51 protein-coding genes and 2 pseudogenes are annotated in these 56574 nt (G+C 63.0%); 23 read left to right on the forward strand and 30 right to left on the reverse strand.

Going from position 1 to position 56574, the window contains the following annotated elements; genetic code table 11:
* The 5 genes from APH27_RS11905 to APH27_RS11925 form a co-directional block, all read right to left on the reverse strand.
* Positions 1–298 (reverse strand): molybdenum cofactor biosynthesis protein MoaE (locus APH27_RS11905; protein WP_060484887.1); only part of this gene is annotated, 298 nt, incomplete at its 3' end.
* A gap of 2 nt (positions 299–300) precedes the next feature.
* Positions 301–546, reverse strand: a complete 246-nt coding sequence (locus APH27_RS11910) for a MoaD/ThiS family protein (protein WP_060484888.1) — start codon at positions 544–546, stop codon at positions 301–303.
* Positions 546–1016: a cyclic pyranopterin monophosphate synthase MoaC gene (gene moaC, locus APH27_RS11915; RefSeq protein ID WP_060484889.1), complete on the reverse strand. Its 471-nt coding sequence runs from the start codon at positions 1014–1016 to the stop codon at positions 546–548. The genes APH27_RS11910 and moaC overlap by 1 nt, the downstream gene beginning before the upstream one ends.
* Positions 1017–1229: 213 nt before the next feature.
* Positions 1230–2624, reverse strand: a complete 1395-nt coding sequence (locus APH27_RS11920; protein WP_060484890.1) for a PhoH family protein — start codon at positions 2622–2624, stop codon at positions 1230–1232.
* A 283-nt stretch (positions 2625–2907) separates the two neighbouring features.
* Positions 2908–4035 carry a polysaccharide deacetylase family protein gene (locus APH27_RS11925; protein ID WP_027918493.1) on the reverse strand — a complete coding sequence of 376 codons (1128 nt, stop codon included), beginning with the start codon at positions 4033–4035 and terminating at the stop codon, positions 2908–2910.
* A gap of 137 nt (positions 4036–4172) precedes the next feature.
* Between APH27_RS11925 and yaaA the strand changes: the two genes are divergently transcribed.
* Complete coding sequence (gene yaaA / locus APH27_RS11930) at positions 4173–4952, forward strand: peroxide stress protein YaaA (RefSeq protein WP_060484891.1); 780 nt, start codon at positions 4173–4175, stop codon at positions 4950–4952.
* A 32-nt stretch (positions 4953–4984) separates the two neighbouring features.
* Here the strand turns inward: yaaA and APH27_RS11935 are convergent, their stop codons facing one another.
* The 6 genes from APH27_RS11935 to APH27_RS11960 form a co-directional block, all read right to left on the reverse strand.
* Positions 4985–6202, reverse strand: coding sequence for an efflux RND transporter periplasmic adaptor subunit (locus tag APH27_RS11935; protein ID WP_060484892.1), 1218 nt, complete (start codon positions 6200–6202; stop codon positions 4985–4987).
* Positions 6195–7658: a TolC family protein gene (locus APH27_RS11940; protein ID WP_060484893.1), complete on the reverse strand. Its 1464-nt coding sequence runs from the start codon at positions 7656–7658 to the stop codon at positions 6195–6197. The genes APH27_RS11935 and APH27_RS11940 overlap by 8 nt, the downstream gene beginning before the upstream one ends.
* On the reverse strand, positions 7651–8883 hold the full coding sequence (locus APH27_RS11945; protein ID WP_256250578.1) for an ABC transporter permease: 1233 nt from the start codon (positions 8881–8883) through the stop codon (positions 7651–7653). Before APH27_RS11945 ends, APH27_RS11940 begins: the two co-directional genes overlap by 8 nt.
* Complete coding sequence (locus APH27_RS11950) at positions 8813–9478, reverse strand: ABC transporter ATP-binding protein (protein WP_060484895.1); 666 nt, start codon at positions 9476–9478, stop codon at positions 8813–8815. The genes APH27_RS11945 and APH27_RS11950 overlap by 71 nt, the downstream gene beginning before the upstream one ends.
* A complete protein-coding gene (locus tag APH27_RS11955) occupies positions 9475–10266 on the reverse strand; it encodes a hypothetical protein (RefSeq protein ID WP_156335876.1) in 792 nt (263 codons plus the stop codon). The genes APH27_RS11950 and APH27_RS11955 overlap by 4 nt, the downstream gene beginning before the upstream one ends.
* Positions 10267–10358: 92 nt before the next feature.
* The gene (locus APH27_RS11960) at positions 10359–10889 is read right to left on the reverse strand and encodes a hypothetical protein (RefSeq protein ID WP_256250579.1); all 531 of its coding nucleotides are present in this window, start codon (positions 10887–10889) and stop codon (positions 10359–10361) included.
* Here APH27_RS11960 and APH27_RS26405 point away from each other — a divergent pair.
* From APH27_RS26405 to APH27_RS12020, 13 genes are all read left to right on the forward strand, one after another.
* Positions 10888–11133, forward strand: coding sequence for a hypothetical protein (locus APH27_RS26405; protein WP_156335877.1), 246 nt, complete (start codon positions 10888–10890; stop codon positions 11131–11133). The two genes, APH27_RS11960 and APH27_RS26405, sit on opposite strands and share 2 nt — an antisense overlap.
* A gap of 591 nt (positions 11134–11724) precedes the next feature.
* On the forward strand, positions 11725–13041 hold the full coding sequence (locus tag APH27_RS11965) for a nucleotide sugar dehydrogenase (protein ID WP_060484897.1): 1317 nt from the start codon (positions 11725–11727) through the stop codon (positions 13039–13041).
* Positions 13042–13120: 79 nt separating this feature from the next.
* A complete protein-coding gene (locus APH27_RS11970) occupies positions 13121–14602 on the forward strand; it encodes a glycosyltransferase family 2 protein (RefSeq protein WP_177331668.1) in 1482 nt (493 codons plus the stop codon).
* Positions 14603–14639: 37 nt separating this feature from the next.
* Entirely contained in the window at positions 14640–15806 is a 1167-nt protein-coding gene (locus APH27_RS11975) for an alginate biosynthesis protein Alg44 (protein WP_027918484.1), read from the forward strand.
* A 12-nt stretch (positions 15807–15818) separates the two neighbouring features.
* The gene (gene algK, locus APH27_RS11980; RefSeq protein ID WP_060484899.1) at positions 15819–17246 is read left to right on the forward strand and encodes an alginate biosynthesis TPR repeat lipoprotein AlgK; all 1428 of its coding nucleotides are present in this window, start codon (positions 15819–15821) and stop codon (positions 17244–17246) included.
* Positions 17243–18721, forward strand: a complete 1479-nt coding sequence (locus tag APH27_RS11985) for an alginate export family protein (protein WP_060484900.1) — start codon at positions 17243–17245, stop codon at positions 18719–18721. The genes algK and APH27_RS11985 overlap by 4 nt, the downstream gene beginning before the upstream one ends.
* 21 nt (positions 18722–18742) lie before the next feature.
* Positions 18743–20302 (forward strand): mannuronan 5-epimerase AlgG, encoded by a 1560-nt coding sequence (gene algG / locus APH27_RS11990; protein ID WP_027918481.1) that lies wholly within the window; start codon positions 18743–18745, stop codon positions 20300–20302.
* Between the two features lie 13 nt (positions 20303–20315).
* Positions 20316–21758, forward strand: coding sequence for an alginate O-acetyltransferase (locus APH27_RS11995; protein WP_027918480.1), 1443 nt, complete (start codon positions 20316–20318; stop codon positions 21756–21758).
* Between the two features lie 7 nt (positions 21759–21765).
* On the forward strand, positions 21766–22869 hold the full coding sequence (locus APH27_RS12000; RefSeq protein ID WP_027918479.1) for a mannuronate-specific alginate lyase: 1104 nt from the start codon (positions 21766–21768) through the stop codon (positions 22867–22869).
* A 194-nt stretch (positions 22870–23063) separates the two neighbouring features.
* Positions 23064–24521: an MBOAT family protein gene (locus tag APH27_RS12005; protein WP_060484901.1), complete on the forward strand. Its 1458-nt coding sequence runs from the start codon at positions 23064–23066 to the stop codon at positions 24519–24521.
* Positions 24522–24531: 10 nt separating this feature from the next.
* Complete coding sequence (locus tag APH27_RS12010) at positions 24532–25689, forward strand: alginate O-acetyltransferase (protein ID WP_060484902.1); 1158 nt, start codon at positions 24532–24534, stop codon at positions 25687–25689.
* Between the two features lie 20 nt (positions 25690–25709).
* Positions 25710–26357, forward strand: a complete 648-nt coding sequence (locus APH27_RS12015) for an alginate O-acetyltransferase AlgF (protein ID WP_027918476.1) — start codon at positions 25710–25712, stop codon at positions 26355–26357.
* 35 nt (positions 26358–26392) lie between these two features.
* Positions 26393–27847, forward strand: a complete 1455-nt coding sequence (locus APH27_RS12020) for a mannose-1-phosphate guanylyltransferase/mannose-6-phosphate isomerase (RefSeq protein ID WP_060484903.1) — start codon at positions 26393–26395, stop codon at positions 27845–27847.
* Between the two features lie 66 nt (positions 27848–27913).
* Here APH27_RS12020 and APH27_RS12025 read toward each other — a convergent pair whose 3' ends face one another.
* Positions 27914–28651, reverse strand: a complete 738-nt coding sequence (locus APH27_RS12025) for a hypothetical protein (protein ID WP_156335878.1) — start codon at positions 28649–28651, stop codon at positions 27914–27916.
* Between the two features lie 260 nt (positions 28652–28911).
* Between APH27_RS12025 and APH27_RS12030 the strand changes: the two genes are divergently transcribed.
* Both APH27_RS12030 and APH27_RS12035 read left to right on the forward strand, forming a co-directional pair.
* Positions 28912–29376 carry a hypothetical protein gene (locus APH27_RS12030; protein ID WP_060484905.1) on the forward strand — a complete coding sequence of 155 codons (465 nt, stop codon included), beginning with the start codon at positions 28912–28914 and terminating at the stop codon, positions 29374–29376.
* Positions 29377–29526: 150 nt separating this feature from the next.
* A complete protein-coding gene (locus APH27_RS12035; RefSeq protein ID WP_027918472.1) occupies positions 29527–30351 on the forward strand; it encodes an SDR family oxidoreductase in 825 nt (274 codons plus the stop codon).
* A 157-nt stretch (positions 30352–30508) separates the two neighbouring features.
* On the opposite strand, the gene APH27_RS12040 is transcribed toward APH27_RS12035, so the two are convergent.
* The 4 genes from APH27_RS12040 to APH27_RS12055 all read right to left on the reverse strand — a co-directional run bounded on the left by APH27_RS12040 (position 30509) and on the right by APH27_RS12055 (position 35713).
* The gene (locus tag APH27_RS12040; RefSeq protein WP_060484906.1) at positions 30509–31960 is read right to left on the reverse strand and encodes an efflux transporter outer membrane subunit; all 1452 of its coding nucleotides are present in this window, start codon (positions 31958–31960) and stop codon (positions 30509–30511) included.
* Positions 31957–33018, reverse strand: a complete 1062-nt coding sequence (locus tag APH27_RS12045; protein WP_027918470.1) for an HlyD family secretion protein — start codon at positions 33016–33018, stop codon at positions 31957–31959. The genes APH27_RS12040 and APH27_RS12045 overlap by 4 nt, the downstream gene beginning before the upstream one ends.
* Before the next feature lie 27 nt (positions 33019–33045).
* Positions 33046–34587: an MFS transporter gene (locus APH27_RS12050; RefSeq protein WP_060484907.1), complete on the reverse strand. Its 1542-nt coding sequence runs from the start codon at positions 34585–34587 to the stop codon at positions 33046–33048.
* A gap of 217 nt (positions 34588–34804) precedes the next feature.
* Positions 34805–35713 (reverse strand): LysR family transcriptional regulator, encoded by a 909-nt coding sequence (locus APH27_RS12055; RefSeq protein ID WP_027918468.1) that lies wholly within the window; start codon positions 35711–35713, stop codon positions 34805–34807.
* 272 nt (positions 35714–35985) lie between these two features.
* Between APH27_RS12055 and APH27_RS12060 the strand changes: the two genes are divergently transcribed.
* Entirely contained in the window at positions 35986–36435 is a 450-nt protein-coding gene (locus APH27_RS12060) for a universal stress protein (protein ID WP_027918467.1), read from the forward strand.
* Positions 36436–36773: 338 nt separating this feature from the next.
* Here APH27_RS12060 and APH27_RS12065 read toward each other — a convergent pair whose 3' ends face one another.
* Genes APH27_RS12065 through APH27_RS12080 form a run of 4 tightly spaced genes read right to left on the reverse strand, consistent with a single transcriptional unit; the run spans position 36774 to position 41553 of the window.
* Positions 36774–37634 (reverse strand): HlyD family secretion protein, encoded by an 861-nt coding sequence (locus APH27_RS12065; protein WP_027918466.1) that lies wholly within the window; start codon positions 37632–37634, stop codon positions 36774–36776.
* 10 nt (positions 37635–37644) lie between these two features.
* A complete protein-coding gene (locus APH27_RS12070; RefSeq protein ID WP_008097766.1) occupies positions 37645–37845 on the reverse strand; it encodes a DUF1656 domain-containing protein in 201 nt (66 codons plus the stop codon).
* 4 nt (positions 37846–37849) lie between these two features.
* On the reverse strand, positions 37850–40027 hold the full coding sequence (locus APH27_RS12075; RefSeq protein ID WP_060484908.1) for an FUSC family protein: 2178 nt from the start codon (positions 40025–40027) through the stop codon (positions 37850–37852).
* The gene (locus APH27_RS12080) at positions 40024–41553 is read right to left on the reverse strand and encodes an efflux transporter outer membrane subunit (protein WP_060484909.1); all 1530 of its coding nucleotides are present in this window, start codon (positions 41551–41553) and stop codon (positions 40024–40026) included. Before APH27_RS12080 ends, APH27_RS12075 begins: the two co-directional genes overlap by 4 nt.
* Positions 41554–41733: 180 nt before the next feature.
* Here APH27_RS12080 and APH27_RS12085 point away from each other — a divergent pair, with 180 nt between their 5' ends.
* Entirely contained in the window at positions 41734–42681 is a 948-nt protein-coding gene (locus APH27_RS12085; protein WP_027918463.1) for a LysR family transcriptional regulator, read from the forward strand.
* 80 nt (positions 42682–42761) lie between these two features.
* Complete coding sequence (locus APH27_RS12090; RefSeq protein WP_060484910.1) at positions 42762–43736, forward strand: D-glycerate dehydrogenase; 975 nt, start codon at positions 42762–42764, stop codon at positions 43734–43736.
* 97 nt (positions 43737–43833) lie between these two features.
* On the opposite strand, the gene APH27_RS12095 is transcribed toward APH27_RS12090, so the two are convergent.
* The 4 genes from APH27_RS12095 to APH27_RS12110 all read right to left on the reverse strand — a co-directional run bounded on the left by APH27_RS12095 (position 43834) and on the right by APH27_RS12110 (position 47601).
* A complete protein-coding gene (locus APH27_RS12095; RefSeq protein ID WP_027918461.1) occupies positions 43834–44772 on the reverse strand; it encodes a glycosyltransferase family 2 protein in 939 nt (312 codons plus the stop codon).
* On the reverse strand, positions 44769–45131 hold the full coding sequence (locus APH27_RS12100; RefSeq protein ID WP_033696121.1) for a GtrA family protein: 363 nt from the start codon (positions 45129–45131) through the stop codon (positions 44769–44771). The genes APH27_RS12095 and APH27_RS12100 overlap by 4 nt, the downstream gene beginning before the upstream one ends.
* Positions 45132–45133: 2 nt before the next feature.
* Positions 45134–46618, reverse strand: a complete 1485-nt coding sequence (locus tag APH27_RS12105) for a glucosyltransferase domain-containing protein (protein WP_082435098.1) — start codon at positions 46616–46618, stop codon at positions 45134–45136.
* An 86-nt stretch (positions 46619–46704) separates the two neighbouring features.
* Positions 46705–47601, reverse strand: a complete 897-nt coding sequence (locus tag APH27_RS12110) for a DMT family transporter (RefSeq protein WP_060484912.1) — start codon at positions 47599–47601, stop codon at positions 46705–46707.
* Between the two features lie 184 nt (positions 47602–47785).
* On the opposite strand from APH27_RS12110, the gene APH27_RS12115 reads away from it, so the two are divergent.
* A complete protein-coding gene (locus APH27_RS12115; protein WP_027918457.1) occupies positions 47786–48661 on the forward strand; it encodes a helix-turn-helix domain-containing protein in 876 nt (291 codons plus the stop codon).
* A 96-nt stretch (positions 48662–48757) separates the two neighbouring features.
* Here APH27_RS12115 and APH27_RS12120 read toward each other — a convergent pair whose 3' ends face one another.
* The 6 genes from APH27_RS12120 to APH27_RS12145 all read right to left on the reverse strand — a co-directional run bounded on the left by APH27_RS12120 (position 48758) and on the right by APH27_RS12145 (position 55009).
* A complete protein-coding gene (locus APH27_RS12120) occupies positions 48758–51148 on the reverse strand; it encodes a TonB-dependent receptor (protein WP_060484913.1) in 2391 nt (796 codons plus the stop codon).
* A 128-nt stretch (positions 51149–51276) separates the two neighbouring features.
* Positions 51277–52257: a FecR domain-containing protein gene (locus APH27_RS12125; protein WP_060484914.1), complete on the reverse strand. Its 981-nt coding sequence runs from the start codon at positions 52255–52257 to the stop codon at positions 51277–51279.
* Positions 52254–52805, reverse strand: coding sequence for an RNA polymerase sigma factor (locus tag APH27_RS12130; RefSeq protein ID WP_060484915.1), 552 nt, complete (start codon positions 52803–52805; stop codon positions 52254–52256). Before APH27_RS12130 ends, APH27_RS12125 begins: the two co-directional genes overlap by 4 nt.
* 4 nt (positions 52806–52809) lie before the next feature.
* The gene (locus APH27_RS12135; protein WP_060484916.1) at positions 52810–53136 is read right to left on the reverse strand and encodes a DUF3325 domain-containing protein; all 327 of its coding nucleotides are present in this window, start codon (positions 53134–53136) and stop codon (positions 52810–52812) included.
* The gene (locus tag APH27_RS12140) at positions 53136–54707 is read right to left on the reverse strand and encodes a PepSY domain-containing protein (RefSeq protein WP_060484917.1); all 1572 of its coding nucleotides are present in this window, start codon (positions 54705–54707) and stop codon (positions 53136–53138) included. Before APH27_RS12140 ends, APH27_RS12135 begins: the two co-directional genes overlap by 1 nt.
* Positions 54704–55009, reverse strand: a complete 306-nt coding sequence (locus tag APH27_RS12145; RefSeq protein ID WP_027918451.1) for a DUF3649 domain-containing protein — start codon at positions 55007–55009, stop codon at positions 54704–54706. Before APH27_RS12145 ends, APH27_RS12140 begins: the two co-directional genes overlap by 4 nt.
* A gap of 92 nt (positions 55010–55101) precedes the next feature.
* Here APH27_RS12145 and APH27_RS25855 point away from each other — a divergent pair.
* From APH27_RS25855 to APH27_RS12155, 3 genes and pseudogenes are all read left to right on the forward strand, one after another.
* A pseudogene (locus APH27_RS25855) lies at positions 55102–55251 on the forward strand (sigma factor-like helix-turn-helix DNA-binding protein); the annotation flags it as partial.
* A gap of 2 nt (positions 55252–55253) precedes the next feature.
* Positions 55254–55916, forward strand: a pseudogene (locus APH27_RS12150) (TonB-dependent receptor domain-containing protein); the annotation flags it as partial.
* Positions 55917–56129: 213 nt separating this feature from the next.
* On the forward strand, positions 56130–56477 hold the full coding sequence (locus APH27_RS12155; protein WP_060484919.1) for an HPF/RaiA family ribosome-associated protein: 348 nt from the start codon (positions 56130–56132) through the stop codon (positions 56475–56477).
* Positions 56478–56574 lie beyond the last annotated feature (97 nt).

Raw genomic sequence — 56574 nt, forward strand, 5'->3', positions numbered from 1 at the left:
CACTGGCCACGCCAACGAAGACGATCGGCTCGCCTGGTTCCAGTGCACCGATGCGGTGCAGCACTTCGACCTTGAGTAACGGCCAGCGCTGCTCGGCCTCGACCACGATCTTGGCCAGCGCCTTTTCGGTCATGCCCGGATAGTGCTCGAGGAACATCCCCGCCACTTCCCGGCCGTCATTGAAATCGCGCACATAACCAACGAAACCGACCACGGCGCCGACGCCAACATTGGCCGCCTGCATGGCATTGACCTCGGCCCCCGGGTCGAACGCCCCTTGCTGCACTCGCACTGCCATGTTCAGCCTCCGGTCACCGGTGGGAAGAACGCCACGTCATCGCCCTCTTCCAGCGGCTCGTCGAGCCGGCACAGCTCTTCATTACGCGCGCACATCAGGTTCTGCTCGGCCAGCACGGCATACTGCCCGCCTTTGGCCACCAGCGCCTGGCGCACGTCTTCAAGCACTTTGAACTCGCCTTCCAGGCGCTCGCCATCGACGCCCAGCAGCTCGCGGTAACGGGCGAAGTACATCACCTTGACCTTCATCATGCGTCCACCTTGTAGTGCCCGCTCTTGCCACCGACCTTTTCCAGCAGGCGCACCTGCTCGATGACCATGCCCTTGTCCACGGCCTTGCACATGTCGTAGATCGTCAGCGCCGCGACGCTTGCGGCGGTCAGCGCTTCCATCTCGACGCCAGTCTGCCCGGCCAACTTGCAACGCGCGACAATGCGCACCGCGTCCTGGCCATCGGCGCTCAGCTCGACCTTGACGCTGGTCAGCATCAGCGGGTGGCACAGCGGGATCAGGTCACTGGTCTTCTTCGCCGCCTGAATGCCGGCAATTCGCGCCACGGCAAACACATCACCCTTGGGATGCTCGCCATCGACGATCATCTGCAAGGTCTGCGGCAACATGCGCACCCGCGCCTCGGCCACGGCCTCGCGCTCGGTCACGGCCTTTTCAGTGACGTCGACCATATTGGCGCGGCCCTGGGAATCAAGATGTGTCAGCACTGCTCTGCTCCTGTGAAGGGAACAGAGAGTGTAAACCTGTGGGTCAGGTTTGAGCAGAGGAATGTATCCGTCGTGAATACTCGCCCCACTTGTAGGAGCGGCCTTGCGTCGCGAACGGGCTGCTTAGCAGCCCCGGCAATCTATGCATCACTGCTGAGATTGCGGGGCCGCTTTGCGGCCCTTTCGCGACGCAAGGCCGCTCCTAAGACCCGGTTACAGATGCGACTCGGCGTACTCGGCCAGCACCGAGCGTGGCACACCCTGCAGGGTGATGTGCACACCATGGGGGAAGTCCTTGAAGCGCTCGGTCAGGTAGGTGAGTCCCGAGCTGGTCGCGGACAGGTAAGGTGTGTCGATCTGCGCCAGGTTGCCCAGGCACACCACCTTGGAACCCGAGCCGGCACGGGTGATGATGGTTTTCATCTGGTGCGGCGTGAGGTTCTGGCACTCATCGATCAGGATCAGGCTCTGCTGGAAGCTGCGCCCTCGGATGTAGTTCAGCGACTTGAACTGCAGCGGCACGCGTTCGAGGATGTACTCGACGCTGCCATGGGTGCTTTCGTCGTCCATGTGCAAGGCTTCGAGGTTGTCGGTGATGGCACCCAGCCAAGGCTCCATCTTCTCCGCCTCGGTGCCCGGCAAGAAGCCGATTTCCTGGTCCAGGCCCTGCACGCTGCGGGTGGCGATGATGCGCCGGTAGCGCTTGCTGACCATGGTCTGCTCGATGGCCGCGGCCAGGGCCAGGATGGTCTTGCCGGAGCCGGCAGCGCCGGTCAGGTTGACCAGGTGGATATCCGGGTCGAGCAAGGCAAACAGCGCCAGGCTCTGATGAATGTCCCGCGGCTTCAGGCCCCAGGCTTCCTGGTGCAGCAATGGCTCCTGGTGCAGGTCGAGCAATAGCAGTTCGTCGTTACGGATGCCTTTTACCCAGCCGACAAAACCCTGCTCGTCAATGATGAACTCGTTGATGTGCACCGCAGGCAGGTTGTCGATCATCTGCACCCGATGCCAGGTGCGGCCACGTTCCTGACGGGTATCCACCTTGCTGACGCGGTCCCAGAACGAGCCGGTGACCGAGTGATAACCCTTGGACAGCAAAGACACGTCATCGACCAACTGGTCAGTGCTGTAGTCCTCGGCCGCGATCCCGCAGGCGCGCGCCTTCAGGCGCATGTTGATGTCTTTGGTGACCAGCACCACGTCCAGTTCGGTGCGCCGGCTGCGTACGTCGAGCAGGGTGTTGATGATGATGTTGTCGTTGAGGTTTTCCGGCAGCAACTTGCTGGGTTCGTTGCGCGGGCTCATCAGGATCGACAGATAACCCTTGGGCCCGCTCTTGCCACGCTGGATCGGCACGCCCTGCTCGACATCGCTGGGCGAAGCGTCACCAAGGGTCTGGTCGATCAGGCGGATGGCCTGGCGACACTCGGCGGCGATGGTCTGTTTACCGGTCTTGAGCTTGTCGAGTTCCTCCAGCACCGTCATCGGTATGGCGACGTGGTGCTCCTCGAAGTTGAGCAATGCGTTGGGGTCGTGAATCAGGACGTTGGTATCGAGCACATAGAGGATTGGCTTGCTGGAGGAAGGGGTGCGTCCTTGGTCATCCATACTCGGTCACCTTATGTCGAAGCCACACGGCACGCTCTGTAGTGCGCCGCAGAGTGACTGCCGTTCTCCCCGTATCCGCGTTGCTACGGGCGGGAAGCGTACCTGGCAAGGTGGGCCTGGATGACGCCACCTGTGCTGCAGGAATCGGCTGTCTGGTTTCTTCATACCGCAAAAACGATGACCAAAAAAAGCATTTTTACGCGTTTTTGAAGTTTATTTTTCGGTTTGACGAAGAACGCTTGGCGGCAAGGCCGCACGGGTCTACAGTCAGAAGTCATACCCTCTATTCGCGATAAGCGTAATCACGGCAGTCCTCCCAGCCGATTCCGCTTTGCACCGTGCTGTGCAGCAGCCACTCGACCGCCGGCTGGGCCTTGGGCAGGCTGTCATGGAACTGGATCACGCCTTTGCGCCACAGCAGCATCAGGGTCATCACACGCTGGGCCGAAGCGTCGGCAGTCAGCGGCCCATCATCCTGAGCATCGATGTCCCATAGCGACACCCGCAGCTGCTGGCTGGCCATGAACGCTTCGCCGTCGGCACGGCGCTGGCCGTAGGGCGGGCGGAACAGCGGCACGTATTGCGCCGGCAGGTCGGCCTGGACCCGGGCCTGGGCGCGCCTGATCGAATCCTGCCAGCCCTGCCACTGGGCGTGCGAGCGGTACTCCCAACCTTGGATGCCCACGCATTGGCCGGCGTAGAGGTGGTTCAGCGTATTGGCCGCGCCGGTGTCGCGCCGCTGCTGCAGGCGGTTGCCCAATACAAAGAAGGTGCCTGGCAGTTTCTGCTTGCGCAGGTATTCGGTGAGCGCGTCGGTGCTACCGCCATCGGGCGCCGGGCCACCGACAAAGGTCAGCAGGAACATCCGGTCGTTCAGTTCATCGCCATTGCGCTCGCGGCTGGACAGCCGTTCGACCTCGCTGCTGGTCTGCGGCAGCAACGCTGCCTTGCGCAATTGCTCATCCAGATAACGAACATGGAACTGATGACTGGGCTCAACCCAACCTGTATAAAACGTGCCGACATCAGTAGCGAACGTCGCCGCCTTGGTGCGCAAGTCAGCCATTGACTCAAGCAGATAGCAGAACGAGGCATCCTGCTCGCAGCTGCGCTGAGCCTGCTGGTAACCCTGCCACAGACGCTGCCACATCTGTGCGCGCACGGCGCGGATCTTCTGCAGGTTTATCTGTCGCAAACCCAACCGAGCCGCCAGCGCGCCATCATCGAGCAGCTCGCTTTCATGCAGCACCTGGGCAAAAGACAGGATCTCGGCCCGTGAGGCGACGTCGAACAGCACCGGACTGTCCAGCTGCTCGGGCCACAGGCTGCGGTCCAGGCTGGCCGGGGGCATGGGGGCGGCCTGGGCGGTCAGGCTCAACAACATGGCCAGCAAGGCCCCGACAATGCGCACGATCGGTCTCTCCGTGACGGCCAAAACGCGCACTATAGCGCCTGCTTCGGCGATGGTCTGTGACTATTGTCGCCATAGTTTGGCGTTACCGGCAGCTATCCGTAGAATTCACCGCAACGATTCCAGGAGCCGACCCGATGCTGACGGTGATTTCCCCCGCCAAGACCCTCGACTACGACACCGCGCCGGTGACCGAGCGCTTCACCCTGCCGCAATACCTGGACGATTCCCAGGAACTGATCCTGCAGTTGCGCGAACTGTCGCCAGCGCAGATCAGCGAGCTGATGCACCTGTCCGACAAGCTCGCCGGGCTCAATGCCGCGCGCTTCGGCAGCTGGACACCGGACTTCACCCCGGCCAACGCCAAGCAGGCGCTGCTGGCGTTCAAAGGTGACGTGTACACCGGCCTGGACGCCGAAACCCTCGGCGAGGATGACTTCAGCTACGCCCAGGAGCACCTGCGCATGCTATCCGGCCTGTACGGCCTGCTGCGCCCCCTCGACCTGATGCAGCCCTACCGCCTGGAAATGGGCACCAAGCTGGCCAACGCCCGTGGCAAGGACCTGTATGCCTTCTGGGGCACGCGCATCAGTGAATGGCTGAACCAGGCGCTGGCCGACCAGGGTGACGACCTGCTGCTGAACCTGGCCAGCAACGAGTACTTCAGCGCAGTGAAACGCAGCGCCCTGAAAGCCCGGGTGATCAACGTCGACTTCAAGGACCTGAAGAACGGCCAGTACAAGATCATCAGCTTCTACGCCAAGAAAGCCCGCGGCATGATGAGCCGCTTCGTGATCCAGGAACGGGTCAACGACCCGGAGCAGCTCAAGCAGTTCGATGTGCAGGGCTACTACTACAGTGCCGAGCACTCCAAGCCGGACCAGCTGGTGTTCCTGCGCGACCACCCTGGCGAGTAAACGCTGCCGGCAATCGGGCCGAATCGCGGCCCCTAAGGAAGCTGCACGAAGCCTGCCTGAAGCCCGGTTACCGCTACGCCTTGCTCAACCACCCTTTGCGGCAGCACGCGAACCCTGCGCGGCGCAGGGTCGCCGGCCGTGCGAAAAACGACATAGGGCTGGCCTGCGTCATCTTCTTGCAACGCCTCGGCAGGTACCACCAGCGCATGCGCCTGGCAATGCGTCAGCACCGCCAACTGCGCACTCATCCCCAGGCGCAGACTGGGTTGCGGCTGTTCCTGGGGCAGATGCAGATCCACCCCCACGTCATACCACGCCCCCTGCCCAGCATCGTTGCGAGCCTGCTGGCCGATGTGCCGTAGACGACCGGAAAACGCGCGCCCAGCGATGGTGATCTGCGCGGACATCCCTTCACGTAATTCAGCAAGGTCGCTCTCTTGCACTTTGGCAATCACCTGCAAGTGCTCAAGGTCGCTCAGTATCAGCAGCGGCAAGCCCTGGGTCACCGGCAAACCCGCTTGCAACTGCCGCGCGGTGCCGGTAGCGCTGTCATCTGCGCGTGTCAGCAGGCCAGCGAAGGGGGCCTTGATCACCCTTTGCTCACGCATTGCCGTCAACGCCTGCCACCGCGCCTGCGCGTTTGCCAGTGTCATTTCGGCAATGGCCAGCGCCTCACCCTGCCCTCTCGCCCGCGTTTGCTGCAGCTCCATTTCAGCATCCAGCACAGCTTCACGCTGCACCTGCAGTGACTGTTGGAGGCTGTCGACCTCGATGCGCGCCACAATACCGCGCTCGAACAGCCGACGCGCCTCATCCAGCGCCCCCTGGCCAGCGGCGAGTGCGCTACGCGCAGCGCCCAGTGCACGCACGCTGCGAGCAACTTCCGGGCTGGTTTGCCATGTACCTAACCGATCGACCAATGCCTGGGCACTCAACCGCTCGGCCTCAGCCTGGCGCCACTGAATGTCGATGTGTGCGGTCGCCAGGCGCAGCAACGGCTGGCCCGCGGCCACCCGCTGCCCTTCATGCGCCCACAAGGCCTCCAGCGTGCCATCGAAAGGCGCGCTGAGGATCATCTGACGCCCAGCCTGCAGCTTGCCGACCAGGCCGAGGCGAACTTCCAGTCGCTGCGGTTCGACTGGCACCCAGCGTTGCGCCGCAGGCCCCGGCACTTCTGGCCATGCCAACCATGCAACTGCCAGGAGCAGCCCCATGCCGCCCCCCAGCAATAGCCACCATCGCCTAGTCATTGAGCGCTACCTCCCAGCTTTCGAGCGTGGACCCCACTACCTGGTCCAGCACAACCTGGGCATCCAGATAGTCGAGGGTGGCATCGAGGTGCGTGCTTTGCGCGTAACGCAGGTCGCTTTCGAAGCTCAGCACCTGAAAGTTGCTGGAGCGCCCGGCTGCCAGTTTTTCCTGCTCGATATCGAACGTGCGCCGCGACAACGCCAACGCCCGCTCGGCAAGTTTCAGCTGACGCCAGCGCACCTGAATATCCCGTACGGCGCTGGTCACTTCCCGCTGCAATTGCTGACGCGATTCGGCCTGGCTCAATGCCTGCTGGTCCACGCTGACCTGCGCCCGTACCAAGGCCTGGCGCCGGCTGACATCGTTGATCGGCACCTCCAGCTCAAGCCCCACATAGTGCTCCCAGGTACGCTCATTGCCTGGCCGCTCACGCAGCTGACTGGCACCACCCACCAGCGACAGGTTCCACCACTGCGCATCGTGCGCGACCTGCAGGTCGATCAGTGCCTGCTCGCTGGCCACACGTTGCATCAAGTAAGCGGGCTGGAGCAGCTCTGCCCGGGCCAGCGCTTGGTCGATATCCACCTGCAAGGGCTCGACATGCAGCGCTTCAACAGCCTTCAGTTCCGTGGACAGGTCGATGGCCAAAAGCTGCGCCAGTGCCAGGCGGCTTTGCTGCAGATGATTGCGGCTACCTTCCCGGGCCAGCTCCTGGCTGGCCACTTCTGCCTCGGCCTGAACGATGTCGAATGCAGCCATACGGCCGGCAGCGATCAGCTCCCGGTTCACCGCCACCAATTGCCGCGAACGCAGAAGGCCGTCATCGGCGATGCGTAGCTGCTCCTGTGCGCGTAAAAGGCTGCGGTACAGCGTGATCGTACGGGTAATGATCTGGATAACGTCGTCTTTGAGCGCCAGACGGTTCAACTGCTCGGCCAGGCGCGCCTGGCGCAGAGGCGCGCTGGCGATTTCGCGCCCGGCACCGCGCAGCAGCGGTTGAATGATCAGGAAATTCGCGCCATCGCTGAAGCGTCGCCCAGCACCATCGGCACGGGTATGGCCATACGCCCAGTCGAGGCTCAGGCGCGTGCCGAAGGGCGTGAGCAGGCTCGCTGCCGGTGTCAGCTGCGCCTCGCGGTAGCGATCACTGTGGTTGCGATTACCTGAGTAGCGAGCCTTGAGTGACAGTTGCGGGGCGTAATGGTCGCGGGCTACCCGCAAGTCGAACTTCTGCGCGATACGCTGAAGGTAGGCACTGCGGATCGCACGGTTGTCGCGCAAGGCCAACGCAATCGCATCGACCAGCTCGATAGCCACCACACCGTCGTGCGCGACCGACAAGGCGCTCACCGGTGGCGCATGCGGCAACGTCGGCCGGGACGGCCGTAACCCGCTGTCGGCCAATGCCAGCAACGGTAAAAACAAGGCCCAGACGGCCATCAATCGCTTAGTCATCACGCAGAGCCACTACCGGCTGCAACCGCGCAGCGACCAACGCAGGCTGCAAACCGAAGACCAGCCCCAGCATCAGCGAAATGCCGATGCTTACCGGCAGCGACCCTGCATCCAGTGCAAAGCGCCAGCCGCTGGCGAGTGCGAACAACCAGGCGGCGCCCAATCCAAGCATCACCCCCAGCACAGCACCGGCGACCGACAACAACAGCGCTTCGAGCAAGAACAACCAGGCAATGTCACGGCCACGCGCGCCCAATGCCAGGCGTACGCCTATTTCGCGGCGGCGCTGCAGCACATTCATCACCATGACACTCATCACTCCGACACCGCCGAGCAGCAGCGCGATGGCAGCGGTACCTGCGAGCATCCAGGTCATCATCGTCGACTGAGCAGCCATGCTCTGCAGCATCTGCCGAGGCAGTTGAACATCCACGTCATGCCGGGGCAGGCGGGCCTGCAGGTACTGCGCCAGCGCCTCGGCGGCCAGCGGCAAGGTTGCGGCATCCTGGCCTAGCGCCACCAGCGCGGCGACTTCAGGCACAGGATCGAGGCGGCGCACACCGGCCAGCGGCATCAATACGACGTCGTCGAAATTGACCGGCAGCACGGGGTTGAACCCACGCGGGGCAAGCACACCAATCACATCGAAGACATAGCTACCCAATTGCAAACGATCGCCACTGCTCGCCCGCAGCTGGTTGGCAAGCGAAGCCCCCAGCAGCACATGCCGGGCCGGGTCATCGTGACGCGACAACAACCGGCCTCGAGCAACCCGAAGGTCGAGTACTTCGATCAACTGCGAAGTACTTGCTGCGATCATGGCCTCGACGTTCACTGCGTTGAATCGCACCGTGGCCACGCTGACCGCCAGCGGTGCCGCAGCACGGATGCCGGGGGGCAGGCCGGCCAGCGCCAGTTGCATCAGCCCGGGGCCCTCGTCCCTGGCTTCCAGGCTGACCACCAGTAACTCGCTACCCAATCCTTGAAACATCTGCCGCACATGCTGCGAAGCGCTGTGGCCGATGTTCATCAACGCCACGAGCGCGGCGCAGCCAGCAGCAATGCCCAGTAGCGCGAGCCAGGCTCGAGTGCCCAGCTGTCGCACACTGCCCAGCGCTTCAGCGAAGCGATGCGGCCAGCTGGGTCCGTACCGTTCAGGCATCGAATACAGCACCCTCATGCACCAGCAGGCGTCGGTCCATGCACCGCGCCAGTGCTGGGTCATGGGTAACCATCAGTACCGTCGTGCCTTGCTGACGATTCAGCGCCACCAGCAGCCCCACGATGTCCTGAGCGGTGTCGCTATCAAGGCTTCCCGTAGGCTCATCGGCAAGCAGTACCTTGGGGTCGGTGACCAGCGCCCTGGCGATTGCCACACGCTGACGCTGGCCGCCGGAGAGGTCAGCGGGCCGGTAACTGGCTCGGTGTTCAAGGCCTACCTTCACCAGTTGACTGTGCGCGGCTTGCCGTGCCGTCGACAGGGGGATGCCGCGATAACACAGCGGCAGCGCGACGTTGTCCAGGGCGGACAGACGTGGCAGCAGGTTGAAGCTTTGAAAGATGAAGCCGAGCAGGCGGTTGCGCATGACGGCACGCTGGTCGGGCCCCGCGTCGGTCATGTCGTAGCCATCAATCAGCAAGGTTCCACGACAAGGTTGATCTAGCTGCCCAATCAAATTCAGCAAAGTACTTTTACCTGACCCCGAAGCCCCAACGATGGCACACGATTCACCACGCGAAATGGACAGGCACACATCACTCAAGACGGGCTGCCCGCTCAACAGACGGGTAATGCCCTGCAGCGTTATGATCGAACTCATACGTTATCATCCGATACATTGTCGACTTCTTTATTTGAATCAGCCGAATCGCGCGAAGCCAGGAAATCTTTACCCCACTCACTAGCAAGCAAATCCATCAAGGACGTTTTGAATTCTGGCCATTCCACTTCATGCGTCGACAACTGCATCATGATATTGGCTTGATAATTACCAAACTCCGCAACTTCAATCGGTGGTAACGAATTATAAAAACCGACAATTTCACGCAGGCCTTGGTCACTTCGTCCGGTGAGCCTATATTCTGCATTCATCTTTCCGATTATGTACTGCGCCCATTCGTTGTGCTGAGCTGTTTTTTCTGCCTGGGCAGCGCGGCGCTCACTTACAGTAAAGGCGCCACTCTCATCATGAATGATCAGGCTCAGCTGCTCGCGGCTGAAGCCCTTGAATGGGTTTGGCCCCTTTCCCGTCGCGAAATCGTTGGCCTTGCCCGCCCGCTCGAGCCACTCCTCATCGTCGGTATCGGGCAATTCAGAATCATAAAAATCCTTTGCCAATGAATAAGTCAACCCATTGAGCCGATCCATGTTTCGCGCAGCCAACTCCGCCAGTTCACTACGAGAAAGATGACTATCCCTTTGGGCTGCACGTTCAGCTGCAGCACTCAGCTTTTTTGCCAATCCGGACAGCCTTTGATCTTTTTCCACCAAATCCTCACCCATGGAAACTGCCGTTTGGGTGGGCATTTTTACCTCCGACTGTCCAGCTGATGACGAGATGACTGGCGCACTTTCAAATTTTCCATGATCACGGATGCTGCTCACCATAGAGACCTCTACTGAGTTATTTATTGTGCATAGAACAGGTGCCCGCACATCATCCAGCAAGCAATGAAGACACTGGCACCCGGTACGCGTTCTTACTTCATGGTGAATTCAACTTTCCAAGCGTAATCAGCTGCAGTGCTGACAATCGTTGCGGTGCAAGTTGCTCCCCCGCTCGGTGTTGCCGTCTTGGTCCACTGTGGCTGTTTGATTCCACCTGGCAGCATTCGCATCTGATAGGTCGTGCCAAACGCACAGGTCTTCCCACCGATGGTGTAGCGGATCATGGCCGCATTCATATCCGGGCTGGTCACCCGCTGGACGCGCATGAATGTCGAAGAACCTGGATCAATTGTCCTGGCAGGTTGGGGATTGGCAATCTGATACGTGCTGGTCTCGTTGGAGGTTGTCAGCTTCATGGTCGCCGGTTGGGTCCCAAGATTTTTGATGGTGACCTCGACGGGAGGCCCCGCATGCACCATGCCGGCTACCAGCAGCGAAGCGCTGGCCGTGAGGATTTGCAGTGTCTTTTTCATTAGCGTTTTCTCGTCTCTTCCCTGTGTTAGATGGATGAGACGCTCCCGCTGGCCAATGGCCCGGGCTGCCCAAGACGCTCCTTCGTTCATGGACAGCTCTTGGGAGCGTCCAAAGGGCTTAACGGCGGACAACGGAGAAACCTTAGCAATCGTAAGGCCTTTGAGTGTTTCGGAATGTGTGCCTCTGCACCATCCAAGCGCAGCCTTGCACAACGACGACGTGTCAATTTTACGTCGTCAATATTTCGTCATGATGGTCGCTATCGCCAAACGCCATAAGACCGTTCGTACTTTTTTGACGAATTTTGAAAAATATTTTTGCATGCTGGCATAACAACAGCGCGCCTCAGTCTCGTCCTTTATAACCGGGGGTGAAACTGCGACGTGCTATCAAATTGAAAGTATTTGCCACTGAAAAATTATTTAGAAATCTTTCATGGATGCGAAACCCACCCCGGAACTTCTCCTGCGAGCAACCGCTCATACTGCCGTAACGAATTTCATGCCCTCGGGTTGTGAGAGATGACTTACAGATGACAAGCAGCAGGTATCTACTACCACCTTGTTAACTTAGGAAGGTGCAACGGGCTCGTTTTAGAACCCGATTCATGGAGGACTGACGCGCCCTTACAAATCGTCCTAGTGGTTGATTTCAAAGGATTTTTCCACTTGAAAGAACAAGCACAGCAAAGCGCCAAGTAGCGCCTTGCAATAAAGACGGCTGCATGACAGGGCACGCCACTTAAATACTGGCTTATGACTGCCTTTTTTTAGCGCACAACTTTGTGCGCGACGGATTTATTCATGCCTGCGCGCGGCGAAGTGAGCTTTCGCCATGGACCCGTGCGCCCGAAAACTGTTGTTAATCAACCCAGTCCGGCTCTTCCCGGAGGAGCTGGCGTGATAAACACACGAGGTGATAGCGATGCGTATCAGCATCTTTGGTTTGGGTTATGTGGGTGCGGTCTGTGCAGGCTGCCTGACGGCGCGAGGCCATGACGTGATTGGTGTGGACGTGTCCAAGACCAAGATCGACCTGATCAATCAGGGCAAGTCGCCCATTGTCGAACCTGGCCTGGAAGCACTGCTGCAGCAAGGCATCGCCAACGGCCGCCTGCGTGGCACTACCGACTTCGCCGAGGCCATCCGTGCCAGCGATGTATCGATGATCTGCGTTGGCACCCCAAGCAAGAAGAACGGCGACCTGGGCCTGGAGTACATCGAGTCGGTGTGCCGCGAGATTGGCTACGTCCTGCGCGACAGCGAACGCCGCCACACCATCGTGGTTCGCAGCACCGTGCTGCCGGGCACCGTGAAGAACGTGGTGATCCCGATTCTCGAAGATTGCTCGGGCAAAAAAGCCGGCGTCGACTTCGGCGTGGCAGTGAACCCGGAGTTCCTGCGTGAAAGCACCGCGATCAAGGACTATGACCATCCGCCGATGACCGTCATCGGTGAACTGGACAAGGCCAGCGGTGATGTACTGCAAGCCCTGTACGAAGAGCTCGACGCGCCGGTCATCCGCAAGCCGATCGAAGTGGCCGAGATGATCAAGTACACCTGCAACGTGTGGCATGCCACCAAGGTCACCTTCGCCAACGAGATCGGCAACATCGCCAAAGCCGTCGGTGTCGATGGCCGTGACGTGATGGACGTGGTCTGCCAGGACAAGGTGCTGAACCTGTCGCAGTACTACATGCGCCCAGGCTTCGCCTTCGGTGGTTCGTGCCTGCCGAAGGACGTGCGGGCCCTCACCTACCGCGCTGCCTCCCTCGACGTGCGTGCACCGCTGCTCGATTCGCTGATGCTCAGCAACGAGTCGCAGGTGCAGAACGCCTTCGAGCTGATCGAAGCCCACGACAAGCGCAAGGTCGCACTGCTCGGCCTGAGCTTCAAGGCCGGCACCGACGACCTGCGCGAAAGCCCGCTGGTAGAACTGGCCGAGCGCCTGATCGGCAAGGGCTACCAGTTGGACATCTACGACGAGAACGTCGAGTACGCCCGCGTCCACGGGGCGAACAAAGAGTACATCGAGTCGAAGATCCCGCACGTATCAAAGCTGCTCAACGCCGACTTCCAGAAGGTCATCGCCAACGCCGACATCATCGTCCTGGGTAATCGTGACGAGCAATTCCGCGCCCTTGCCGAGCAAGCGCCGGCAGGCAAGCAGGTGATCGACCTGGTCGGCTTCATGAGCAAACCGACCTGCACCACCAGCCGCACCGAAGGCATCTGCTGGTAAGTGCTCGGCCGGGCAGCGGAGTGCTCGCGCAAGCGCCCCCGCTGCCCACCCTTTCCCGAATTCTTGACGGATGCTGAACATGCAAAGGCTCCAGACAGTGCTGTTGCAGTGCGCCGGGTGGCTGCTCTACATGAGCCTGCTCATGCTGATCGCCCTGGCCCTGCCAGCCGATATCTTCGACTCGCAGTCGAAGCACTTCATCTTCCTGGTCGGCGCAGTCGGCATCTGGCGCTATTCCATGGGCGCCACCCATTTCATCCGCGGCATGATCTTCCTCTACGGCGTCTATCCGTACCTGCGCCGCAAAGTGCAGAAGATGGGCGACTCCACCGCGCCGTCGCACGTGTACCTGATGGTCACCAGCTTCCGTATCGAAGCGCTGACCACCGCCCAGGTGTACAGCTCGGTGATCCGCGAAGCGATCGAATGCGGCTACCCCACCACCGTGGTCTGCTCGCTGGTGGAGATGTCCGATGAACTGCTGGTGAAGAGCCTGTGGGCCAGGTACAACCCACCCGCACACGTCACCCTGGACATCGTGCGCATCGCCGGTACCGGCAAGCGTGACGGCCTGGCCTATGGTTTCCGCGCCATCTCGCGAATGCTGCCGGACGAAAACGCCGTGGTCGCGGTGATCGACGGCGATACCGTGCTCGGCGAAGGCGTGGTGCGCAAGACCGTGCCGTGGTTCAAGCTGTTCCCCAACGTCGGCGGCCTGACCACCAACGAATTCTGCGAAGTGCGCGGCGGCTACATCATGAGCGAGTGGCACAAGCTGCGCTTCGCCCAGCGCCACATCAACATGTGCTCGATGGCCCTGTCCAAGCGCGTGCTGACCATGACCGGGCGCATGTCGATGTTCCGCGCAAGCGTGGTGACCAACCCCGAGTTCATCGCCGACGTCGAAAGCGACTCGCTGATGCACTGGCGCCTTGGCCGCTTCAAGTTCCTCACCGGTGACGACAAGTCCAGCTGGTTCAGCCTGATGCGCCTTGGCTACGACACCTTCTACGTGCCGGATGCGGCGATCAACACGGTCGAGCACCCGCCGGAAAAAAGCTTCCTCAAGGCCAGCCGCAAGCTGATGTACCGCTGGTACGGCAACAACCTGCGGCAGAACTCCCGCGCCCTGGGCCTTGGCCTGCGCCGCCTGGGCCTGTTCACCAGCATCGTGCTGTTCGACCAGCGCGTGTCGATGTGGACCAGCCTGCTCGGCCTGACCGTGGCGGTGATCGCCAGCCTCAAGTTCGGCATGGCCTACCTGCTGGTGTACCTGCTGTGGATCGGCATCACCCGCCTGATCCTCACCATCATGCTGCTGTGCTCTGGCCACAACGTAGGCCCGGCCTACCCACTGATTCTCTATTACAACCAGATCGTCGGCGCGCTGATGAAGATCTACGTGTTCTTCCGCCTCGACAAGCAGTCCTGGACCCGCCAGCCGACTGCCCTCAAGCGTGACCTCGCCAGTTTTCAACAATGGTTCAACACCTGGTCCTCGCGGACCATGACCTTCTCGGCTGCCAGCATCTTCGTCGCTGTGCTGTTCATGGTCGTGTGAGCCCAACCCGGATCGGAACTAACAGGAACAAAACCAGATGAATACCGCCGTGAACGTCAACGTCGTGCATGAGTCCGAAGCCCAGCGCCAACACGCCCGGGTGCGCATCCCCGCCAAGCTGCGCTTCCTCGACAAAGAGCGCCAGGCCCACGATGTGAAGGTCGACGACCTCTCCGCCGGTGGCCTGAGCTTCCACACCAAACAGCCACTGTCGGTCGGTGAAGTGCTGCGCGGCCGCCTGCAGTTCACGGTCGACAACCTCGGCCTGTCGATGGACATCGAGTTCCAGGTGCGCTCCTACAACGCGGGCAGCGGCCGCACCGGCGCGCAGTTCCAGAACCTTGAGCCGCGCGACATCGCCACCCTGCGCCACATCATCACCACCCACCTGTCGGGTGAGCTGATCACCGTGGGCGATGTGCTCAGCACCCTGCAGCGCGACAACTTCACCAAGGCCCGCAAGCAGAAGGACGGTGGCTCCGGCCTGTCTGCCTTCGGCCGGCTCAAGGCGGTGACCGTGACCCTCGGCGTGTTCGTTGTCGGCGTGGCCGCCTTTGGCTTTGTCGCCAAGTCGCTGTACGGCATGTACTTCGTCAGCCATGCCGAGGCCGGCGTGGTCGCGGTGCCCACCACCACCGTCACCATGCCGCGCGACGGGACCGTGAACAGCCTGGCCGAAACCGGTGGGCAGATCGTCAAGGGCGCGCCGCTGGCAAGCTTCACCACCAGCATGCTGGACATGCTCAAGGGCAACCTGGACGACTCGCAGCTGGAGCCGGCAAAAATCGAAGAGCTGTTCGGCAAGCAGTTGTCCGGCACCCTCACCAGCCCTTGCGATTGCGTGGTCGCCCGCCAGCTGGTGGACGACGGCCAATACGCCGCCAAGGGCCAGCCGATCTTCCAGCTGGTGCCGCGCACCACGACGCCGATGGTCGAGGCACGCTTCAGCTACCGCCAGTTCGACGAGGTCAAGCCAGGCACACGGGTCAACTTCCAGGTGGCCGGCGAAGACGAAGTGCGCACCGGCCAGATCGTCAGCAGCGCCAGCCTCAACAGCGATGACCTGGCCTCCGATATCCGCGTGCAGATCAAGCCCGACAGTGCCATGCCGGCTGAACTGGCCGGGCGCCCCGCCTCGGTCAACAGCGACCGTGGCCCTTCGCTGAACTGGCTGATCGACAAAGCCGTGGCTCGTGGCCTGTAAGAGGACACCGTGATGATTGCCCACAAGAAAAGCGCGAGCCTGGGCCTTTGTGCCCTGGCTGCGGCGGTCGCCCTGGCCGGCTGTGCGGGCCTGCCCGACCAACGTCTGGCCAACGAAGCCCTCAAGCGTGGCGACACCGCGCTGGCCGAGCGCAACTACAAGGCCCTGGCCGACCTCGGCTACAGCGATGCCCAGGTAGGCCTGGCCGACATCAAGGTATCCACTCGCGACCCGGCGAAAATCAAGGAAGCCGAAGCTACCTACCGCGCGGCCGCCGCCACTTCGCCGCGAGCCCAGGCCCGCCTCGGCCGCCTGCTGGTGGCCAAGCCCGACAGCACCCAGGCCGAACGCGAAGAAGCCGAAAACCTGCTCAAGCTCGCCGCCAAGCAAGGTGAGAGCAATACCCTGATCCCACTGGCAATGCTCTACCTGACCTACCCGCAGAGCTTCCCCAAGGTCAACGCCCAGCAGCAGATCGACCAGTGGCGCGCCGCCGGCAACCCGGAAGCGGGCCTGGCCCAGGTGCTGCTGTACCGCACCCAGGGCACCTACGACCAGCACCTGGGTGAGGTCGAAAAAATCTGCAAGGCGGCGCTGAACGCCACCGACATCTGCTACGTCGAGCTGGCCACCGTGTACCAGAAGCGCGGACAGGCTGATCAACAGGCCGCCTTGCTCGGCCAGCTCAAGTCTGCCTATGCCCGTGGCGCGGTGCCGGCCACCCGGGTCGACAGCGTCGCCCGCGTGCTGGCTGACCGCAGCCTCGGCCAGACCGACGAGAAAACGGCCAAGGACCTGCTCGAACAGGTCGCCCCGGCCAACCCGGCGTCATGGGTCAGCCTGGCGCAACTGCTGTACGACTTCCCCGAGCTGGGCGACACCGACCAGCTGATGGCCTACATCGACAAGGGCCGCGAAGCTGAACAGCCACGCGCCGAGCTGCTGCTGGGCCGCCTGTACTACGAAGGCAAGACCTTGCCCGCCGATGCGGTGAAGGCCGAACAACACCTGCAGGCTGCCGCCGAGGCTGGCGAAGTCAGCGCCCATTACTACCTCGGCCAGCTGTACCGCCGTGGTTACCTGGGTAACGTCGCACCCCAGAAGGCCGTCGACCACCTGCTGACCGCGGCCCGCGGCGGCCAGAACAGCGCCGACTACGCCCTCGCCCAACTGTTCAGTGAAGGCCACGGCATTCGCCCGCAACCTGGCAACGCCTGGGTGTTCGCCCAGCTCGCCCAGGCCAACCCGACGCCCCAGTCCAGCGAACTGCTGCAACAGCTCGACCAGCAACTCACGCCTGACCAGCGCAGCCAGGCGCAGAGCCTGCTGGCGCAGGAGAAGCAGGCCCGCGGCAGCATGGGTCAGGGCGCCAACAGCACCCTGGCCCTCGAAGCCCTGCAAGACGACGAAAAAGAAGTAGAAGGTGAGGACTCGCTATGACGCTCAATCCATTCGTGAAAGCCGGCATCGGCCTGAGCTTCGCCCTGCTGTGGTCCTGCCCGACCCTGGCGGATATGACCGCTGAAAAAAACTTCGGCCTGGATGTGAAAATCACCGGCCAGTCGGAAGACGACCGTGACCTCGGTACCCGCCCTGGCGGCGACGTCAACGGCCTGGGCCTCGACCTGCGCCCTTGGGTGTACGGCGAGCGCGGCAACTGGAGCGCCTACGCCATGGGCCAGGCGGTCACCGCCACCGACACCATCGAAACCGACACCCTGCGCCAGAACGACGACGGCACCAGCACCGACACCGCCGCCGACGGCCGCAAGCAGGACAAGAGCTACCTGGCCATGCGCGAGTTCTGGGTCGGCTACAGCGGCCTCACCGCCTACCCGGGCGAGCAGCTGCGCCTGGGCCGCCAGCGCCTGCGCAGCGACGACGGCATGTGGCGCGACACCAACATCGAAGCGCTGAACTGGACCTTCGACACCACCCTGCTCAAGGCCGACCTGGGCGTGGCCCAGCGCTTCAGCGAGTACCGCACCGACCTCACCGAACTGGCCCCGGAAGACAAGGACCGCACGCACATCTACGGTAACGTCGCCACGCAGTGGACCCCTGGCCACTGGGTCGGCCTGCGCGCCCACCACACCCATGACAGCGGCAGCCTGAAGAACCCGGGCGAGACCGTCGACGCCCTGGACAAGACCCGCACCGGCGACCTCACCTGGCTGGGCCTTGAAGCCAACAGCGACGCCTATAACTGGCGCAACGACCACACCGTCAACTACTGGGGCAGCGTCACCTGGCTGACCGGTGACCGCGATACCCTGAGCAGCCAGACCGTCGGCAACGACACCGTGGCGACCGGCAAGCAGAGCGGTAACGTCAACGCCTGGGCCACCGACCTCGGCATCCGTCTGCGCCTTGACCCGCAATGGCAAGTCGGTGCCGCCTATGCCCGTGGCAGCGGCGGCGGTGGCGACGACGGTTCGAACAACTTCGAGCAGACCGGCCTTGAGAGCAACCGCTCCAACTTCACCGGCACCCGTTCGCGCGTGCACCGCTTCGGCGAAGCCTTCCGGGGCGAGCTGGGCAACCTGCAGGCGGCCACCCTGTTCGCCTCCTGGCAGCTGCGCGACGACTATGACGCCAGCCTGATCTACCACAAGTTCTGGCGCGTCGACGGCAACCAGAACATCGGTTCCAGCGGCATCAACGCGGTGGTCAACGACGAGGGCGTGAACCGCCCGCTGGTCGATGGCGAAAAAGACCTCGGCCAGGAAATGGACGTGGTCGTCACCAAGTACTTCAAGCAAGGCCTGCTGCCGGCGTCGATGAGCCAGGCGATCGACGAACCTTCCGCCCTGGTGCGCCTGCGCGCCGGTGTGTTCAAGCCGGGCGATGCCTATGGCAAGGAAGCGGACTCGTACATGCACCGTGCCTTCGTCGACGTGATCTGGCGCTTCTGAGGCCGGGAGAGGACCTTAGCAATGAACCTTCACCCGCACATCCGTCACAGCCTCCTGGCCAGCGCCCTGCTGCTGGCCAGCGGCCTGGCCGCCGCCGCAGAGCCCCAGGTGATCGCCAAGGAGCTGCAGCAGGCCAAGACCTACACCGTGGCCAGCGCACCGATCGAGCCGCTGCAGATGGACCCGCCGAAGCTGCCCGACCTGACCGGCTACACCGCCGAAGCAGTGCAGAAGAAGATCGACCGCCGCCACAAGGGCAAGGTCAGTGTGCGCCGCATGTTCCAGGAGGACACCCTCAAGGAATTCGTCGGCGGCGACAACAAGGCCGCCGAATGGGTGCAGCGCCAGCACGGCATCCCCCAGGCAATCTTCATCGATGACGGCCATGTCGACCTGGTCGAGCTGAGCAAGAAGCTGCCCAAGCAGTACCTCAGCGAAGTCGAACCCGGCGTGTACCTGGCGCGCCTGCCCATCGTGGTCGGGCAGAAGGGCATTCTCGAGATCGACGGCAAGGTCAAGCAGCTGCGCCTGTCCCAGGAAGGCGGCTCGTTCCTGGTCAACGACGGCAAGCTGTTCGTCACCGACACCCAGGTGACCGGCTGGCGCGAGAAGGACAACGGCCCGGCGACCTTCCGCTCGCCGAAGGAATTCCGCCCGTTCCTGCTGTCGTGGGGCGGTACCGAGACCTACATCGTCAACACGAAAATGGCCAGCTTCGGCTATGCCAAGTCCAAGTCGTACGGCGTGAGCATTTCGCAGTACACGCCGAACATGTCCCAACGCATGGGCCGCCCCGAGCCGACCGGCTGGATCATCGGCTCGACGTTCAGCGACATGTGGTACGGCTTCTACTGCTACGAGACCCAGGACTTCGTGGTGAAGGACAACACCTACCACGACAACATCGTCTACGGCATCGACCCGCACGACCGGTCACACCGCCTGATCATCGCCGGCAACACCGTGTACGGCACCAAGAAGAAGCACGGCATCATCGTTTCCCGCGAGGTCAACGACAGCTGGATCATCAACAACAAGAGCTACGACAACAAGCTCTCGGGCGTTGTGATCGACCGTAACAGCGTCAACAACCTGGTGGCCTACAACGAGATCTACCGCAACCACACCGACGGCATCACCCTGTACGAAAGCGGCGACAACCTGATCTGGGGTAACAAGCTGATCAACAACCGTCGCCACGGCATCCGCGTGCGCAACAGCGTGAACATCCGCCTGTACGAAAACGTCGCCGTGGCCAACGGGCTGGTCGGCGTGTACGGGCACATCAAGGACCTGTCCGACACCGACCGCGACATCGCCCTGGACCCGTTCGACACCAAGGTGTCGCTGATCGTGGTCGGCGGCGAGCTGGCCGCCAACGGCTCCGGCCCGCTGTCGATCGACTCTCCGCTGTCGGTCGAGTTGTACAAGGTGTCCATGCTCGCCCCGCGCAAAGCCAGCGGCATCAGCCTCAACGGCATCCTCGGCGAGCGCCAAGACGAAATCCTCGACCTGCTGGTGCGCCAGCAGAAGGCCGTGCTGATCGACCCGGTCGAACGCCAGACCGAAATGATCGATTAAGGAAGCCCAGACCATGACTCCACACCTGATGAAACTGCTGGGCCTGTCCGCCGCCCTCCTGGCCATCAGCCAGGGCGTGCGCGCCGACGAGGTGAAGGCCCCGACCTTCACCGCCGAGCCTTGCTGCCAGCTGTGCCCCGAAGCGCATGACGCCAGCCGCTACACCACGCGCTACCAGCAGAACTTCACCACGCTGGTGCAGGCCCAGGGCGACTGGCTGTTCCGTACCCGCGAAGACCTGCGCACCGAGTTCAACACCACGCCGGCCGGTTACAAGCGCCTGCAGCAGGTGCATGACGCGTTCAAGAAGCGCGGTGTGGAACTGGTCGTGGTCTACCAGCCGACCCGCGGCCTGGTGAACCGCAACATGCTCAAGCCCGAAGAAAAAGCCGCCTTCGACTACCAGAAGGCACTGGGCAACTACCAGGCCATGCTCAAGCGCTTCGCCAGCATGGGCTACAACGTGCCCGACCTGTCGCCGCTGACCAACGAGCAACTGGCCGCCGCCGACCAGGGCAAGGATTTCTACTTCCGTGGTGACCAGCACTGGACGCCGTACGGCGCCGAGCGTGCAGCGAAAATCGTGGCCGATACCGTGCACCAGATGCCGGCCTTCGAAGGCATCCCGCGCAAGGAGTTCGAAACCCACAAGTCCGGGCGCATGGGCAAGACCGGTACCTTGCACAACGTTGCCGGCCAGCTCTGCGGCACCAGCTACGCCGTGCAGTACATGGACCAGTTCGCCACCGAGCCGAAGGGCTCGGACGGCGGTGGAGACGACCTGTTCGGTGACAGCGGCAACGCCCAGATCACCCTGGTCGGCACCAGCCACAGTGGCAAGAACTACAACTTCTCCGGTTTCCTCGAACAGTACATCGGCGCCGACGTGCTCAACGTCGCCTTCCCCGGTGGCGGCCTGGAGGGCTCGATGATCCAGTACCTGGGCAGCGAAGAGTTTCAGAAGAACCCGCCGAAGATTCTGATCTGGGAATTCTCGCCGCTGTACCGCCTGGACCAGGAAACCATCTGGCGGCAGATCCTCGGCCTGCTCGACGACGGCTGCGACGCGCGCCCGGCACTGATGAGCGCCAGCACCACGCTCAAGCCTGGCAAGAACGAGCTGATGGTCAACGGCAAGGGCGGTGTGATCAAGGACCTGGTCAACCGCAACCTGCAGATGGACATCAAGTTCGAGGACCCTTCGGTGAAGGTGCTGCAGGCCACCCTGTGGTACCTCAATGGCCGCCACGAGGACATCAAGCTGGAAAAACCGGAAACCTCCGACACCGATGGCCGTTTCGTCTTCCAGATGCGCGAAGACGAGGACTGGGCCAACCAGAACCTGTTGGCCTTCGAGGTTCAGGGGCCGGAAAGCGGCACCCAGAAAGTCGAGGCCAAGCTCTGCAAACGCAACAACTTCGCCGTGCCCGCGCAGACTGCGCAGGCCGGCCAGTGAGGCGATCATGAACAAGCTCAAGCGACTGTCCAGCCCTGCCCTGCTCGCCCTCGCCTTGTGCGGCGGCGCCGCGCATGCCGCGCTGGTGCCCCCGCAGGGTTACTACGAGGGCATCGAGAAGCTCAAGACCAGCGACGGCAACTTCCACTGCGCGCCTGCGCCCAAGCCCTACACCGGGGCACTGCAGTTCCGCAGCAAGTACGAAGGTTCGGACAAGGCCCGGGCGACGCTCAACGTCGCTTCGGAAAAGGCGTTCCGCAAGTCCACCGAAGACATCACCACACTCGAGAAGGGCGTGAGCAAGATGGTCGGCCAGTACATGCGTGACGGCCGTCCGGCGCAGCTCGACTGCACCCTGACCTGGCTCGGTACCTGGGCACGCGCCGATGCGCTGCTGTCCACCGACTACAACCACACCGGCAAGTCCATGCGCAAATGGGCGCTGGGCAGCATGAGCGGGTCGTGGCTGCGCCTGAAGTTCTCCAACTCGCAGCCGCTGGCCGCGCACCAGGCCGAGGCCGAACTGATCGAGAAGTGGTTCGCCCGCCTCGCCGAGCAGACCGTGCGCGACTGGAGCAACCTGCCGCTGGAGAAGATCAACAACCACAGTTACTGGGCGGCCTGGTCGGTAATGGCCACTGCCGTGGCCACCGACCGCCGCGATCTTTTCGACTGGGCCGTGAAGGAATACAAGGTCGGCGCCAACCAGGTCGACGACCAGGGCTTCCTGCCCAACGAGCTCAAGCGCCGCCAGCGTGCCCTGGCCTACCACAACTACGCCCTGCCACCGCTGGCGATGATTGCCAGCTTCGCCCAGGCCAACAACGTCGACCTGCGCAGCGAGAACAACTTTGCCCTGCAGCGCCTGGGTGAAGGCGTGCTGGCTGGTGCCCGCGACCCGAGTCAGTTCAAGGCCCGAGCTGGCGAAAAGCAGGACATGAAAGACCTCAAGGTCGACAGCAAGTACTCCTGGCTCGAACCGTGGTGTGCGCTCTATCACTGCGTCGGCGACACCCTGCAGCGCAAGCAGCACATGCAGCCGTTCAACAGCTTCAGGCTGGGTGGCGATGTGACCCGGGTTTACGACCCGAACGCTGAAAGCAAGAAGTAATACCTCCCGATGTGGGAGTGAAACCTGTGGGAGCGGGCTTGCCCGCGAACAAGGGCGAAGCCCTTGGCATGCACCGCGAAAGCTTCTTCGAGGGCAAGCCCGCTCCCACAGGGACCTAATCGCCTTTCAGTCTTGTACTGGGGGGTTTGGGGGGCGCTTTGCCCCGGATGCTGTGAACAACAAGGAGAACCGGGATGGTCTTCTCGTCCAACGTGTTCCTGTTCCTGTTCTTGCCGATCTTCCTCGGCCTGTACTACTTGAGCGGGCAACGCTATCGCAACCTGCTACTGCTGGTCGCCAGCTACATCTTCTACGCCTGGTGGCGGGTCGACTTCCTCGCCCTGTTCGCCGGCGTGACCCTGTGGAACTACTGGATCGGCCTGAAAGTCGGCGCCGCCGGCGTGCGCACCAAACCGGCCCAGCGCTGGTTGCTGCTCGGCGTCGGTGTGGACCTGGCGATCCTCGGCTACTTCAAGTACGCCAACTTCGGTGTCGAGAGCCTCAACGCGATCATCACCTCGTTCGGCCTGGAGCCGTTCATCCTTACCCACGTGCTGCTGCCGATCGGTATCTCGTTCTACATCTTCGAGTCGATCAGCTACATCATCGACGTGTACCGCGGCGACACCCCGGCCACCCGCAACCTGATCGACTTCGCGGCATTCGTGGCGATCTTCCCGCACCTGATCGCAGGCCCCGTGCTGCGCTTCAAGGACCTGGTCGACCAGTTCAACAACCGCACCCACACCCTGGACAAGTTCTCCGAAGGCTGCACCCGCTTCATGCAGGGCTTCATCAAGAAGGTGTTCATCGCCGACACCCTGGCGGTGGTGGCCGACCACTGCTTCGCCCTGCAGAACCCGACCACAGGTGATGCCTGGCTCGGCGCCCTGGCCTATACCGCACAGCTGTACTTCGACTTCAGCGGCTACAGCGACATGGCCATCGGCCTGGGCCTGATGATGGGCTTCCGCTTCATGGAGAACTTCAAGCAGCCGTACATCAGCCAGTCGATCACCGAGTTCTGGCGGCGCTGGCACATCAGCCTGTCGACCTGGCTGCGCGACTACCTGTACATCACCCTGGGCGGCAACCGCAAAGGCACCTTCAACACCTACCGCAACCTGTTCCTGACCATGCTGCTGGGCGGCTTGTGGCACGGTGCCAACTTCACCTACATCATCTGGGGCGCCTGGCACGGCCTGTGGCTGGCGATCGAGCGGGCGCTGGGCATCGACACCAACCCGCAGCGCTTCAACCCGGTCAAATGGGCCTTCACCTTCCTGCTGGTGGTGGTCGGCTGGGTGATCTTCCGTGCCGAGAACCTGCACGTCGCCGCACGCATGTACGGCGCCATGTTCAGCTTCGGCGAGTGGCAGCTGTCGGAACTCAACCGCGCCCAGCTCACCGGCCTGCAGGTAGCGACCCTGGTGATCGCCTACATCACCCTGGCGTTCTTCGGCCTGCGCGACTTCTACCGCAACGCCAGGCCAACGGCGAACGCTACCCCGGTGCAGGTCAACGCCGATGGCTCGATCGGCCTGGACTGGACCCGGGTGATGAGCCGCGCCCTGATCCTGCTGCTGTTCGCGGCCTCGATCCTCAAGCTTTCGGCGCAGAGCTACTCGCCGTTCCTGTACTTCCAGTTCTGAGGCGGATGACATGAACCGGACATTACGCATTACCTATTCCTTGTCGTTCCTCGGCCTGCTGGTGGGCATGGGCGCCTGGTCCACCGGTGGCTTCGACAGCTTCCACCGTACCGAGCAGATGACCTTGCTCAACGGCAAGCTGGCCAAGGCCGCCGAGACCCACTACGACGACCAGTTCCCGATCAAGCGGCTGGGCACCAATCTCTGGGCCGCGCTGGACTTCAAGCTGTTCAACGAAGGCCGCCCGGGCGTGGTGCTGGGCCGCGACCAGTGGCTGTTCAGCGACGAAGAGTTCAAGCCCACCGCCGGTGCCGAGCAGCTGATGCAGGACAACCTGGCGCTGATCCGCGGCGTGCGCGACACCCTGCAGCAGCATGGCAGCCAACTGGTGCTGGCGATCATCCCGGCCAAGGCGCGGGTGTACGCCGAGTACATCGGCAAGGAGCAACCGGCCAGCCTGCATGACGATCTGTACAACCAGTTCCATGCCCAGGCGCGCCAGGCCAATGTGTTCGCCCCCGACCTGATGGCCGCACTGGAACAGGCCAAGGCCCGTGGCCAGGTGTTCCTGCGTACCGACACCCACTGGACGCCAATGGGCGCCGAAGTGGTAGCGCAGGCACTGGGCGAAGCGGTCAGCCGCCAGCGCCTGCTCAATGGCGAGCCGCAGACCTTCATCACCGAAGCGGGCAACACCGCCCCCTACAAGGGCGACCTGACCAACTTCCTGCCCCTGGACCCACTGTTCAGCAACCTGTTGCCGACCCCGGACAACCTGCAGCAACGCACGACCCGGCCGGCCGAGGCCGAAAGCGATGGCGACGACGCCCTGTTCGCCGACAACCAGATCCCGGTCGCCCTGGTGGGCACCAGCTACAGCGCCAACCCGCACTGGAACTTCCTCGGTGCGCTGCAGCAGGCGCTGCACAGCGACGTCGCCAACTACGCCGAAGACGGCCACGGCCCGCTGTTGCCAATGCTCAAGTACCTGCAAAGCGATGCCTTCAAGAACGCCGCACCACAAGTGGTGGTGTGGGAATTCCCCGAACGTTATCTGCCAATGACCAACGACCTCAGCAGCTTCGACCCGCAGTGGATCGCGCAGCTGAAGAACTCCCGTCAATCCGAAGAAAACCTGGCCTTGTCGTCCACCCGGACGAACCACTGATAGAAAGAGAGGAAATGCACATGACTACCAAGACTTCCATTGCCAAAGCCCTCACCCTCGCGGCCGGCCTTTCCCTTGCTTCCATGCAGGCGTTCGCCGGCGCCGATGCCGCGCTGTACGGCCCGACCGCACCGAAAGGCTCGACCTTCGTGCGCCTGTACAACGCCACCAGCGCCCCGGCTGCAGCCAGCGTCGGCAACACCCAGATCAAGCAGGTTGGCGCCCAGGCCAGCAGCGACTTCAGCTTCCTGCCGGGTGGTGACTACACCGCTCAGGTCGGTGGCAAGAGCGTGCCGGTCAAGCTGGCTGCGGACAAGTACTACACCCTGGTCAACAACGCCGGCGGCACCCCGCAGCTGATCGAAGAACCACCGTTCAAGAACAAACAGAAAGCCCTGGTGCGGGTGCAGAACCTCAGCGACCAGGCGGTAACCCTGAAGACCGCCGACGGCAAGACCGAAGTGGTGCCATCGGTGGCCACCAAGGGCCGCGGCGAGCGTGAAATCAATCCGGTCAAGGTCAACCTGGCCTTGTTCGAAGGCAACAAGAAAGTCAGCGACCTGAAACCGGTCGCCCTGGAGCGTGGCGAAGCTGCCGTGCTGTACGTAACGGGTTCCGGCAGCAACTTGTCGCCGGTGTGGGTAACTCGCCCCGTGGCTAGCAACTGATCCCCCTGCCTCATAACGACTATTGGAGAAACATGATGATCCCGGTAATTCTTTCTGGTGGTAGCGGTTCCCGTCTGTGGCCTCTGTCGCGCAAGCAGTTCCCCAAGCAGTTCCTGGCATTGACCGGTGAACACACCCTGTTCCAGCAAACCATCGAGCGCCTGCGCTTCGACGGCATGGACGCCCCGATCGTGGTCTGCAACAAGGACCATAAGTTCATCGTCCAGGAGCAGCTCGCTGCCCTGAAGCTGGAAACCCAGGGCATCCTGATGGAGCCGTTCGGCCGCAATACCGCGCCGGCGGTGGCCATGGCGGCCATGAAACTGGTCAATGAAGGCCGCGACGAGCTGATGCTGGTGCTGCCTGCCGACCACGTGATCGATGACCAGAAAGCCCTGCAACGCGCCCTGGCCCTGGCCACCGTGGCCGCCGAGCGCGGCGAGATGGTGCTGTTCGGTGTACCGGCGACCAAGCCGGAAACCGGCTACGGCTATATCCGCTCCAGCCAGGACGCGCTGCTGCCTGAAGGTGTGGCCCGGGTCGCCCAGTTCGTCGAAAAGCCCGACGAGAAGCGCGCCGCTGAGTTCGTCTCCGCCGGTGGCTACTTCTGGAACAGCGGCATGTTCCTGTTCCGCGCCAGCCGCTTCCTCGAAGAGCTGAAGAAACACGACGCGGACATCTACGACACCTGCGTGCTGGCGCTGGAGCGCAGTGCTGAAGACGGCGATGTACTGAGCATCGACGAAGCCACCTTCGAATGCTGCCCAGACAACTCCATCGACTACGCCGTGATGGAAAAGACCCAGCGCGCCTGCGTGGTGCCAATGTCGGCCGGCTGGAGCGACGTGGGCTGCTGGTCGTCGCTGTGGGACGTGCACGAGAAGGACGATAACGGCAACGTCACCAAAGGCGATGTGGTGGTGCAGGACAGCCGCAACTGCATGATCCACGGCAATGGCAAGCTGGTGTCGGTGATCGGCCTGGAGAACATTGTCGTGGTCGAGACCAAGGACGCGATGATGATCGCCCACAAGGACAAGGTCCAGGGCGTCAAGCAGATGGTCAAGACCCTCGACGAGCAGGGCCGCAGCGAAACCCAGAACCACCTGGAAGTGTATCGCCCGTGGGGCTCGTACGACTCGGTGGACATGGGCGGCCGCTTCCAGGTCAAGCACATCACCGTCAAGCCGGGCGCCAGCCTGTCGCTGCAGATGCACCACCACCGTGCCGAGCACTGGATCGTGGTGTCCGGCACTGCCGAGGTGACCTGTGACGAGAACGTGTTCCTGCTCACCGAGAACCAGTCGACCTACATCCCGATCGCCTCGATCCACCGCTTGCGCAACCCGGGCAAGATCCCGCTTGAAATCATCGAAGTGCAGTCTGGCAGTTACCTGGGCGAGGATGACATCGAGCGCTTCGAGGACGTGTATGGGCGTACGTCGACGCCGGCTGAGCGTGGCGTGTCAGTGAAGACGATCGCGCAGTAGGAACCCCTTGTTGAAAGCCTCGCGCCCCTGGCAGGGCGCGAGGCTTTTTGTTGCTCAGCGGATCACTCAGCGCAAGTCGAGCTTCACACGTCCCTTTTCAAACCTGTAGACCTTGCCTTTCCATCTGAACGAAAAGCTGAACACAAAGGAAAGCGCCACCCCTTCTTCGTAATGGAAGTCTGAATAGTCCAGGCTGCCTTCATCCGCGGCGATCAGGCCATTGCCGACAACAGCCCTGACACCCAATACACCGTCAGTGTCTAGCCGAATGAAAGCGCCCAAGTCGGACAGGCCATATTCAAGGTCACGTTGCTGGACGATCAACAGGCTATTGGGTTTGCCATCCTGACCGTAGTTCAGGTTGATGAGGGTCGCATTGAACCCATTATTACCTTCGAGAGCAGGTTCGACCTGCGCGCCTGCTGCGCCCGTAGCCTCGTCGGTGTGCGCACGCTCCGACACTTGCAGCTCGAAGGCTCCGTCGGTCACCTTGAACGGCGTGCCCTCCCCAGACACCTCGAATTCAAAGTGCGCTTTCAGCGGGCCCGCAGCATCGTTCAAACGCTCAATGCCCAGTTCGCCATTGCTGGCATAACCCGTAAACGCCGAACCGAGATAGGCCCAGACGTTCCCTTTCTCCTGCGGCTCCATCGGGAAGGTTTTGACTTCGAGCGTTTTGGGGAAATTTATAAAGAGGAAGGGCTCACCGCCAACTGCGTTGTCATCGTATGCAGCAACTCCGCGGGGCTGAATAACAAGCGAGCTGGCGTGGAAGGGTACGCCATTGGGCAATTGGGCATTCATGTACCCTACAACCGTATACTGTTCAACCTTTACTGTTCCCATGCGTTTGTTCCCCGAAGTGGCAGTCGAATGACCAGAATCTGTGCCACGCAGTGCACAGCTGTCGACGATGCTACTGGCACGCACAGACTGTCGAAACTGATAGAAATGCTAGGTACGACGGGGGTGATACCTTGATTAACAGATACCATCGCTGATCTTCAAGCGCAGCCCATTTGACGCTAGGATGGCTGAACCGGCGATCTCGAGGTCCCAGATTCATGCTTATCGGTGCCATCCTCATCCTCACCTGGCTGGTATTGCTGCTGCGCTACCCAGCGAAAGCCCTGCCCCTTTCAATGGCTGCCGTCTGTGGCCTGGGCCTGGTTGCGCTGTGGGTCGCGTGGCAGGACACTCGCGAAACCTCGCAATTGGCGCGCCTGGACCTGCGCCTGGCCTACGCACCCGCGCAATGCCCCCCTGATCGCACCCTGCAAGTCACGATGCACAACGGCAACAAGGCCCCGTTGGTCGAACTGCGCTGGCGCGTTGCAGCGTATGCGCCGGGCGATACCGTAAACCTGGCAGAAAACACTTACAACGCACCGCGCTACCGTGGGCCGGGTGAGCTGCAGCCGGGCGCCGAGTGGAAAGACTGCCTGCCGTTGCCACCGCTGCGTTCGGGCTACCGGCCGCAGACCTTGGAATTCCGCGCGGAACACTTGCAAGGTACATTTGCCAATTAATACAGCGCCTGTTCCGGCCCATTGGCGGGCAAGCCCGCTCCCACAGGATTCGCACAGACCTCGCGGCATTGTGTATGCCTGGGGGAGCGGGCCTGCCCGCCAATGGGCCGGCGAAGGCAACCTCAACGTCCCCAGAATACAGGCCCATCCATGCCCACCGTCCTGATCACCGGTTGTTCCAGCGGCATCGGCCGCGCCCTCGCCGACGCCTTCCGCGATGCCGGCCATGAAGTCTGGGCCACGGCCCGCAAGCCCGACGATGTCGAACAACTGTCCGCCGCCGGCTTCATTGCACGGCAACTGGACGTCAACGATGGCGAAGCGCTCAAGCGCCTGGCCAATGAGCTGGAAGCGCACCACGGTCGCCTCGACATCCTGATCAACAACGCCGGCTACGGCGCCATGGGGCCCTTGCTCGATGGCGGCGTAGAGGCCATGCGCCAACAGTTCGAAACCAACGTCTTCGCCGTGGTCGGCGTAACCCGCGCATTGTTCCCGCTGTTGCGTCGTGCACGCGGGTTGGTGGTGAATATCGGCAGTGTCTCGGGCGTGCTGGTCACGCCATTCGCCGGCGCCTACTGCGCGTCGAAGGCTGCCGTGCAGGCGCTCAGCGATGCCCTGCGCCTGGAGTTGGTGCCGTTCGGGATACAGGTCATGGAGGTGCAGCCAGGAGCCATTGCTTCGCAGTTCGCCGACAATGCCCAGCGCCAGGCGCAACAGATGTTCACCCCGGGCTCGCCATGGTGGCCGTTGCGTGAGTATGTTCAAGCAAGGGCGCGCGCTTCACAGGACAAGCCGACGTCCGCGCGCGAGTTCGCTCAAGGTGTGTTGAAAGCGGTACACAAATCGCCGCCACCGACGCTGGTACGCATAGGTAACGGCAGCACCGCATTGCCATTGTTGGCGCGCTGGCTGCCGCGACGGGTTTTGCATTGGGTGTTGCGCAAACGCTTTGGTTTGTTACGGCCTTTGTGATCGGGGCGATTCAGTCACTATGTTGTCGGCCACCAGGACGTTCGCCAATAACAAAACTCCCCCCCATGCTGAACACTGGCAGCAATACCAGGCGCATCACCTTTGGAAGGCACTCGTGCTTGCCGTTCAAACAGAGGTACATGGCAATCGCCCCCGATCACGCCCGGTGCGGGGGCTGGGTATCGAACGCCTGCCAACCGCCGCCCAGCGCCTTGTACAAGCCAACCAGCGCCTGCGAAACCGCCGCTGAACTGTCGATCCACTGCTCTTGGCTGGCCAACAGTGCGCCCTGCACGGTCAGCACGTTGAGAAAGTCCACTGCCCCTTCCACGTATTGGCGCTGGGCGGTTTCCAGGGCGATGCGATTCTGCCGCACCGCCTCGGCCAGGTGATCACGACGCAGCTGGCTGGCGTTATACAGGCGCAGCACATCGTCGATCTCGTGCCAGGCACCGAGCACCACCTTGCGATAGTTCAGCGCCGCTTCCTGTTGCTGCGCCTCGCGCAGTTCCAAGGTGCCCTTGAGCCGGCCACCCTCGAAGATCGGCAGCGACAACTGCGGGCCGAAAGCGAAGCGACGCGAATCCCAGCCGCCGAAATCGGCCAGCTGCATGGCCTGGAAGCCGACGCTGCCAGATAGACGGATGCTTGGATAGAAGTCGGCCTTGGCCACACCAATACTCGCGGTGGCTGCATGCAGGCGCGCCTCGGCCTGGCGGATGTCCGGGCGCCGCTCGGCCAGCTCGGAGGGCAGGCCGATGGCGAACGTCTGCTGCGGCGCGGGCAGCTCTGCGCCCTGCAGCAACTCGGCCTGCAGGCTACGCGGCGGCTCGGCGGCGAGCAGGCTGAGGGCATTGATCAAGTCATCGCGCCTGGCTTCCAGGCTCGGCAGGCGCGCTTCGATGGAAGCAACCTGTGCACTGGCCTGGGCCACATCAAGACGCGTGGCAACACCTTCTGCCTGGCGATCCTGGGAAAGCTTCAGGCTATGTTCGGCGACCTTGAGGTTGTCGCGGGTCACGTCCAGGGTGTGTTGCACGGCTCGCAGCTGGATGTAATTGCCGGCGGTTTCCGCAAGCAGTGCCAGCAATACGCCGCGGCGATCGTTCTCGGCCACTTCCACGGTGGCATCGGCCGCTTCCACCTGGCGCCGCACCCGGCCCCAGAGGTCCAGTTCCCAGCCAGCGACCAAGTCGCCCTGCCAGAGGTTGAAGGCCGATTTCCCGGCGTTGCCCGATGGATCGCTCAGGCCTTCGGCGCTGTTGCGGGCACGGCTGTAACCGATGTTGGCATCCACCGACGGCGTTTCATCGGCTGCCACCGTGCTACGCAGGGCGCGGCTTTGTAGCAGGCGTGCACTGGCCATCTGCACGTCGAGGTTGTTGTCGGCCACGCGCTGGATCAACGCACTCAGCCGTGCATCGTGGAAGGTTTCCCACCAGCGCAGTTCCAGCGGCTCGGCCTGTGGCTGGCTCGGGGCGGCTTCACCCTGCAGCGCTTCCCATTGCTGCGGCGCCTGGCTGTCCGGGCGCTGGAAGTCCGGCCCGAGGGTGCAGCCGGCCAGCAGCACGGCCAGCAGCAGCGGACTCAAGCGTGCGGCAGGTTTCATCGTGTGCTCACCTCTTTGCCAGCCAGCTTGTCGCCCTGGGTGTCGATGGTAGCTTCTACCGACATGCCCACACGCAGGCGTTCGAGCAGTGGCTGGCCATCATCGAAAACGATCTTCACCGGAATGCGTTGTACCACCTTGGTGAAGTTGCCGGTGGCGTTGTCCGGTTTCACCGCAGCGAAGGTCACGCCGGTGGCCGGGGCAATGCTCTCGACATGGCCCTTGAGGGTTTCGCCAGAGAAGGTATCGACGCTGATGCTCACCGGCTGGCCCGGCTGCACGTGGGTCAGCTGAGTCTCCTGGAAATTGCCGACCACGTAGGCATGCTGCAGCGGCACCACCGACAAGAGGCGGGCGCCCGGGTTGACGAAGGCGCCGACGCGCAATGCCCGCTCACCGACCATGCCGTCAACCGGCGCGGTGATGCGGGTGTAGGACAGGTCCAGCTGGGCTTTCTCCAGGCCGGCTTCGGCACGCTTCAACTGGCCATCGGCACTGGCCACCTGGGCCGTAAGGATGTCCACCTGCTTGCGGGTTGCCACCAGCGCCGCCTGGGCGTTGGCCAGCCGTGCGCGGGCCTGGTCGACCCGGCTGCGCGCCTGCTGGGCGTTCTGAACGGTGCCGGCACCCTGCTCGGCCAGGCGGCTGTAGCGGTTGACCTCGTGGTCGGCGAACGCTGCTTCAGCCTGAGCCGCCGTCACCGCCGCCTGGGCCTGGGCAATCAGTGCGGCCTGGCGCTCGAGGGTGGCGCGAGCATCGGCGCTCTGCGCCTTGGCCACCAGCAGCTGCGCCTGGGCGGCATCCAGCGCGGCCTGGTAGTCACGGGCATCGATGGTCGCCAGTAACTGGCCGGCCTGCACCTGCTGGTTGTCTTCGACCAGCACTTCCTTGATGAAGCCCGCGACCTTGGGCGCGACCACGGTGTAGTCGGCAATCACATAGGCATCGTTGGTGCTCTGCCGGTGGTCGCTGCCCAACAGCCAGGGGCCGACGATACCGGCCAGCACGGCCACGGCGAGCACCGAGCCGATGAGAAGGGTTTTGCGGTTGTTGGTCATGTTCAGTGTCTCGAATTCATCCAGGGTTCAGGCCACCGCGCGCGGCGGATAGACCCGGGTAGGCACGAAAGGAATCAGGCAGATCAGCGCCACGGCGATGCAGGCCATGGCCAGGTAAAGGTCGGCCGAGGTCAGCACCAGCGCCTGGTCGTGAATGCGCTTGGCAAGGCCCACCGTGTTGCCGTCGATCAGCGGCGCGTTGCCCAAGCTGTCTACCAGGTGGTTGGAATGGAAGTGCCGGCGCAGGGTGCCCAAGGCATCCAGCAGGCCTCCGGCAATCACTGCGGCCAGGCCTTTGACGGTGTTGAACCAGCTGGAGGCGAACGGGCCTTCCTGCGGGGTCATGCCGTTGGTGGAGAGCATCAGCAGCGGCAGCACGGCCATTGGCTGGCCAAAAACCTGCAGCACGTAGAACGGGTAGAAATCACCGCGGATCCACTCGCTGGTCAGCAGGCTGCTGCCCACGCACGACACCGCCAGCATGGCCAGGCCGATGGCCAGCACCCAGCGGCAATCCACTGCCCGGATGTTGCACAACGCTGCGGTCAGTGGCAGGGCGATCAGCTGCGGCATGGCCACCAGCATCATCAGCGGGCTGGTCTGCGCCGGGCGGTAGCCCTGGATCTGCGCCAGGTACGCCGACGGAATGCTGGCCACACCGGACAGCACGATCAGCACGCCAGCCAGGGTCACCAGGGCAAAACTGAGGTTGCGCCGTTGCAGCATGCGCAGCTGGAAGAACGGCAGCGGCTCGGACCATTCGTTGTACATGAACAACACCAGCAACAGTACGCCACCGCCCAGCAACCGGCAGATCAGCGGCGAATCGAACCAGCCCCAGCGGTCACCCAGCGACAGGCCGAGGACGATGCAGCTGATGGCCGGCAGGCCGAGCAACACGCCACGCCAGTCGAACTGCTTGAAGCGTTCCAGGCGCAATGGGTCCTGCGGCAGGCCCCAACCGACACAAAACATGGCCAGCGCGGAGGGCAGGATGATTTGCCAGAACGCCCACTGCCAGCCGACGTACTCGGTCCACAGGCCAGCCAGAGGCGTACCGAGGTTGGGCCCGAAGGTGGCGGTCAGGGCATAGCAGGCCAGGCCGTAGACCTTGATGCCAGGAGGCAGGAAGCGCAGCGCCACGCTCATCAGCATCGGTGGCAATGCACCCGAGGCAAAGCCCTGGAGCACGCGCAGCAGCATCAGGCTGTGCAGGTTGGGGGCAAACGGTTGCAGTAAACCCAGCACGGCGAACACGCCCACCGCACTCATGGTGAAGCGGCGCAGGGAGAAGGTGGTGGCCAGCCACGGGGCAAAGGCCATGGCCGAGACGGAAGCTGCGCTGTACACCGCCAGCAGCCACGCCCCTTCGTCGGCACCAATACCCATGGCGCCGCGGATGTCGGCGAGGGAAATCTTGGTCACCGACTCGTTGAGGCCGGCACACAGCACTGCCAGCAACACGCCGAACAGCCCGACCACCACCCGCAAGCCGAACGCCGTCTGCGCAGGCGCGGCCGGCGCGGGGGCGGCGGCAATCGCGGCCGAAGGGGCGGACAGGGAACTCATGGAATACATCTCCAGCAACAAATTTGCGACTGGAGCAAGTCTAAGAAGGTCGAATGCTGACGAAAACTGACTTCTCGGCAGTTTTATATTGCGCCTGACGCAATCGGCTTCGATACCGAGTCGCCTGCTTCGCGGGTAAACCCGCTCCCTCAGGATCAATGCAATGCATCAGGCCAGCGCGGGAGCGGGTTTTACCTGCGGAGCAAGCAACACGGTATCAAGGATCGACGCTGCAGCAAGCCTTCAAGGTCTGCCGCAACCAGCGGTGGGCGGGGTCGTTATGGAAGCGCGGGTGCCAGGCCTGCAGCACTGTCACTCGCTCCAGCGGCACCGGGATTTCGAACGAGCGTAGCGGCAGGCCGAGCTTGTGCACGCTGTTGAGGATGTTGGCCGGCATCGGCAGGATCAGGTCGGAATCGGGCAGCGAGAACAATGCCGAGTGAAAACTTGGGGTAATCAGTGCCACCCGACGCTGCACCTTGAAATTGGCCAGCTCGACATCGATCGGCCCGTTGGCCCGGCCACGGCGGGAAACGCTGATCTGCGGATAACTGGCAAAGGCGTCCGGTGTGATGGGTTGGTCGAAGATCGGATGATCGCGCCGCGCCAGCCCTACATAGTAAGTCTGGAACAGGCTCTGCACCTTGATCTCCGGGCCCAGGTCGACGGTCGAGCTGATGATCAGGTCGGTGCGCCCATCGCGCAGCACGCTGTCGTCATCGCCGCCGGGGCTTTCCGGCACGAAACGCAGCACCGTGCGTGGCGCCTGTTTATGCATGCGCTGCAGCAGCTGGGCGCCATACAAGGCGATGAACAAGTCATTGGTGCGAATGTTGAAAGCGCGATCGAGCCTGGACAAGTCGACTTCATCGACGCTGCGGAACACTTCACCGGCCTGCTCTACAAGTGCCGCCACTTGTTCGCGCAGGGCCAGCGCACGTGGCGTCGGCACCAGGCCACGGCCGGCACGCACCAGGATCGGGTCGCCCAGGGCGTCGCGGATACGCCCCAAGGTGCGGCTCATCGCCGCCGGGCTCAGGTTCATGCGCTGCGCGGCGCCCACCACGCTGCCTTCATCGAGCAAGGCATCGAGGGCGACGAGCAGGTTCATGTCCGGGAGTTGCATGGCCGTTTTCCGTTACAGCTGTGGGGAAACGCGATGGTAGCAGGTTGGCCGATTGCACCAGACGCAATGCGTTCGTGCGTGGCGGGGCATTTATTCACTGGCCGTGTTCGGCCTTAAATGAAGCATTGGCAGGTCCGGCCCTTTCGCGGGCAAGCCCGCTTCCACAGGAGCCTCACATTCTCACAACTTTGTGCACTCCCTGTGGGAGCGGGCTTGCCCGCGAAGAGGCCCGGACAGGCAACCCCTTAGCCAGCTGCAAACAAGGATCCCAGATGCCCAGCCCCGTCCTGATCGCCATCGACGCCTCCCCCGCTTCCGCTGCCCTGCTCACCCTCGCCCGCCGCTACTGCCGCCCGGGCGAACACGAACTGCACGTGTTGCTGGCCATCGACTCCACCTTCGCCGTGCACGACAAACCTGCGCCCTACACCGTTGAAGAACTGGAGGAGTATCCCGCCGCCTGCGAGGAGCAACGCCTGGGCGACCGCGCCGTGGCCGAGGCCGTACAACAGTTGCAGCAGGCCGGTTTCAGCAGCCAAGGCTGCATGGTCGCCGGGCAGCCGGTCGAGGCGATCGTCAGCAAGGCACAGGCACTGAACTGCGAGTTGATCATCATGGGCCACCGCCACCTGTCGCGGTTGGGGCGGCTGCTGGACCCGTCCATCAGCGCCAAGGTCATTGATCGGGTCGAGGTGCCGGTGCTGGTGGGGGTGGCTTACTAATACCCAGCGAAGGAACAGCCAACCCGTTCGACCCTGCCTGAGGAAATGCATCCTAGCGGCTAAGCCAGTCTTGGTGTGTCAACTCGTCGATCCGGTATTAGCATTCGCAGTGCAGCCCTATGTCGCCCTCTCCCAGAAGATCTGATGGTCATGCTGGTGATGACCCTAGGTACGTATCAATGGCCCCGCATCGCGGGGCCATTGCTTTTGCGCATCGCGCTTGCTGGCGACACGAAAAGGCATTGTGCAGCGCGAGCTAAATCAGCTCATGACATCCCCTTCCTACCTCGCTGTAGTCCAATTCCTAACGACAGAGATAGGCCCAACATCAGTTCCGGTTAGCTCTCATTTGGCTTTACCACCACCGTACAGGTCGTCCCCGCCGCCAGCACAAACCCGTCCGGCACCTCATCGATATGAATCCGCACCGGCACCCGCTGTGCCAGGCGCACCCAGTTGAAGGTCGGGTTCACATCGGCGATCAGCTCGCGGCTCTGTGGGTTGTCGCGGTCGTAGATGCCGCGGGCGATGCTCTCCACGTGCCCCTTGATGCGTTCGCCACTCATCATCTGCAGCTCGGCCTGGTCGCCTACTTTCACGTGCGGCAACTTGGTTTCCTCGAAGAAGCCGTACACCCAGAACGAGTTCTCGTCGACCACCGCCATCACCGCTTCGCCGGTGCGCGCATAGTCGCCCTTGTGGATGTTCAGGTTGGTCACGTAACCGTCCACCGTAGCAACGATATGGGTGCGCTTGAGGTTCAGCTCGGCCGCCGCCAGCGCTGCCTGGGCCTGCTGGTAATCGGCAAGGGCGGAGTTGGCGATGTTGCTGGCGTCGTCGCGGTTTTCCTTCGAGATCACCAGGTTGTCCATGTCGGCGCGGCGCTTGGCGTTGACCTTGCGCATTTCCCAGGTGGCCTTGCGCGAAGCGACCAGGGCCTTGGCCTGGTCGACCGCCAGCTGGTAGTGCTCGGGGTCGATCTGGATCAGCAGGTCGCCCTTCTTCACCCGCTGGTTGTCCTTGACCGGCACGTCCACCACATAACCGGGCACATCGGCGGCGACGTTGATGATGTCGGCGCGCACGCGGCCGTCGCGGGTCCACGGCGTGGTCATGTAGTGCAACCACAACTGGCGACCAATCACCACGGCAGCGGTCAGCACCAGCAGGGTGGCGATCAGGCTGAAGAACTTTTTCATCGAAGGATTCTCACCAGTAGAGCGACAGCGCCAGGGCGCCGAACAGGCAGACGAACAGGCTCAGGCGCAGCAGCGCCGGATGCCAGAAGAAGCGGTAGCCATCATGGCTGGCGATGAACCGGTCCAGGCCCCAGGCCAGGCCTAGGGCAAACAGGAACATCAGGGTCATGGTGGGCATGTACACGCCATGGAAGGCGATCTCACGGGGCATGCTTTCACGGAACATGGTGCAATCCTTTCGCCGGTGCCAGCGGCGACTGTGGGTCCAGCAGGGAAGAACGGATGAAGTGCAGGTAGCTCTGCGCGCGGCGCAGCACCGAGGTGTCGAAGTGCCGGGCAAAAGGTTCGTCGGTGGCCTGCACGCGGGCGATGGCGTGGTCCACCGCGACCAGGGCGCGCTCGTGGTTGCTGGCGTTGGGCTGCAGGAACAGGCGAGCCAGGGCGCGGCCCATGACGCGAATGGCCTGGCGCCACGGCTGCGATTCGGCGTAGGCCGGGTGGATCGGCGCGCGGGCCTGCTCCTTGCGCAACTCGATGACGGCGTGGCCAACCTCCAGTACGGTGAACATCCAGCCCATCAGCTGGCTCTGCACCTGCGGCTTGCCGGCGGCCAAGCCATAGGCCTGGTGCAGCAGGTCACGGGTGCGGCTTTCGAAGGCCGAACCGATGCCGCGCAGGCGCCCGCTGATGGCGAACAGCACCTGCTCGCGCAGCTCTTGCTCCAGGCGGCTCCACAGCCAGCGGCTGTTCGGCGGCAGGATGATCGCACCCGCCGCGGCGCAGACGAACATGCCGATGACCATGCCGATGTAATCGTTGATGAAGCTGTACGGGTCGTAGACGGTCAGGTTGTTCGGCACCGAGCCGATGGCGAAGAACACCAGCAGGCCGATGCCGTAACCGGCGTACGCCGGCCGCGACGACAGAAACGCACCGAGCACGAAGACGGGGGCCAGGACCATGCACAGCAGCGGGAAGCCGTCGATCCAGGGGAAGACGAAGAAGGTTTCGAAGAAACCGATGAAGGCACCGATCGCCGTGCCGCAAGCCATCTGGAACGACATGCGCTTGGGGTTTGGCGAGGCGGCCGAAAGGCCCACGGTGACGGTGGCGATCAGGGTCATCATGGCGCCGCTGGGCCAGTCGCTCATCAGCCAGTAGCTACCCAGCAGCAACAGCACCGCCGACGCCCGCACACCGGCGGCCAGCGACACCAGCCAGCTGGTCTGCGCCACATAGGGCTCGTCCCACTGCTCGCGCTCGTGCTTGTGCGCGGCCAGCGAAGCGTGGGTTTCGGCGTAGCTGTACATCTCGTCGACGAAGCGGTAGAGCAGCTCGAACGCGGTATGGAAGTCGAGCAGATCGGATTCGCTGGGGCAGGATGCTACATAGTCGGCACGCAGGCCACGCACCTGAGCTTGCAGGCCCTCTTTGTAGGCCGCCAGTTCCAGGGTCAGGCGCAGCGCATCGGCGTCGGTCAGCGCCCGGCCCACATAGGGCTGCAACAGCTCCACCAAGGTGTTCAGCCCCGGCTCGATGGCACCGACGATCTGCAGCGGGCCGCGGGCGCGAAGGCGCTCCAGCAAGCGATGCAGGGCGTTGAAGCGCGTGGTGATGGCCATGAACTCACTGTTCATGCGTACCAGGCGGCCAGAGCGTCGACGCATGTGCGGGTCTTCGAAGGCGGTGACGTTACGCAGGCTCTCCAGCCCCACCGCTTCGGCGACGAAGCGCACGTTGCTGGTCTCGAAACGGTCACGCTGGCTATCACCGCGCAGGGCTTCCACCACCACCCCGGCAAACACACCGAAGCGCTGGTACAGGGCGTTGCGCATGGCGGCACTGGCCGACTGCGGCAGGATCGCGGCGCTGACGAACGTCGACACCAGGATGCCCAGGGCAATTTCAAGCACCCGCCATACGGCCGCCATGAACGCCTGGTCAGGGTGCTGCAGCACTGGCAGGCCGATCATTGCCGCGGTGTAGCCGGCGAGGACGAAGCCATAGGCGCGGAAGGTGCGGTAGCGCATGGCACCGGCCGAGCAAAGGCCGACCCACACCGCCAGGCTGGGCAGGAACAGCTCGGTGTTCTGCGGGAAGATCGCGATCAGCGCGACCATCATCGCCGAGCCAGCCAGGGTGCCGAGCACCCGATAGAAACTCTTGGCGAACACATGCCCGCTCTGCGGCTGCATGACGATGAAGACGGTGATCATCGCCGTACGCGGTTGCGGCAGTTCCAGGCGCATGGCCAGCCACAGGGTGATGAACGCTGCCGCCAGCACCTTGAAGATGTAGACCCAGGTCACCCCATCGGTACGCGCCCAGGCGAAGAAGCCCCGGCGCCATTCGAGGCTTTGCAGCCAGCGCACGGGCAAACTGGAAGTGCTCATTCGGCGTTATCCGGCTTCTTGTCGAAAATGGCCAGGGTGGCCGGGGTTTTCGGCGCGGCCTGGCGTTCTTCCTTCGGCACGTCCTGGCCGGCCTGCAGGCCGCCGCCCAGGGCGGTAACCAGTTCGGCATGGGCGATCAGGCGTGCGGCCTGCACCTGCTGCTGCACCTGCTGCTGGCGGAACAGCAAAGTCTGCGCATTGAGCACATTGAGGTAGTCGGTCAGGCCGCGCTGGAAGGCCACCGTGGCGATGTCATAGGTCTTCTGCGCAGCAGCCACCGACTCGGCGGCGAAATGCGACTGTTCCTTCATCGACTCGCGGCGGATCAGCTGGTCGGAAATGTTCTTCAGCGCGCCGACCACGGTCTGGTTGTACCGCGCCACCGCCACGTCATAGCCCGCCGAGGCAACGCCCAGCTGCGAGCGCAGGCGGCCACCGTCGAAGATCGGCAGGCTGATCGCCGGGCCAACGTTGTAGTTGAACTTGCGCCCGGTCAGGAACTCCAGCGGGCCACCACCGGTGGCCATGAAGCCCAGGCTGCCGACCAGGTCGACGTTGGGGAAGAACCCGGCGTGGGCGACATCGATGCCACGTGCCTGGGCCGCGACCTGCCAGCGGCTGGCGACCACGTCCGGGCGCTGGCCGACCAGTTCGGCAGGCAGGTTCGATGGCAGCTTCAGCGGCGCCGCGAGCGCCAGGGTCGGCCGCTGCAACTGCGCGCCCTCCCCCGGGCCTTTACCGGCCAGCGCCGCGAGCTGGTTGCGGGTCAGGGCGATTTCTTCGTCAAGGCTGTCGAGTTGGCGATGGGTTTCGGGCAGCGGTGCCTCGGCCTGGCTGACCTCGAAATGGGTGCCGATGCCGCCGTCCAAACGACGCTTGGCCAAGGCCAGGATTTGCTCTTGCTGTTCAAGCTCGGCCTTGACGATGTCGCGCTGGGCGAAATGCAGGCTCAGCTGAATGTAGGCACGTACCACGTTGTTCTGCAGTTCCAGCTGGGCCTGGCGGGCCTCGGCCACGCTCATGTGGGCCTGGTCCACTGCCTGCTCGCTGGCATTGCGCTCACGGCCCCACAGGTCCAGCGCGTAGCTGAAGCCGAAGGCGGCATTGTTGTCCCAGGTGTTGGCACCCGACAGCGCGCCTGGGCCATAGAACTGATCCTCGGGCCAGTTGTGCCGCTTGAGCGTGGCATCACCATTGACCTGGAGCTTTTCCGCCGACTCGACCACACCGGCCATGGCTTTGGCTTCACGCACACGCGCTGCCGCCATGGCCAGGCTTGGGCTACCGGCTACCGCCAGGTCGATCCAACGGTCAAGTTGCGGGTCGCCATAGGCGTGCCACCACCGCTGGTCAGGCCAGTGCGCGTCGCTGGCCGCTTCGCGAATGGCCGCGTCGGTGCTCAAGGTGTTGGCTTGCAAGGTCTTGCTTTGCGGGGCGATACCCCAGGTTCCGATACAGCCGCTCAAGGTGAGACTAAGGGCACAGGCACTGAACACTTGAAGCGTTCTGATGATGCGACGCGGCACAGCTGCGATTTCCCGAGGAAGAGGTGGAGGGGCCGGGCAATTCTAGGGGGCCACCGCACTGGCGATAAGCGCATATTCCTGCGAATCTTTGTTACCGAAACAGCGATAATCCGGCTTTGGTCGAACGCACATTCGCGTTACTTCGTGACACAATTTTGTCCTCTACCTTGAGAGTGACCCATGGACACCCTGCAAAACATGCGTGCTTTCAGTTGCGTAGCCCAGCTAGGCAGCTTTACCGCTGCTGCGGCGCAACTGGATACGACCACCGCGAACGTGTCGCGGGCGGTCTCCAACCTGGAAGCCCATCTGCAAACCCGGCTGCTCAACCGCACGACCCGGCGCATCGCCTTGACCGAGGCGGGCAAGCGGTACCTGATGCGCTGTGAACAGATCCTCACCTACGTCGAAGAGGCCGAAGCCGAAGCCAGCGACGCCCATGCGCGGCCTGCCGGCCAGCTGAAGGTGCATTCGATGACCGGGGTCGGCCAGCACTTCGTGGTCGATGCCATCGCCCGCTACCGCGAGTCGCACCCGGATGTGACCTTCGACCTGACCATGGCCAACCGGGTGCCCGACCTGCTCGACGAGGGCTACGACGTGTCCATCGTGCTGGCCACCGAGCTGCCGGACTCGGGCTTCGTCTCGCAGCGCCTGGGCATCACCTACAGCATTGTCTGCGCCTCGCCCGAGTACGTGGCCAAGCACGGTTTTGCGCACAAGCCGGTCGACCTGCTCAAGCACGCCTGCCTGCGCATGGTCAGCCCGGTGATCCCGCTGGAAAAATGGCTGTTCGACGGCCCGGAAGGCCAGGAACTGGTGAACATCACCAGCTCGCCGTTCCAGGTCAACTCGGCGGATGCGATGAAAACCGCAATCCGCAGTGGCATGGGCATGGGCGTGCTGCCGATCTACTCGGTGATCGATGGCTTGCGCGACGGCAGCCTGGTGCGGGTGATGCCGGAGTACCGGCTGCAGGAGCTGAACCTGTATGCCATCTACCCTTCGCGCCAGTACCTGGATGCCAAGATCAAGACCTGGGTCGAGTACCTGCGCAACTCGTTGCCAGAGATTCTGGCGGCCCATGAAGCCGACCTGAAAACCCATGAACTGCTGATCGCCAACTGAAAAAGCTGCTGCACGGCGGCGGTGGACAATGGTAGGTTGCTAACCAATCAACCCCATCCACCGCCCTGAGAAGTTGCCCGATGAAAAAGACCGTCCTGGCCTTCAGCCGCATCACCCCGGCCATGGCCGAGCGCCTGCAGCAAGACTTCAACGTGATCGTGCCGAACCCCAAGCTCGGCGACATCAGCGCCCAGTTCAATGAGGCCCTACCCGAGGCCCACGGCCTGATCGGTGCCGGCCGCAAGCTCGGCCGCGCGCAACTCGAAGGCGCGGGCAAGCTCGAAGTGGTGTCCAGCGTCTCGGTCGGCTACGACAACTACGACGTCGACTATTTCAACGAGCGTGGTATCGCCCTTACCAACACCCCCGACGTGCTCACCGAAAGCACCGCGGACCTTGGCTTCTCGCTGATCATGGGCTGCGCCCGCCGCACCGCCGAGCTCGACGCCTGGACCAAGGCTGGCAACTGGCAGGCCACGGTCGCACCGATGCACTTCGGTAGCGATGTGCATGGCAAGACACTGGGCATCGTCGGCCTGGGCAACATCGGCGCGGCTATCGCCCGGCGTGGCCGCTTCGGCTTCAACATGTCGGTCCTGTATGCCGGCAACAGCCGCAAGGCTGCGCTGGAGCAGGAACTGGGCGCCCAATACCGCAGCCTCGACCAGTTGCTGGCCGAGTCCGACTTCGTCTGCCTGGTGGTGCCGCTGTCCGATGCCACGCGCAAGCTGATCGGCGCCCGTGAATTGAAGCTGATGAAACCGAGCGCGTTCCTGATCAACATCGCCCGGGGCCCGGTGGTCGACGAAACGGCGCTGATCGAAGCGTTGCAGAACGGCAGCATTCGTGGCGCCGGCCTTGATGTGTACGAGAAAGAGCCGCTGAGCGAATCGCCGCTGTTCAAGCTGCCCAACGCGCTGACCTTGCCGCACATCGGCTCGGCAACGGCCGAAACCCGTGAGGCCATGGCCAACCGGGCGATGGAAAACCTGCGTGCGGCGTTGCTCGGTGAGCGACCGCGGGACCTGGTGAACCCGCAGGTGTGGAAGGGCTGACAATGCGCTAGCGCCTGTACCGGCCTGTTCACGGCTGAAGCCGCTCCTACAGGGACCGCGTGCTACCTGTGGGGGCGGCCGGTACAGGCAACACATTTCATCTAGGCTGCCGCCGCCTGCCCAGTACCTTGCGCACCACATACCGCGGCCGATGCTTGGTTTCCTGGTAGACCCGCCCGACATACTCCCCCAGTATGCCGATGCCGATCAGCTGCACCCCGCCAAGAAACAAGATCGCCGTCATCATCGAGGGATAGCCCGGCACATCATTGCCGTGCAGCATCTTGTCGACCAGCATGTACACGGCAAAGGCAAAGGCGAACAGTGACACCCCTGCGCCCACGTAGCTCCACAGCCGCAACGGCACGGTGCTGAACGAGGTGATGCCGTCCAGTGCCAGGTTCCACAAACGCCAGAAACTGAACTTGCTGTTGCCCGCCGCACGTTCCGGCCGGTCGTATTCGACGATCGCGGTGCGAAAGCCCACCCACGACAGCACGCCCTTCATGAACAGCTGCTGCTCGGGCAACTGCCGGATCGCGGTCACCACCTTGCGGTCGAGCAGGCGGAAATCGCCCACGTTTTCTTCGATAGGGGTCGAGGCGATGCGATTGTGCAGGCGGTAGTAGAAGCGCGCGCTCCAGCGCTTGAGCGGCGTGTCGGCGGCCCGGCTGCGGCGCTTGGCCAGCACCACGTCGGCGCCCTCCTGCCAAAGCGTGAGCATCTGCGCAATGACGTCGATAGGGTCTTGCAGATCGACATCGATCGGCACCATGGCATCGCCTTCGGCATATTCAAGGCCAGCGAACAACGCCGACTCCTTGCCGAAATTGCGCGAAAAATTGATCACTGTGACCCACTCGTCCCGCGCTGCCAGCTCCGCGCAGATGTCTTCGCTGGCATCGCTGCTGCCGTCGTTGACGAACAGGATCTCCACCGTCACGCCCTGTAGCGTCGGCTCATTGCGCACCGCATGATAGAAGCGTTGCAGAGTGTCCTGCTCGTTGTACACCGGCACGATCAGAGTAATGTTCATGGCGCCCTCGTTCTGAAAACCACCCCGCGTGTAAAGCAATACCCCACTACCAGGCTGGCTGCCGAAAATGTCAGCAATATCACGCCAGGCCACAGGTCTGCCCAATCCGCAACGGCCCCCAGCACAAGGCTGAAGCTGCCCATTCCAAAGAGAAAAATGATGTACCCCCGCCCTGTCGGCCTGACTGCAAAGGTGTAGCGAGCATTGACCAGGTATGACAGGCTCGATGCCACTACGAAGGCTGAGAAGTTGCTCTGCGCCTGGCTCAGCCCAAGTGCAAGGTGCAGCGACAGGAACACCCCCCAGTGCACCAGCGTGTTGCCGATGCCGACCAGCCCGTAGCGAGCGAATCGACGCATGTTCAATGCCCTCCGGCAGGCGCAGGTGGCACCTTGAACAACACATAGGCAGCGTCGCCCAGCAAATGGATGTCATACAGTTGTCTGACCAACTGCGGTGACGGGCTGGCAGCCAATACCTGTTCGCGACTGAGCGGTGGCGGCTGGTAAAAGGTATGAAGCTGGTCGATACCGACCAGCGGCAGCATCTCCGGCAACATCACGAAATTGTTAGGGTTGATCCGCTCCAGCACCGGCAAGTTGCGCAGCGTCCCTTTGGCCGCTGGCAACCAAAGCCTGGCTTGCCAGTAATCGAGCAGGTAGTACTGCCTGGCAGGCAACGATGACAGGTCATGCGCCACCGACTGACTCACAGACTGAAGCAAGGTTTTTTGCCACAGCAGAACTCGGCCATAGGCAAACGATACAGACAGCATGGCCACCGCCGTCAGCACCAGCACTCCCAAACGCAAGCGCGGTAGAGCAGACAATGCATCGTGTACTAAGTACAGCAACAGGGCCAGGACAGCACCGAGGCCCATCAACGCGCGCGGGTCAGGGGAAAAATCCCTTAGCACCAGCATCACGCCAGGTACACACAGCACCAGCAGCGCCATCGGCAGCAGCAGGAACGCCACCAGCCCCAAGCGTTCACCCGCACCGTAGGGCTGCAACCAGACGATTCGGATTTGCCTGCCCAGCCCTCCGAGCGCCAGTATGCCCAGGCCAATGGCCCCCCAGAATATCCAGGGCGTGATCAGCAAGTTGACCACCTCTGCCGTGGCCGCAAGGTGTCGCAAGATGGCCGCCGGACAGTGGTCATCGACCGCGAGCAACTCCGCGCGCCCACGGAGCACCATCCAGTTGCAGGTGAAGTAATAGAAACCACACCCCACCAGCAGCTGGCCCAAGCGCAAGGCGGCGTATCGGCAAATCCTCGCCAGCCGATGGCCATCCATGACCTGACGCATCACCTCGATGCAGCACAAGCCTGCAAAAACGTTCACGGTCGGCTGATAAAGTGCAGCCCCCAGCGCCACAAGAAGGCTGCCGAGCAGAAACCGAGCCGGCCACGCGCGGCCCAGAATGATCGCCCAGACACTGAGAACCAGCGCCAGCGCCATGGACGCGCTATCGTACTGGTAGGACAAGTTCTGCAGGAACATGGGCTGCATCCACAAGGGCAGCACCACCAGTACCGCACTGGCCGTTGGTAACCCGAACCAGTGCCTGGCAAGGCACGCCAGCGCATGTGCGGCGACGAGGGTCGCCACTATCAGCGGCAACGGGTAGACGTTCACCGCATCAGCCCCGAAGCTGAACAGCATATGCATTGTCACTGCCAGCGGGCGACCGACCGCCTCCCAGTCATTACGCGCCAGTTGCTGGCGCGCGTAGTCGTCAAGTGCCGGCAAGTCCGCCATCAGCAGCGGCACAATCTGCAACAGCAAAGCGGCTGAGCACAGTAACCAGCGTTGTGTGCCCGTCAGCGGCGTGTTCCATGACATCGTCGGTTCCCCCCAGGGATACACGGCGAAGTCTAGTCAGACTGCCCGAATGCACATCTGACATTTTTGCCAGTTGCAAAACTGCGCTAACGCGCCAAGGCCACACCCTGTGGACGTGCAGGCTTGCGAAACACCAGCACATTCCCCACCATCACCGCCACCAGCCCCAGCAGCGCCGGTGTCGTCCACTGATAGCCTTCGGCAAAGGCCGACACGTTCAGCGCCACCAGCGGAAACAGCACGGTGCAGTATGCCGCCCGCTCCGGCCCCATGCGCCCGACCAGGGTCAGGTAAGCGGTAAAGCCGATCACCGAGCCAGGGATGACCAGGTACAGCAACGAGCCGATGTAGCGGGCGTTCCATTCCATGGCGAACGGGATACCGCTGACCAGGCAGTACACCGCCAGCATCGACGCACCATAGACCATGCCCCAGGCATTGGTGGTCATGGGCTTGAGCCCGGCCTTCTGCTGCATGCTCGAGAGCATGTTGCCGGCCGAGAAGCACAGTGTGCCGAGCAGAGCCAGGCCCAGCCCGTAGAGGGTTTCACGGCTGGCCGAGTGGTGCGAAAGCTCGGGCCAGAACAGCAGGCCCAGGCCGAGCAAGCCAAGCGCACCGCCACCGAGGACATTGCTGGCGATCTTCTGGCCGAAGAAGACCCGGGCGTTGAGGGCATTCCACAAGGTGGCGGTCGAGAACACCACGGCGATCAGGCCACTGGCAACCCACTGACTGGCGGTGAGGAAGCACATGAAGTTGACGCAGAACAGGCACAGTCCCTGGGCCAGGCAGATCAGGTGGCCACGCCGGCCCATCGGCTGCAGGCGGCGGGTGAGCAGGAGCATGGCGAACAGGATCAACCCGGCCAGGGCGAAGCGGTAGACGATCGACACCGGGATGGCGACCACGCCCAATTGCAGTTTCAGGGCGATCCAGGTGGTGCCCCAGATCAGGACGGTGAGCAGGTAAAGGGACAGGTTCATGGCGGCGGTTCCTTGGGCCTTTCGATATCGGTATCTGGCTTTTCGCGGGCAAGCCCGCTCCCACAGGGATCACCAGTGTTCGCCGATCGGTGTTTACCCGCTTGCACAAACTTGCGCTTTTGTCCTGCAGGTAGCTGTACGCCAGCCCAAGTGGCAGTAGGATGGCTGGCAAGAGGATTGCGCCATGACCCCACTCACCCAGTTGCAAGTGTTCAACGCCATGCACGCCTCGCCAAACGCCCGGCTGGAGCTGAGCGCGCAGCTGGGCGACGGGCTGGCGGCGGCGTTGTGGAGCAACCGCGACGACGCCCGCGACTATCAGGCACCAAGCCATCACACGCTGTCGTGCTACATCGCCGACGGCACCGGCACCTTCCGCCGCCAGCGCCCGGCCGACAAGGGCGCGCCGGGCAAGTTGTGCATCATGCCGGCAGGGCACGAGTCGAACTGGGTGGTGAACGGGGCAATCCGCCTGGCGCACCTGTATGTCAGCGAGGCGCAGTTCGCCCTGGGTTGCGTGCGCCTGCTCGACCGGGAACCACGTGAGCTGCAGTTGCAGGAAGCGACCTTTCTGGACGATCCGCAGCAGGCCACACGCTTTCGCCAGCTGATCCGCCTGAACTGGGACGAGCCCGGTGAGCGCCTGCTGGCCAGCAGCCTGGCGCATGAGATTGTCGACCATGCACTGCTTGGCCAGGTCGGGGTACGCAATGGCCTGCGCCTGAAAGGCGGGCTGGCGCCGAACCTGCGCCGGCAGCTGGTCGACTACATGGAAGCGCACCTGGACCAGCCCATCACCCTGGGCGAACTGGCATTGCGCTGCAATTTGTCCGAATACCACTTTGCGCGCATGTTCCGCGCCAGTTTCGGATTGCCGCCACATCAATACCTGCTGGCGCGACGGCTGCATCGGGCCTGCCAGCTGTTGCGCCTGGGCGAGCTGCCCTTGGGCCAGGTGGCACTGTCGTGCGGGTTCGCCAGTGCCAGCCACTTCAGCAACCGCTTCCGCCAGGCGATGGGCGCAACACCTGGAGAGTACCGTTCGGCCATTCGTGGCTGAAGCCGCTGTCTTGCTCAATTTCTTAAAACTGGCGCGATCCTTGTGGGAGCCGCGCTTGCCGGCGATGGGCCGCGAAGCGGCCCCGGCAATTAAGGCTCAGAACTCGAAGGTGCTGGACAGGCTCACCTGCCGCGCATCACCAATGGCGACGAAATACTGGTTCACCGCCGAGCTGTAGTAGACCTTGTCGAACAGGTTCTTCACGTTCAACTGCAGGCGCACGTTGTGCTCGTCCAGCTTGGTCTCATAGGTGGCGAACGCATCGGCCACGGTGTAGCTCGGCAGGTCGAAGGTATTGGTCGAGTTCCCCGGCCGTTCCCCCACATAGCGCGCCCCGGCGCCGAAGCGCAGGCGATCGCCACCGAACAGGCTGCCAAAGTCATACACCGCCGACAGCGAACCGGTATGCCGGGCCACGTTCTGCAGGCGGTTGCCTTGCAGGTCGGGATCCTTGGTCACCTTGGCATCGGTAAAGGCATAACTGCCGATAAGGCTCCAACGCTCACTAAGCTGCCCGGTCAGGTCGAGTTCGACACCGCGCGAGCTGACTTCACCTGCGTTGCTGTAGACCGTCTCACCGGTGCCACTGTCAAAGTTGGCGACCAGCACGTTGCGCTTGGTGATGTCGAACAGCGCCAGGGTACCGGTGAGGCTGCCCGGCATGTCCAGCTTGGCGCCCAGTTCCCAGGACTTGCCCTCTTCCGGCGCCACCGACGAATCCAGCACCACGCCCCCGGTCAGCGGGGCAATGCTGGAATTGGGCTTGAACGACTCGCTGTAGCTGCCATAGAACGACAACTGGTCATCGACCTTGTAGACGATGCCCGCATGGGGCACCCAAGCCTGGCCACTGGCGTCGGTGTTGGCCTTGAACGGGCGGCCGCGGCCGGCGTACTGGTCGTATTGCTGATAACGCGCGCCTGCCACCAGGATCCAGTGCTCGTCCAGGTGCAACGCGTCCTGCACGAACAAGGCATCGGTGCGCAGCTTGTCGGTCTGGTCGCTGTCGCTGGCACGCACTGCAGTGCCCTCCACTTCCTGGCCGTAGATCGGGTTCACGTAGCTGAAAGTGGACCGAGAAGTCTGACGGATCAGGTCGCCGCGAAAGATCTTGCGGTCTTCATGGTCGATGCCGAACAGCAGGTCGTTCTGCATGCCAGCCAGTTCGACATTGCCATTGAGGCTCAAGGTAGCGAACTGGTCGCGGCTCATGGCGTTGTGCGTGCCGTCGATGCTGCGCGTCAACGTGCCCTTGGCTTCGTTCACACCGGTAACGCGAACCTGGCTGGCATCGTAGGTCTCGCGGTTGAAGCTGTAACCGAAGTGCAGCTTCCAGTCGTCGGCCAGTTGGTGATCGACTTCCAGGCGATACAGGTCGGAACGCCCTTCCATGTCGTTGAATGGCTCGTCCAGCCGCCGGGTAGCAGGAATGTCCAGAGGGTGGCCGTTGCTGCCGAACGCCGTGCCACGGTCGAACGGGTAAAGGAATTCACGGTGCTCATAGGCCAGCACCACCTGGGTGTCTTCGCCAAGCCAGGCCAGCGACGGCGCCACCAGCGACTCGCGGTGCACGCCGAAGTTGCGCCAGTAGTCCTCGTCCTCGTGATCGACGATCAGGCGGTAGGCGAAGTTGCTGTCACCCAGCGCGCCGGTACTGTCGAACCCGCCACCGCTGCCGTTCTTGCCGCTGCCGTAAGTGGAGCCGCGCACGGTCAGGGCGTTGTACTGCTGCAGTTGCGGGCGCTTGCTGACCACGTTGATGACCCCGCCCGGGTCCTGGATGCCGTATAGCAGTGAGGCAGGGCCCTTGAGCACTTCGACCCGCTCGGTGCTGGCATTGAGGCTGCGGCCCTGCACCAGCGGCATGCCATCGCGCATGATCGAGCCATCGCGGTTGTCACCAAAGCCACGCTTCATCACGGTGTCTGAGGTGCCGCCAAAGTTGTTGCCTTGGGTGATGCCGCTAACGTTGGCCAGGGCGTCGTCGAGGTTGCGCGGGGCCTGGTCGCGGATCACCTGGGCCGGCACCACGTTGATCGCCTGGGGGATGTCCTGGGACGGCCCCTGACCGCGCATGATCGAAGCGCTGGCTGGCGGCTGATAGCTGTAGCTGTCCATTTGCGAGGTCACTGTGGTGGCCTGCAGGTTGAGGGCGCCGGAAGTATCCACGGGTTCGAGCGTCAGGGTGCGCGCGTCGAGGCGGCGCCAGGCCAGCCCGGTGTTGCCCAGCAGCAGCTGCAGAGCTTGTTCGGCACTGAACGAGCCGTTGAGGGCCGGGGCCTGCACACTGGGCAGTTCGAGGGTGTAGACGACGCTCTGGCCAGTGGCACGGCTGAAGGCATTCAGGGCTTGCGCCAGCGGCTGGCTGGGCTGGGCGAATGCGTGCAGTTGAAGTTGCTCGGCAGCCATGAGGCCAGGGGCCGCGGTGATGGCCGAGCACGCTGAAAGGCCGAGCCAGAGGGGAACGCAACGTGGGGTGAACTTCATGGACGCTGACCTGTGAGAGGGCTATTACTGCGAATGAATCGCACTTCCACTCATTACACGGATGCCACCTGCTGTTACCTCATCCGCTTTCGCAATTTATTTTCTGCACCGCTTTCGGGTACAGGCGACTACCGAATGACGGTCAAGCGCCCGAGCAAGGTCTGTCGAGAAAACCCGAGCACTTTGCCCAACGAATCCAATGCCAGCAGCGGCTCATCCGCCGGGAAGCTACCGCTGACCTTGCGCTGCCCCAACTCGCCGTCGAGCAAGACGATACGCCCCGGGTAGTAACGGCGCAGGTCTGCCACCACCTGCGCCAGCGGCACCTGGTAATAATTCAGCCAGCCCTGGCGCCAGGCCAGCCGGCTTTCGCTGTCCACACTCGACAGCTCGCCGGCATGCCCGTCGGCATAGGCCAGCTGCTGGTTGGCTGTCAGTACCTGGCCTGCCTGCCCCACCGCCGGTACAACCGCTACCCGCCCGCTGCGCACAATGACCTGCGCGCCCTGCCCTTGGTCACGCACTTCGAACTGCGTACCCAGCACCCGGACTTCGCCGCCAGCAGCCTCCACCACGAATGGCTGCCCCGTGTGGGTAACCTGGAAGAACGCTGCGCCATGCAACAGGCGCACGCGGCGTTCACCTTGCTGGAAGTCGACGGCGATGGCGCTGCCAGCATCCAGGGTCACCTGCGACTGGTCTGCCAGGGTCACCTGGCGCAGCGCATCACGGCTGCTGAAGTCGGCTTGCAAGTCCAGCAACCAGTCGCTCGGGCGCCAGCCACCCGCCACACTGACAGCCAGCACCAGGCACGCGGCTGCCAACGCCATGCCGGCGCGCCGCCAATGCCCTTGGCCGGGTGGCTTGGCCATGGCCAGCAAGTAGCGTTGCAAGGCCGCATCTTCTGCCTCGGCCACGCGCGCTGCCGGTGCTTCGCTGAGCTGCCACAACAGCTGGGCCTCGGCGTAGGCTTCGCGATGCCTGGGGTCAGCCAGCAACCAGCGCTTGAACTCAGCACTGCTGGCGGCTTCCGGCTGCTCGTTGATGCGCATCAACCACTGCAAGGCAGCCTCGGACTGGGCAGCGGTGATCAGGTCTGGATGGCTCATCGGCGGGCGCTCCCAGGCCTGCGAGTGAAGATCGCGGGCTCGGCAACACTGGCCTTGCACGCTTCGAGGGCGCGCATCATATGCTTTTCCACGGCACTCTGGGAAAGCTGCATGGCTTTGGCGATTTCGCCGTACTTGCAGCCGTGGATACGATTGAGCAGAAAGATCTGCCGGGTACGCTCCGGCAGGGCACGCAGGGCGGTTTCGATGCGCTGCAGGTCATGATCGATTTGCACGGCTTGCTCTGGCGCCTGCACCAGGCCATCTTCATCCACCTGCAGTGATGCTTCGGCGACGCGCTCGCGGCTGCCTTCACTGCGTAAATGGTCGATGGCCAGGTTACCGGCACAGCGCAACAGGTAGGTGTCGAGCGCTTCGACCTTGAAGTCGGGCCGGCGCCAGAAGCGCAGGAACAGCTCCTGCACCAGGTCCGAGGCCGTGGCACGGCAGCCTACCCGGCGGCTGACCAGGGCCTCCATGCGCGCACGCTGGGCCAGGAACACCTGGACGAAACGCGCCCGCGTGCTTTCGCTATCGGGTTCAGTCAAGGCATCACCCGGCCAACACCGTCAACAGCGGGCCAAGCACCAGGCTGACAGCCGCAAGGCCCAGCAACAGCCGCGGCATGTACGGCAAACCGAACACCCACAAGGTAACGCCCGCCATCAGCAATGCAATCCACTCCACCAGGCCATGCGCCCAGCCACGCCAGTGAACGGCGAGTACCAGCGACAGCATCAGCAACAGCCAGCCGCCGATGCGCAACCCGCGCAGCTGGCCCGGGCCAGGCTTGCGCTTGAGCAGCTCGCCGAAGTGCTTTTCCATCGCCAGGCACAGCGCGGCGAAACCTGCGAAACCGATCAGGGCAACGCTCAGCATCAGTGCACCTCGACCCTTTCAGACGAAACCTTGGCCGCCTTCGGCGCGCGTTTTGCGGCGGGCTTTGGCGGGCGCAGCATCTTGCTCGCAGCCCAGGCCAGGAACAGCCCGCACGCCAGGGCGGTGAGGTCGAACCCGGCCATGGCCCAGTCACCAGCAGGCACAGAGGCGTTCAGCCCTTGGCCGGTGCTCAGGGCGTTGAGCAGTGGCAACAAGGCAAAGGCCCCTGCGCCCAGCGCCAGCTGCTCACCCCAGGCCTTGCGCCCCGGGCGCAGCACGGCATGCAGCAACGACGCCAGCCAGACCAGGAAGAACGTGTTCACTTCCCAGTCAGCGCGCCCTTGCAGGGCGACGGGCAACAGCCGGTTGGCCCAGAAGAACCCGGCCACGGCCAGGATCAGGCCACTCATGCTGGCGATGTTCAGCACTTCGACCAGGCGCAGTTCGCCCGGCAGGCGTTCGCACTTGGCATGCTTGAGCTGGCGCTTGCCCAGCCACATCACCAGGCCGGTGCCAATCACCGCAGTGCCTCCAAGCCCGAAGGCAAAGTACAACCAGCGCAGCCAGGGCCCGGCGTAGTTGCCCATGTGCAGGCCAGCGAAACTGAACGAGGTCATCATCGTGGCGCTTTCCGGCGCGCCCTGTTTCAGCAGCTCGCCCGTGGCACCCTCGAAGGTCCAGTTGGCACTGCGCTTGTAGGGGACATTGTCGGCCGATGACTGGGTGAAGGTGACACGGGCATTGCGATCACCCGCGTTCTGTACCTGGATGAAGCCCATGCGCGCGCCAGGCACCTGCTCCTGGACCTTGGCATAGAGGCTCGCCAGCGGCACCAGTGGCGTGGCCACATTGGCCACCTTCGGGGCCTCGTCGCGGCCGAACAGGTCATTGAAATACCCGCTGGTATCGCCGTAGCTGGCCATGATGCCGGCCGGCATGACCATGTACATGAACAGCACCAGGCTGCTGTAGCTGATCATCAGATGGAACGGCAGCACCAGCACGCCGATGGCGTTGTGGCCGTCCAGCCACGAGCGCTGGCCCTTGCCGGGGCGGAAGGTGAAGAACTCCTTGAAGATCTTCTTGTGGGTGATGATCCCGGTGACCAGCCCCAGCAGCATGATGAATGCGCACAGGGTGGACAGCCAGCGGCCCCATGGGTACGGCATCTGCAGCTCGAAATGGAAGCGGTAGAAGAACTCGCCGCCACGGCTGTCACGCGCCTGGACCGGCTGCCCGCTCTGCGCGTCCAGGTCTTTTCTGACAAAGCCCCGACGCCCGCCTTCAGGGTCGCGCCAGCCCACGTTCAAGGCAGCGTCGCGCTCGCTGGGCAGGCGAATCATCCAGCTGCCCGAATGCGCGGCGTTGCTTTCCAGATAGCGCTGGGCCAGCCCCAGGCTGGCCACCGGGTCGAGTGCATGGCGGCGCACTTCTGGCTGCGCCCAGTGGCTGACTTCTTCCTTGAAATAAGACAGGGTGCCGGTAAGGAAGATGGCGAACAGCAACCAGCCAAAGATCAGGCCGGTCCAGGTGTGCAGCCAGGCCATGGCCTGACGGAAGCCTTCCTTCATGGGTTTTTCATCCAGTAGGCGAACCCGCCGAGCAGGCCCAGTACCAGGCTTGGCAGCAACACGCCAAGCCAGGCGCGCCAGGCGCTGCGGCAGGCGAAGCACCAGATGAAGGCCAGCAGGTAGAACACGAACGAGAGCATCAGGCCGGTCAGCGTGGCGTCGACCTGGGGCAATGGCAGCAACAGGGCAAGGCAGACACTCAGCAGCGACGCCAGCAGATAGCCGCCCAGCAAGGCGGCCAGGCTGCGTGACACCACGGCCAGGCGGTAGCTGTGAGGGAGTCCGGCGGCGCTGCGCTTCATGACGTATGTCCGGGGAATGGGGCTGCAATAATAATGATTTCAATTCTCATAAGCAAAGACTGAGACACCCGCGGTCAGAGGATTGCCGAGGCGTCTTCGAGACCCTGCTGGAGCTCGACCGCTTGCTCGATGGCCTGCCAGCGCTGGTGAAACGCGTGGTCCTGCGGGCTCAGGTCGATGGCCTGGGCCAGACAGCGATTGCCCGCGAGCTGGGCATTTCGCTGGCTACGGTCAAGCGCTAGGCCAGATGCCCAACCATGTGAGTAGTGGCGAAGTGAAACCGGAAAAAGCACGCACCTGGGAGCTCGGTACCCGCTATGACAACGGCGACCTGCAGGCCGAGATCGGCGTTTTCCTGATCAATTTCGATAACCAGTACGAGAGCAACCAGACCAACGATTCGGTGATCGCCCGTGGCGAGACCCGCCACCAAGGCGTCGAGACCAGCGTACGCTATGCACTCGATGGCCTGAGCCCGGCACAGGCCGGTTTCGACGTGCACGCCAGCTATGCCTTCGTTGACGCAACCATCCGCGAAGATGGCCCGAACAAGGGCAATCAGGTGCCGTTCTCGTCACGACACAAAGGCAACCTGGGCGTGAGTTACACCGAAGGGCCCTGGCAGTTGAACCTGGATGGCAGTTTCCAGAGCAGCCAGTACGCCGACAACGCCAACACCCACGCTGAAAGCGCCGATGGCAGCACTGGGCGCATACCGGGTTACATGCTGGTCAGCACCCGCGCCGGCTACGACTTCGGCCCGCCGCTGTCTAACCTGAAGCTGGCCGTGGGGGTAAAGAACCTCTTCAACCGCGAGTATTACACGCGCTCGTTCGACGACAACAACAAGGGCAAGTACGTGGGTGAGCCGCGGACCTTGTACGTGCAGACCTCGGTGGCATTCTGAGGCAACACCCTGGAGGTGTGGGAGCCGTGCTTGCCGGCGACGGGCTGCAAAGCAGCCCCCGCTGGCGAATTTGCAACAGGAAATTTATTTTCGGAAAGGGGTTGTAATCGCTTCGCCGTTGCCTGACCTTAGAGTCAAGAGGCGCAGAAATACCAAGGCCCTCAAGGGCCTAGGCACGCCTCCATGCGAGCAAGCTGAATAAGGATTGGAATCATGCAAATCCAGGTCAACAGCAGCAACCATATCGAAGGCAACATCCGTCTTAACGAGTGGGTCCGCAGTACGCTGGAAGCCACCCTCGAACGCTTTGATGACGACCTTACCCGCATCGAGGTGCATCTGCGCGACGAGAACGGCGCCAGGCCCGGCCCGCATGACAAACGCTGCCAGTTGGAGGCTCGCCCGAAAGGCCATCAGCCGATTTCCGTGACCCACACCGCCACCTCGCTGGACCAGGCAGTCGATGGTGCCGCCAGCAAGCTGAACAATGCGCTGGAGCACTTCTACGGCAAGCTGCGCAGCAAGCGCGGCGCACTGGAACTGAGCGATCCTGAAGCCTGATCCGCACTCTGAACAACAACGCCCGGCCTGTGCCGGGCGTTTTCGTTTGCGCCGATCAATGGGCCTGAACCAACCTGAGGGTCAGCCGGTCAACTTC

This window comes from Pseudomonas sp. NBRC 111123 (genome assembly GCF_001320205.1).
Classification (GTDB): Bacteria; Pseudomonadota; Gammaproteobacteria; order Pseudomonadales; family Pseudomonadaceae; genus Aquipseudomonas; species Aquipseudomonas putida_J.

Bases quoted from the DNA above. Each gene is read 5' to 3' on its own strand.
- APH27_RS11910 (WP_060484888.1), bottom strand. From the start codon at position 546: ATGAAGGTCAAGGTGATGTACTTCGCCCGTTACCGCGAGCTGCTGGGC.
- APH27_RS11920 (WP_060484890.1), bottom strand. From the start codon at position 2,624: ATGGATGACCAAGGACGCACCCCTTCCTCCAGCAAGCCAATCCTCTAT.
- yaaA (WP_060484891.1), top strand. From the start codon at position 4,173: ATGCTGACGGTGATTTCCCCCGCCAAGACCCTCGACTACGACACCGCG.
- APH27_RS11935 (WP_060484892.1), bottom strand. From the start codon at position 6,202: ATGACTAGGCGATGGTGGCTATTGCTGGGGGGCGGCATGGGGCTGCTC.
- APH27_RS11940 (WP_060484893.1), bottom strand. From the start codon at position 7,658: ATGACTAAGCGATTGATGGCCGTCTGGGCCTTGTTTTTACCGTTGCTG.
- APH27_RS11945 (WP_256250578.1), bottom strand. From the start codon at position 8,883: ATGACCCAGCACTGGCGCGGTGCATGGACCGACGCCTGCTGGTGCATG.
- APH27_RS11950 (WP_060484895.1), bottom strand. From the start codon at position 9,478: ATGAGTTCGATCATAACGCTGCAGGGCATTACCCGTCTGTTGAGCGGG.
- APH27_RS11955 (WP_156335876.1), bottom strand. From the start codon at position 10,266: ATGGTGAGCAGCATCCGTGATCATGGAAAATTTGAAAGTGCGCCAGTC.
- APH27_RS26405 (WP_156335877.1), top strand. From the start codon at position 10,888: ATGGACAGCTCTTGGGAGCGTCCAAAGGGCTTAACGGCGGACAACGGA.
- APH27_RS11960 (WP_256250579.1), bottom strand. From the start codon at position 10,889: ATGAACGAAGGAGCGTCTTGGGCAGCCCGGGCCATTGGCCAGCGGGAG.
- APH27_RS11965 (WP_060484897.1), top strand. From the start codon at position 11,725: ATGCGTATCAGCATCTTTGGTTTGGGTTATGTGGGTGCGGTCTGTGCA.
- APH27_RS11970 (WP_177331668.1), top strand. From the start codon at position 13,121: ATGCAAAGGCTCCAGACAGTGCTGTTGCAGTGCGCCGGGTGGCTGCTC.
- APH27_RS11975 (WP_027918484.1), top strand. From the start codon at position 14,640: ATGAATACCGCCGTGAACGTCAACGTCGTGCATGAGTCCGAAGCCCAG.
- algK (WP_060484899.1), top strand. From the start codon at position 15,819: ATGATTGCCCACAAGAAAAGCGCGAGCCTGGGCCTTTGTGCCCTGGCT.
- APH27_RS11985 (WP_060484900.1), top strand. From the start codon at position 17,243: ATGACGCTCAATCCATTCGTGAAAGCCGGCATCGGCCTGAGCTTCGCC.
- algG (WP_027918481.1), top strand. From the start codon at position 18,743: ATGAACCTTCACCCGCACATCCGTCACAGCCTCCTGGCCAGCGCCCTG.
- APH27_RS11995 (WP_027918480.1), top strand. From the start codon at position 20,316: ATGACTCCACACCTGATGAAACTGCTGGGCCTGTCCGCCGCCCTCCTG.
- APH27_RS12000 (WP_027918479.1), top strand. From the start codon at position 21,766: ATGAACAAGCTCAAGCGACTGTCCAGCCCTGCCCTGCTCGCCCTCGCC.
- APH27_RS12005 (WP_060484901.1), top strand. From the start codon at position 23,064: ATGGTCTTCTCGTCCAACGTGTTCCTGTTCCTGTTCTTGCCGATCTTC.
- APH27_RS12010 (WP_060484902.1), top strand. From the start codon at position 24,532: ATGAACCGGACATTACGCATTACCTATTCCTTGTCGTTCCTCGGCCTG.
- APH27_RS12015 (WP_027918476.1), top strand. From the start codon at position 25,710: ATGACTACCAAGACTTCCATTGCCAAAGCCCTCACCCTCGCGGCCGGC.
- APH27_RS12020 (WP_060484903.1), top strand. From the start codon at position 26,393: ATGATCCCGGTAATTCTTTCTGGTGGTAGCGGTTCCCGTCTGTGGCCT.
- APH27_RS12025 (WP_156335878.1), bottom strand. From the start codon at position 28,651: ATGAATGCCCAATTGCCCAATGGCGTACCCTTCCACGCCAGCTCGCTT.
- APH27_RS12030 (WP_060484905.1), top strand. From the start codon at position 28,912: ATGCTTATCGGTGCCATCCTCATCCTCACCTGGCTGGTATTGCTGCTG.
- APH27_RS12035 (WP_027918472.1), top strand. From the start codon at position 29,527: ATGCCCACCGTCCTGATCACCGGTTGTTCCAGCGGCATCGGCCGCGCC.
- APH27_RS12040 (WP_060484906.1), bottom strand. From the start codon at position 31,960: ATGAAACCTGCCGCACGCTTGAGTCCGCTGCTGCTGGCCGTGCTGCTG.
- APH27_RS12045 (WP_027918470.1), bottom strand. From the start codon at position 33,018: ATGACCAACAACCGCAAAACCCTTCTCATCGGCTCGGTGCTCGCCGTG.
- APH27_RS12050 (WP_060484907.1), bottom strand. From the start codon at position 34,587: ATGAGTTCCCTGTCCGCCCCTTCGGCCGCGATTGCCGCCGCCCCCGCG.
- APH27_RS12055 (WP_027918468.1), bottom strand. From the start codon at position 35,713: ATGCAACTCCCGGACATGAACCTGCTCGTCGCCCTCGATGCCTTGCTC.
- APH27_RS12060 (WP_027918467.1), top strand. From the start codon at position 35,986: ATGCCCAGCCCCGTCCTGATCGCCATCGACGCCTCCCCCGCTTCCGCT.
- APH27_RS12065 (WP_027918466.1), bottom strand. From the start codon at position 37,634: ATGAAAAAGTTCTTCAGCCTGATCGCCACCCTGCTGGTGCTGACCGCT.
- APH27_RS12070 (WP_008097766.1), bottom strand. From the start codon at position 37,845: ATGCCCCGTGAGATCGCCTTCCATGGCGTGTACATGCCCACCATGACC.
- APH27_RS12075 (WP_060484908.1), bottom strand. From the start codon at position 40,027: ATGAGCACTTCCAGTTTGCCCGTGCGCTGGCTGCAAAGCCTCGAATGG.
- APH27_RS12085 (WP_027918463.1), top strand. From the start codon at position 41,734: ATGGACACCCTGCAAAACATGCGTGCTTTCAGTTGCGTAGCCCAGCTA.
- APH27_RS12090 (WP_060484910.1), top strand. From the start codon at position 42,762: ATGAAAAAGACCGTCCTGGCCTTCAGCCGCATCACCCCGGCCATGGCC.
- APH27_RS12095 (WP_027918461.1), bottom strand. From the start codon at position 44,772: ATGAACATTACTCTGATCGTGCCGGTGTACAACGAGCAGGACACTCTG.
- APH27_RS12100 (WP_033696121.1), bottom strand. From the start codon at position 45,131: ATGCGTCGATTCGCTCGCTACGGGCTGGTCGGCATCGGCAACACGCTG.
- APH27_RS12105 (WP_082435098.1), bottom strand. From the start codon at position 46,618: ATGTCATGGAACACGCCGCTGACGGGCACACAACGCTGGTTACTGTGC.
- APH27_RS12110 (WP_060484912.1), bottom strand. From the start codon at position 47,601: ATGAACCTGTCCCTTTACCTGCTCACCGTCCTGATCTGGGGCACCACC.
- APH27_RS12115 (WP_027918457.1), top strand. From the start codon at position 47,786: ATGACCCCACTCACCCAGTTGCAAGTGTTCAACGCCATGCACGCCTCG.
- APH27_RS12120 (WP_060484913.1), bottom strand. From the start codon at position 51,148: ATGAAGTTCACCCCACGTTGCGTTCCCCTCTGGCTCGGCCTTTCAGCG.
- APH27_RS12125 (WP_060484914.1), bottom strand. From the start codon at position 52,257: ATGAGCCATCCAGACCTGATCACCGCTGCCCAGTCCGAGGCTGCCTTG.
- APH27_RS12135 (WP_060484916.1), bottom strand. From the start codon at position 53,136: ATGCTGAGCGTTGCCCTGATCGGTTTCGCAGGTTTCGCCGCGCTGTGC.
- APH27_RS12140 (WP_060484917.1), bottom strand. From the start codon at position 54,707: ATGAAGGAAGGCTTCCGTCAGGCCATGGCCTGGCTGCACACCTGGACC.
- APH27_RS12145 (WP_027918451.1), bottom strand. From the start codon at position 55,009: ATGAAGCGCAGCGCCGCCGGACTCCCTCACAGCTACCGCCTGGCCGTG.
- APH27_RS12155 (WP_060484919.1), top strand. From the start codon at position 56,130: ATGCAAATCCAGGTCAACAGCAGCAACCATATCGAAGGCAACATCCGT.